The organism is Bacillus sp. FSL W8-0848 (assembly GCF_038007805.1).
Taxonomy (GTDB): domain Bacteria; phylum Bacillota; class Bacilli; order Bacillales; family Bacillaceae; genus Bacillus; species Bacillus glycinifermentans.
This window is the reverse complement of record NZ_JBBOYB010000001.1, coordinates 37,501-95,171: the sequence shown is the minus strand read 5'-3', so window position 1 is coordinate 95,171 and position 57,671 is coordinate 37,501. Positions and strand designations below refer to the sequence as shown.

Here is a 57,671-nt window from a genome sequence, read left to right as displayed (position 1 = left end):
TCACTCACGCGGCGTTGCTCCGTCAGACTTTCGTCCATTGCGGAAGATTCCCTACTGCTGCCTCCCGTAGGAGTCTGGGCCGTGTCTCAGTCCCAGTGTGGCCGATCACCCTCTCAGGTCGGCTACGCATCGTCGCCTTGGTGAGCCGTTACCCCACCAACTAGCTAATGCGCCGCGGGTCCATCTGTAAGTGGTAGCGAAAAGCCACCTTTTATGTTTGAACCATGCGGTTCAAACAAGCATCCGGTATTAGCCCCGGTTTCCCGGAGTTATCCCAGTCTTACAGGCAGGTTACCCACGTGTTACTCACCCGTCCGCCGCTGACCTAAGGGAGCAAGCTCCCGTCGGTCCGCTCGACTTGCATGTATTAGGCACGCCGCCAGCGTTCGTCCTGAGCCAGGATCAAACTCTCCATAAAAAAAGTTTGAAAATGACTACGCACGTTTATGTGCGATTTATTTGAATTAACAGGTACGTTTTGTCTTGTTTAGTTTTCAAAGATCATTTATTAAAGCGACTTTTATATTATATCCAATCTCTAATATAAAGTCAAGAACTTTTTTTAAGCTCTTTTTTGTTTCATTGCCTGTTTTGCGGCAACGAATAATAATATACCACCGTATTTACGATTGTGCAATACTTTTTTAAGAAAAAATTAAATTTGTTTTAAATGAAGCCGGAACCGCTGTAGAAGCGGCTCCGGCTTAAAGAAAATTAGCGGTGTCTCATTTGCGGGAATAGTAAAACGTCCCTGATTGAAGGAGAATTCGTCAACAGCATAATAAGCCGGTCAATTCCGATTCCTAAACCGCCTGTCGGAGGCATTCCGTATTCCAATGCTTCGACGAAGTCTTCATCCATCATATGAGCTTCATCATTACCCTCTTCACGTTCTTTTAATTGCGCCTCAAAACGCTCTTTTTGATCAATAGGGTCATTTAGTTCCGTAAATGCATTCGCGTGCTCACGGCCCACGATAAACAGCTCAAAACGGTCCGTAAAGCGAGGATCTTCCGGATTTTTCTTTGCAAGCGGCGATATTTCAACCGGGTGCCCGTATATAAAGGTCGGCTGAATAAGCGTTTCTTCGACTTTTTGTTCAAAGAATTCATTGATGATATGCCCTACTGACATATTCTCAGAAATTTCAACTCCGTGCTCTTTTGCGTATGCTCTCGCTTCATCCAAAGATACTTCTTTCCAAAAATCAACGCCGGTCAATTCCTTAACGGCATCAACCATGTGAAGTCTCTTCCATTCAGGTTTCAGATCGACTTCATGCTCCCCGTATTGAACAGTTGTAGTGCCCAGTACTTCCTCAGCAATGTGAGCAATGAGGTTTTCTGTTAATCTCATGATATCTTTATAGTCGGCATAAGCTTCATACAGTTCGATCATCGTAAATTCAGGGTTATGACGGGTAGAAACACCTTCATTGCGAAATACGCGTCCGATTTCATAAACCTTTTCCAACCCGCCGACAATCAGCCTTTTCAGATGAAGCTCGATGGCGATCCTCATGTAGAGCGGCATATCGAGCGCATTATGATGGGTGATGAACGGACGGGCAGACGCACCGCCTGGGATCGAGTGCATCATAGGTGTTTCAACCTCTAAGTATCCGTGGCTGTCCAAGTATCTTCTCATAGACTGAATGATTTTGCTGCGCGCAATAAACGTTTTTTTGCTGTCCGGATTCACGATCAAATCCAAATAACGCTGGCGGTAGCGCTGCTCTATGTCTTTTAAGCCGTGATATTTATCAGGAAGCGGGCGAAGAGCCTTCGTTAAAAGGTCAAAGGATGTTGCTTTAACAGACAGTTCGCCAACATTCGTTTTAAACATGACGCCTGTGACGCCGACGATATCGCCCAAGTCGGAGCTTTTAAACAGTTCATACTGCTCTTCACCGACGCTGTCTTTTCTTACGTAAATCTGAATTTGACCTTGTAAATCCTGAATATGCGCAAACCCGGCTTTCCCTTTTCCGCGTTTTGTCATCATCCGTCCTGCAATGGTGACTTCAATTGCTTTCTCTTCTAACTCTTCTTTTGAAAACTGGTTGTACAGGTCGATCAGTTCGCCTGATTGATGCGAGCGGTCAAAACGCTGACCGAACGGATCTTTGCCGCTCTCCCTTAATTGACTCATTTTTTCCCGTCTGACTTGCAGTTGATCGTTCAATTCTTCATGATTATGCTCTTCATGACTCATCAGTATCACTCCGTTACTTTTATTCTTTCAGGAAAAAAGCAGAAAAACTGCCAGTGAAAACTGGCAGTGAGCAGAGGTCGGATTTATCCTACTTTTGCATCCTGAAGCTCTTTTGCCTCGGCTTCAATCGTAAACGCATCCAGCAGCTGAACAAGCTCATCCCTTGTTTCACAATGGTTGATTTCGTTCCGGACCTTTGCGTTTCCTCTTATGCCTTTTAAATACCAGGCTGCATGCTTTCTCATTTCGCGAACCGCTACATGCTCTCCTTTAAGCTTAATTAAACGGTCGAGGTGAAGCTTGCAGACAGAAATTTTTTCGCGCACTTTCGGCTCATCTTTCAGCTCGCCCGTTTCCAGGTAATGAACCGTACGGTAAATCATCCACGGATTACCCAAAGCGGCGCGGCCGATCATGACGCCGTCCACCCCTGTTTCATCAAGCATGCGTTTGGCATCCTGAGGCGTTTTCACGTCACCGTTGCCGATGACAGGGATTGAGACAGACTGCTTCACTTCTTTGATAATATCCCAGTTCGCCGTTCCTTCATACATTTGCACGCGGGTCCGGCCGTGAAGAGCCACCGCTTTTCCGCCTGCGCGTTCAACGGCTTTCGCATTTTCAACCGCATAGATGTGATCTTCGTCCCAGCCCATTCTCATTTTGACCGTAACGGGCTTATTCACGGATTCAACAACGGCAGAAACCATTTCATAAATTTTATTCGGATCGAGCAGCCATTTGGCTCCCGCATCGCATTTTGTAATTTTCGGTACCGGACATCCCATGTTTATATCAATAATATCAGCTGTCGTGTTTTGATCAACAAACTTTGCTGCTTCGACAAGCGTTTCCTTTTCACCGCCGAAAATTTGCAGGCTGAGCGGCTTTTCGCGTTCATCGATGTAAAGCATTCCCATCGTTTTTGCGTTATTGTAAAGGATCGCTTTGTCGCTCACCATTTCGGCGCACACGAGGCCCGCTCCGAACTCTTTGACAGTCAGGCGGAAAGCGGAGTTGCACACCCCGGCCATCGGCGCTAACACAACCCTGTTTTTCAATTCAATATCACCGATTTTAAACATTTTGAGTCCTCCTTTCTTATTCTTCTGATGGAGATAATTCCTCCACTGTTATATTTAACGTATTGGCTACATCCCTGAGCATGCTTTCCGACGGCATACGATTTCCCCGTTCTACCTCGCCTAGTACAGAAACGGATATACCGAGCGCTTTTGCAAACCCTTCTTGAGTATAACCTTTCAGCTTTCTGTACGCACGAATTCGTCTACCCCAGATTTCCGCTTCCATATCCTTACACCTTCTTGATTTTTTGCATGATCACAAGACCCCTCAAAATCCGGATAAATCTCCAGCAGCGGGACGAGTACAAACATACGTTCATGCATTCTCGGATGAGGAACTGTGAGTTGCTCTGTCTCAATATTTTCACGATTATACAGCAAAATGTCAAGGTCTGCCGTTCTCGGGCCCCATCTGACCTCGCGGGTCCGGCCGAGCTCATTCTCGATGCTTTGCGTCAAATTGAGCAGTTCAAACGGAGAAAGAGACGTCCTGACTTTTGCCGCCATGTTTAAAAATGGGTCCTGGTCGGTATACCCGACGGGATCTGTTTCATAAATCGAAGACACGTCGGTAACCGTCACGTACGGATGCTGATGAAGGAGAGCGACGGCTTTTTTTAAATATTCTTCCCGCTGGCCGATATTGGAGCCCAGCGCAATATATGCCGTATGTGTCATGTCCGCTTTCTCGTCATTTCGATAGCTACGGATTTATAGTGGCCGGGTATCGGCGGATCGGGTTTTGTCACTTTTACGGTGCATTCCTGAACCGTCTGAAATTGTTTGAGCACGTGCCCTGCTATTGTTTCCGCTAGGGTTTCGACGAGGTTGACCGGCTCTCCTTCCACGACCTCTTTGCAAAGCTTATAAAGCTCGGCGTAATTAATGGTTGCATCAATACGATCGGTTTTCCCCGCTTCACTCAGGTCAAGATAGGCCGTCAAATCGACGCGAAATCGCTGACCGAGTTTGTTCTCCTCGTCGAAAACGCCGTGATACCCGTAAAACTCCATACCTTCAACATAAACTTTATCGATGATAAGCGCCTCCTTTATCAATCATGGCATCCATCATTTTCGCCATTCTTGAGATTTGCTTGACATCGTGAACCCTGACAATGTCGCACCCTTTTTGAATTCCCAGGCATACCGTCGCCCCCGTACCTTCTGCCCGCTCCTCAGGCGGAAGGTCCAAAACGCGGCCGATGAATGTTTTGCGCGAAGTCCCCAATAAAACCGGATACCCCAGATTGCAGAACGCTTCGAGCTGGTTCATGACGGCAAGGTTGTCCTTAAACGTTTTCGCAAATCCGATCCCCGGATCCAAGATGATGTGATGGTCCGGGACGCCGGCGGCTTTTGCAAGATTGATGCATTCCATCAAATCAGAAATCATGTCCGGTATCAAATTTGTATAATTCCGCTCATTGCGATTGTGCATTAAAATAATCGGCACATCGTGGGAAGCAGCGACCGGCGCCATGTCCGGATCTGCTTTTGCCCCCCATACGTCATTGATGATAGAAGCCCCGGCTTTTATCGCTTCATCCGCGACGCGGGCCTTATATGTGTCTATCGAAATCGGCGCATCGATTTCCTGAACCAGCTTTTCAATCACAGGTATGACCCTTTCCAGTTCTTCATCGGCAGAAACCTCAACGGAGCCGGGCCTTGTTGATTCTCCTCCGATATCAATGATATGCGCGCCGTCTTCTATCATTTGTTTCGCATGAATCAATGCGCGATCTATGCTGTTGTATTTCCCTCCGTCCGAAAACGAATCAGGAGTCACGTTTAAAATTCCCATAATCAACGTTTTGTCTTCATATGACAACGTATGGTGTTTTGCAATCAACCGTTTTGAACGGGCCAATGTTTGCGGCGCCATATCCTTCACCCTTTAGATCAGTTATAGTCTTTGATGCATTTTCTATCGTTAGTGTATACCTCTTGCAGACTTTTTGTCAGGCTTCCATCCTTTCCCGGAAACAGGGCATTGCCGATGTTCCGGAAAGGCACGATTTCCTGAACGGAATTGGTCATCCAGGCTTCATCCGCACCAAGCAGATGTTCCAACGGGTATTCCCCCTGCCTGACGTCGACATCCATTTTTTCAAGGCACTCCATGATATAGCGTCTTGTCACTCCGTCTAAAATCCCCGTCTTGAGTGAAGGTGTATACACGCATCCATCTCTTGTCCAAAAAATATTGGAAACAATTCCTTCAGCCACAGCTCCGCCGTCCGTCAGAAAGATCCCTTCTTTTAACGGATCATTTCCGATTTCTCTTTTTCCGTATAAATTATTCAAAAAATGATGGGATTTCAGGCGAAACAGGCCCTCCGGGGTATTTCTGCGGACGTTCAGCACAACCCCTTCCTTTTCAGCCGGTACAGCTGAAGGGTCAAAGGCATTCATGATCACCATGACGCAGGGCTGTTTGTACGAATCGGCAGAAAGCCCTGACGGAGAGGGGCCCGCAGATACATTCAAGCGGACCCTCGCATCTCCGTTTGGCGGCTGATTCAGCTCCAGAAGCCTGTTCAGCACGTCCGTTACATCATCCTTGTTAAGCGAAACTTCAATTTTCAGATCACTTACTGATTTTTCAAGCCGTTCCATATGCCGTTCCAAGAGGAATGGCTTCCCTTCATAAAGGCGAAATGTTTCAAAAACACCGATTCCATATAGAAAACCGTGGTCAAACGGAGAAAGCCTCGCTTCCCCCTCTTCCACGTATTGACCGTTCAGGTAAATGATCATGCATTCACTTTCTTTCGGTATGTCTTAATAAAGTTTTTCAGCATGTCTTTTCCGAAGGAGGTCATGATGGACTCCGGATGGAATTGGACGCCTTCAACCGGCAATTCCTTATGCCTGATCGCCATGATTTCTCCTTCTACCGTCCATGCTGATGTGACAAAGCATTCAGGCAGCGTTTCCGGCTTTACGATCAGTGAATGATATCGGGTGGCGGTCAGCGGGTTTTCAAGATTTTTAAAGATCGTTAACCCGTCGTGTAAAATCTCGGATGTTTTCCCGTGCATCAAACGTTCCGCCCTGACCACATCGCCGCCGAAGACCTGAGCGATCGACTGATGTCCGAGACAGACGCCGAAAATCGGAATCCTCCCAGCAAAAGCCCGAATTGCTTCAAGGCTGATCCCTGCTTCATCCGGACTGCACGGTCCAGGTGAAATCATCAGAAAGTCAGGGGACATGTCTTCGATATCTGCGATCGTGACCTCATCATTCCGCTTCACGACGAGCTCTTCGCCAAGCTCTCCTAAATACTGAACCAAATTGTACGTAAACGAATCATAATTGTCGATCATTAAAATCATTTCTCAACTCTCCTATGCTCTTTTTTCTCTTCTTCACTCAGCTCTATCGCCTTTTTCATCGCTATGGCCTTTTTGAACGATTCCTTGTATTCATGCTTAGGGTTTGAATCGATGACGATTCCCGCCCCCGACTGCATGAACGCATGGCCTGCTTTAACATAGATCGTCCGGATGACGATATTAAAGTGCATATCTTGATTATATCCGAACCATCCTATAGAACCAGTATAAAGCCCTCGCCGCGTCGGCTCAAGCTCCTCAATAATTTCCATCGTTCTGACTTTCGGCGCCCCGGTAATCGTTCCTCCCGGGAATACGGCATGGATTACGTCTACGGCGTCGCACTCATCTCTTATTTCCCCGCACACGTTTGACACAATGTGCATCACATGGGAGTACTTTTCAATCACCATAAATTCATTGACGCGAACCGAACCGTATTTTGATACCCTTCCAAGGTCATTTCGCTCCAGATCAACAAGCATGACATGTTCCGCGCGTTCTTTCTCATTCATGATCAGTTCGTTTGCAAGCGATTCATCCTCTGCCTCATCTCTTCCCCGGGATCTCGTCCCTGCGATCGGCCTTGTTTCAAGAAGCTTCCCTTTCTTTTTAATGAGCAGTTCGGGCGATCCGCAAATCACTTGAAAGTCGGGCGTCTCCAAATAGGCCATGTAAGGTGACGGATTCACTTCCCTTAACATTTTATAGACGTCAAATGGCGGTGCCGACAGCTTTTCTGACTGCCGCAAAGAGAGGTTAACCTGAAAGACGTCTCCGCTTGCAATGTACTGCTTTATTTTCTCCACGGCTTGTGAAAAACCGGCTTCGGTAAACGATGAAGCAAATGATGCGCCCCTGTTTTCAGCGGGCTCTTCACGTTTTACCGCTTCACCGTCCTCTAATTTCCACATCTTTTCTAGCAGATCCAGCTTCTCATGAGCTAGGGAGAGCTCGTCCCCTTCGGTGTGGGTGATCAGCCAAAGCTGCTCCTTTGCATGATCATAAACGGCCAAATCGTCGAACACGAGAAAAAATAAATCAGGCGTTTGCAGGTCATCGATTGACAGGAGCTTAAATTTTTCGATATACCGGGCATAATCATAGCTTAAAAAGCCGACAGCCCCTCCCTGAAAATCCGGAAAATTTGCAACCGTCTCCGTTTTCAGCGTTTGAAACCACCTTGTGAACTGCAAAAACGGATCTCCCTCTTTGAATATGGTCTCCCCTTTATAATGAATCGTTGTGATGCCATCTTTTCCTTTCGCTATGGCCACGGGATCAAGACCGGCAATGCTGTATTCGCCGCCTCTGGCGCTTTCCAGAAGAACATGATGTTCTTTCCCTTTGGAAAGGTGCTCATACCGCTGTAAGAAACGTTCATTGGAAAAGGAAAACGTTCTAGCTACGGGCCTTCGTTGTCTCATCGTATCATTCCTCTGCCGTTATTCTACTGTCCTTATTGTAAAGCATATCTTTTTTCTAGGAAAAGAGAATTTCGTTTCCAATCCGTAAAAAAACGCGAAAACACAAAAAACCGCCGACAATGTCGACGGCCTACAGGTTTCCGTACGTATTTATTCAAATTGATAAAGCGGCGTGCTCAAGTATCTTTCTCCGTTGCTCGGGAGCACCGCGAGCACTTTTTTGCCTTTGCCAAGCTTTTTGGCGACCTGAAGCGCGGCAAAAATTGCAGCACCTGAAGAGATTCCGCCGAGCACTCCTTCTTCTTTCGCTGCTTTGCGGGCATATTCGAAGGCTTCTTCATTTTTAACCGTGATGATTTCATCATAAACATCGGTATTCAAAATCTCAGGAACGAATCCTGCTCCGATTCCCTGTATTTTATGCGGGCCCGGTTTTCCTCCGGAAAGAACCGGCGAGTCTGTCGGCTCAACCGCGTATATTTTGATGGATGGGTATTTTTCTTTCAGCACTTCTCCTGCACCTGTGATCGTTCCGCCAGTTCCGATACCTGCGATGAACGCATCAAGACCTTCATCGCCGAATTGCTCCGCGATTTCCCGGCCTGTCGTACGGCGATGAATCTCAGCATTCGCAGGGTTGTTGAATTGCTGCGGCATGAAATAGCCGTGCTCTTTTGCAAGCTCTTCCGCCTTTTTAATGGCCCCTTTCATACCTTCCGCACCCGGCGTCAGCACGAGCTCAGCACCGTAAGCGCGAAGAAGGTTGCGGCGTTCAGAACTCATCGTATCAGGCATGACGAGAATCGCTTTAATGCCTTTTGCGGCAGCAACCATCGCCAGGCCGATTCCCGTATTTCCGCTTGTCGGCTCAATGAGGGTGTCTCCCTCTTTCAAAAGGCCTTTTTCTTCAGCGTCTTCGATCATCGCAAGCGCAATCCGGTCTTTTACACTGCTTCCCGGATTCATATACTCCAGTTTTACATATACATCGGCGCTGTCTTCGCCGGCTAGTCGATTTAATTTTACGATCGGTGTATTTCCAATTAAGTCATAAACAGAGTTTGCAACGCGAACCAATTATGAACACCTCAATTTCCGAGTATTTTTATTGGGATTATAAATAATTTATCAATATCAAAATATTTTGTCAATGTTTATTTTTTTCGGTCATAGAACCATGAAACATCCGCATCTTTCCAAAGCGTTTTGACCGATGCTTTATCACCCAATTGATCCATGGCAATCTGCCTTCGGATTTGTTTTTTCACTTGATCGTATGTAAATGCCCGCCCGTCAAGCTTTTCCTTTCGGAGGACGATCGCATAGCCTTGGCTGACTTTAAGCGGCTCTGTCGTCCATTGATCGTCTTTTAGACGTTTGGCCGTCTCTATGTATTCTGAAGGGACATTATCCCGCTGCTCGTTGACGAATCCAAGGTCTCCTCCGTATGGAGCCGTATACCGGTCTGTCGAATGTTCCGCGGCGGCTGCTTCAAAGCTTGAACCGTCCTTCAACTCTTTTAAGACCCGCTCTGCTTCGCTTTTATCTTTTACAACGATGTGCTTCAGCCGGTAGGAATCATCGAATGTGTATAAGTCCTTGTTTTTTTGGTAAAACGATTTTAATTCGCTATCAGAAATGACGACATCTTTCGTCAGCAGTTCTTCAAGAAGGATATTATGCCTGATTTGCTCTCTCCACTCTTTTTCCGTCGTGCCTTCATCCTCGTAAAAAGAATTGTATACGGCTTTGATCAGAAGAAATTCCCTGTCGATTTCGTCTTTAGAGACGCTGATTTTGTTTTTTTCAGCGAGCTGGTCGACGACCCGGTCATTAATCATATCCTCCAATGTTGATTTACCGTACCGCTCTTCCATTTTACTCAGCCATTCTTCCCTCGTAATTTCGTTATTGCCAATGTTGGCAATAACCTCCTGAGCACTTGAAGAAGAAGCGGTCATCGATTTTGTTAGGACGTATGCGATGACAATGCAATTGACGAAAAGTGCGCCCAATACGATCGGCACCAGTCTTGATTTCAAATTTGTTTCTCCCCTTTCCTGATTGTAAAAGACCCGCTAACGGGTAGCGGGTATTATATCTCATTCAGAAGCGCTTCAAGCTCTTCCTTTGTAAACAAATACGTTTCATTGCAGAAATGGCATTGCGCTTCGGCCTTGCCGTCTTCATCGATCATCGCCTGAATCTCCTGTTTGCCAAGTCCGATAATCCCTCTTGCAAAGCGCTCTTTTGAACAATTGCACGCAAAGCGGACGGGAACAGTCTCAAGCACTTCCGGCTCCTCTCCCAAGACGGCGCTAAGCACCGCTTCAGGTGTAAGGCCCTTTTGAATCAGCTTAGATATCGGCTCCACTTTAGATAAATTGGTTTCAAGCTTTGTAATGGTTGCATCATCAGTGCCCGGTAGCAGCTGAATGATAAACCCGCCGGCCGCCAAAATCGTATTGTCTGGATTGACGAGAACGCCGACACCTACGGATGACGGAACTTGCTCGGACGAAACGAGATAATACGTAAAATCCTCGCCGAGCTCTCCGGAAACGATCTCAACCTGACCCGTAAACAGCTCTCGCATCCCGAGATCTTTCACAACGCTTAATGTCCCGGAAGTTCCGACCGCTCTTCTGACGTCAAGCTTCCCTTGTTCATTCAAATCGAAATGAACGTGCGGATTTGAGACATATCCCCTTACTTCACCTTTTGCGTTCCCGTCGGCGACAATGGCCCCGATCGGCCCGCCCCCTTCGATTTTAACCGTAAGCTTGTCTTCGCCTTTCAGCATCGCACCGAGCATCACGGCCGCTGTCATCGTTCTGCCTAAAGCGGCAGAGGCAGTAGGCCATGTATTGTGGCGCCTTTGCGCTTCATGTATCGTTTCTGTCGTTCTCGCTGCATATGCGCGGACTTTGCCGTCATATGCTATGGCTTTTACTAAATAATCCATCGTCATCCTCCTAAACACTTTCCACGCGATTCCGTTCGTAAATCAGTTCCAGCCCCTTTAACGTAAGGAAGGGATCTACGACATCGATGCAGTCGGATTCATCAGCAATCAATGATGCAAGACCGCCTGTCGCAATTACTTTCGGATTTTGCCGCGATTGCCATTTCATCCGTTTGACAATGCCCTCGACCTGTCCGACATAGCCGTAAAGAATGCCGGATTGCATCGCGCTGACCGTACTTTTGCCGATGATGTTATCCGGCCGGGCAATTTCAATTCTCGGAAGCTTGGCAGCTCTCGAATAAAGGGCTTCGGTCGATATCGTGATACCGGGTGCGATCGCTCCGCCCATATATTCCTTATGCTCATTAATATAACAGTACGTTGTCGCCGTTCCAAAATCAACCACGATCAGCGGGCTTCCGTAGAGATGTATGGCCGCGACAGCATTTACGATGCGGTCTGCCCCGACCTCTTTCGGATTATCGTATTTGATATTTAATCCCGTTTTCATTCCGGGACCGACAATTTGCGGTTCGATGTGAAAATATTTGGTGCACATTCTTTCGAGCGCGAACATGATCGGCGGGACAACGGAAGAGATGATGATTCCTTCAATTTGGTCAAACATCAATCCCACATAATCAAATAAAGAACGAATGAGCATGCCGAATTCATCCTCTGTTTTATGGCGGCTCGTTTCGATGCGCCAGTGATATTCGAGCTCTCCGTTATGATATACACCGAGAACGGTGTTCGTATTTCCCACATCTATAACAAGTAACATCTTATCACCACTTTTGACTAGTTTCTCTTACTTGGACATAAAACATTCTACCATCATACAATACACGATGCCGATTCTTTTTGTAAACGAATCAAAACTGTCCGGGGAAACCGATGTCCGAACGAAAAACAAAAAAACTGCCAAAAGCAATGTTTGGCAGTTTTTCTTTCAAGAATGGAAAGCGAGCCGGTTACTCTTTTTCATCCTCTTTTTTCTCTTGATCTTCTCGTTTGTTGATGTTCACTTTCACATCATCTGTTTTCTCATGATCAGCTGAAACATCGCTGTCAGGAAGTCTTCCGTTTTCGTACAGATGCTTGATTTGCTCAGCATCGAGCGTTTCAACTTCCAGCAATGTTTGGGCGATCAATTCAAGTTTTTCGCGTTTCTCGGTCAGGATCTCTTTCGCGCGTTCATAACATTCTTTAATGATACGCTGAATTTCCTTATCGATTTCGTACGCGATCGCATCGCTGTAGTTTTGGTCATTGTTGAAGTCGCGGCCTAAGAATACCTGGCCGCCTTGCGACTGTCCAAACTGAAGCGGACCAAGTTTTTCGGACATACCGAATTCCGTTACCATCCGTCTTGCAATGTTCGTAGCGCGCTGGAAGTCGTTATGGGCTCCCGTGCTGACTTCACCGAAGATAATCTCTTCAGATACGCGTCCTCCAAGCAGGCCGACGATTTTATCAAGAAGCTCCGGCTTCGTTTGGAAATAACGGTCTTCCCTAGGCAGCATGACGGCATAACCGCCCGCTTGGCCGCGGGGAACGATCGTTACTTTGTGCACCATATCGGCTTCGTCCAGCACCAGGCCGATGACGGTGTGACCCGCTTCGTGATATGCCACGATATTGCGTTCTTTTTTGGAAATAACCCTGCTTTTCTTGGCAGGACCTGCAATGACACGGTCTGTCGCCTCATCAATGTCAGTCATGTCGATTTTCTTTTTGTCATGACGGGCCGCTACAAGAGCAGCTTCATTGAGAAGGTTCTCAAGGTCCGCGCCTGAGAATCCAGGCGTTCTCATCGCAATCGCTTTTAAGTTTACCGATTCATCAAGCGGTTTATTTCTCGCGTGTACTTTCAGGACAGCTTCACGTCCTTTAACATCCGGACGGTCAACCGTGATTTGACGGTCAAAGCGTCCCGGGCGCAGCAATGCAGGGTCTAGGATATCGGCGCGGTTTGTCGCAGCGATAATAATGATCCCTTCATTGGCGCTGAATCCGTCCATTTCAACAAGCAGCTGGTTCAGCGTTTGTTCACGTTCATCGTGACCGCCGCCAAGGCCGGCTCCCCGCTGGCGTCCGACGGCATCAATTTCATCGATGAAAATCAGACAAGGCGCATTTTTCTTTGCATTTTCAAACAAGTCGCGCACACGGGATGCACCGACCCCGACGAACATTTCAACGAAGTCTGATCCGCTTATGCTGAAGAAAGGCACGCCCGCTTCACCCGCACAAGCTTTCGCCAACAATGTTTTACCGGTTCCCGGAGGTCCGACTAAAAGCACGCCTTTCGGAATTCTCGCTCCGAGCTCAACGAATTTGCGCGGATCTTTCAGGAAGTCAACGACTTCTACCAGCTCTTGCTTCTCCTCATCCGCTCCTGCCACATCTTTAAATTTGACGCGTTTCTTTTCTTCGGTATAGAGCTTCGCCTTGCTTTTACCAAAGTTCATGACACGGCTACCGCCGCCTTGAGCCTGATTAAGCAGGAAGAAGAAAAGAATGAAGATAATAACAAAAGGGATTATGGTGGTAAAGAAGGTCACCCATCCGCTCGTTTCCTGAGCAGGTTCAACTAGCACCTTCATTTTCTTAGCGTCGGCAACAATCTGGTCTGCCCCGCTTCCTTCAGGTACATGGGTCAGGAAATACTGGTCTTTGGCATAATTTTTCAGCTGCCCTCTGACCTCATACACACCTCTCACAGGCTGCATGGAAACATTAGTAACCTTCCCGTTTTCAAGGTTTGAAACAAAGTCACTGTACGTCATATTTTCGGTTTTCGGATTTGCGGTTTGGAAGTAGCTCACAACTCCGATCACAACTAATAAAATAAGTAAATAAAAAATGGTATTACGGAAGACCCGATTCATTCCTTACCTCCTCCCACAGTAAGCACAACTATGTTCAATAGTATCATAGAAAATCGTTCCAATACAACAGATATCCCTTACCCAATCAGCTTTCATAAACCGCCGGTTTTAGCACTCCGATGTACGGCAAATTGCGGTATCGTTCCGCATAGTCAAGACCGTATCCTACAACGAAAGCATCCGGAACCTCAAAACCGACGTAGTCCGCTTTGATATCCGCCTTGCGCCCGCTCGGTTTATCAAGAAGGGTAACAATCTTAATCGACTTCGCCTTGCGGTATCGGAAGAGCTCTACAAGATAACTCAAAGTCAGCCCACTGTCGATGATGTCTTCAATAATCAAGATGTCACGGCCCTCTACAGACGTATCCAAATCCTTAATGATTTTAACCTCTCCGGAAGATACCGTGGAATTGCCGTAGCTTGATACATCCATGAAATCCATTTCCAAATAAGTATCAATATGCTTGATAAGGTCAGCCATAAATGGCATGGCCCCCTTCAATACACCGATGGCCAGCGGGAACTTGCCGCTATACTCTTCCGTTAAGGACGCGCCGAGCTCCTTGACTTTCTGCTGGATCTCATCCTCGGAGATCAAAATATTCTCAATATCGTGTTTCATTCTTTGCTAGCCCCCTACACTTTTCATGCTGTCTATATTGTAATACAATGCGATCATTGTTTGTAACATCAAGTTCCTCAAAATCGGTTTTTTTCAGACCCGGTATCCAGATAATCCTTCCTTCCGCGTCTGTCACAATGGGCCAGCTGTCTCTTTTCGCAAGAGGCACTTTTTCATCAATAAATATATCTTTTACCTTTTTTGAGCCGTTCATCCCTTTAAGTTTGATTCTGTCCCCTTTTTGCCTTGTCCGCACATAAAGGGGGAAATGAACCTGCCTGGGACTTGTTGCGAAAACATCATTTCCTCTCAACGCAAGGTCTTTGCCTTGTCTTGACACATGAAGGGAGGAGCCGCCCGGAAGCATCAGGTCTTCTTCGTCTGCTCCATTTATTTCATAATGATAGGAAATATTTTCACATTGCAACGGGTGAAATGTAAACAAACATGTATGATAAGATTTGACCACTTTTAACCCATTTGGAAAATCAAGCGAACCGGACGGATCTTTTTTTGAAATCCAATCCAGAAAGACTTTAATATGATGGGCTGAAAACGCAGATGGAACGTTTTCATAAAGATAGTTTAATATTAGTTGAACTCCTCTTCTTTGTAAAGGCAAAGGCAGTTCAAGAAGCCGCTCAGCGCTGATCGTGACGCTGGAACTTGACTTGTCTGTGATTACTGTATTCATTTTATCTTTCGTTAATGCCTGTAAGTATATTTCATCTTCAGCCAATGAATCGCCGACTGTTTGAAAACGCTTATGGACATCTTCCGACTCCGCCTTCAAGAAAGGGAGAACATGATGCCGGAACCTGTTCCGCGTATAATCATCTTTATCATTGCTCGGATCTGTTCTAAACGGTACATGATTCGCCTTGCAGTAATCCAAAATGTCTTTCTTGGAAAGACCGAGAAACGGCCTGATCAGCCACCCCTCTCCAAATCGCCGCTTTGGCCGGATGCCGGCTAGTCCTAAACCGACGGTTCCCTTCGCCAACTTCATCAGCATCGTCTCGATTTGATCATCTCCATGATGAGCGAGGGCCAAATATTCCGCACGATGCTTTTCCATCAGGTCTTTAAAGAAGCGAAAGCGCACTTCCCTTGCCGCCGCCTGTTTGTTGAGATTTTTTTCGGCTGCATACTTTTGAACGTTAATCTGCAGCGCCTCGCAAAGAATGCCCTCTGCTTCGCAAAATCCCTGTACAAACCGCATGTCCTGTTCAGACTCAGCGCCTCTGAACATATGATCGACGTGTGCGGCAATCAGTGTCGCTGAAGCAGGAATCGTATATTTCAACGCATGAAGCAGAGCCATCGAATCAGGTCCTCCGGAGACCCCGGCAATGATCGTCGCTTCGTCAAAAGACAGATCGTTTTTTTTCATAAACTCTTCAATACTTTTCACGATGTCCTCCCACTAAAAGCAGGCTGTATTTCAAAAGATATAAATATCCTAACACTTTCAATCATTCCCTGCAAAGAAGAGCTATCGCCGGATCATCTGCTCACATAAAAAAGAGGACGATATACGCAAAATAGAGAGCGAGGACGCTGACGACAATCAGCAATGTTTCAAAGATGCCCCCGGATTTCCGGCTCTTCCTTTTCAGTTTACGGCCGCTTCTCATCTGCTGACGCGACACGGCCGGTCTCCTTTGTGCCGCGCCATTCGGCGGAGCCGACACAGAAGAAGCATATCCGGTTCTTGATGAACGCCGGCTTTCGCTGCCGTCGGGGCGGCCGGCCTCAAGCAGGCCCTTCTTCATGTCATCAGCCGTTTTGTATGCTCCTTTAAAAGCCGATACCAGAACCGTTTTGTATGCTTTTAAAAACGGATGGCTGTCGATGACTGAAAGAAGCTGGCCCATCGGATTTCCGGTTTTTTTGAATTCTTTTTTCACCGCGCAATTTATCATGATCATCGCAACGGAAAACAAATCATACGAAGGTTCGGCCTTACGTGTCCCGCACGCCCAATACCCCCTGTCAAAAAACTCGGTGTATTCCTTTATTGCCCGGCCTTTCTTTGTCGTTCCCCCGACATCGATGCAGCGGATTCTTGCGGGGGACCCCGTTACGATCAGATTTTCAGGTTTTAAATCTCCAAATACCCACCCTTCGCGATGGATGATGGATAAATTGGACAGAAGCTGGCTGATCAATACAGGAATCCACTCTTCCCCTTTTTCGGCGATATAACGCAAAAGAAGCGGACCCTCTATATATTCCATGACATAAAATGAAAGTTTTTTGCCGGTGCCGGATACATGCATATCGTCCACGTCAAAAAAAGAAGGCCCCATTGCTCTTGCCTGGGCCTTTGAGAAAGATTTGAGAACATTCACTTCCGAGGTAATCGATAGGCTGTCTTCGCTTACTTTCAACGCCACGCGGCCTCCTTTGGAATCGGCCAGATAAACAACGCCATTAGCCCCTTTTCCAAGCTGTCTGATGATCTTATAGGAATGATTGTTCCACTTTCCAACAATGGTTGAACCCGGCTTTAGATTACCCGCCAAACTCGTTGAAGCGTCTTTCATCATCTTCTAACATGCTCCTTCTCGAGCCGATTTTTTTAAAATGCTGAATCGCTTCCCGGATTGCCGGCCCTGTCGGCGTAATGCCCCCGGCGGCAAGCTTCGAAAATATTGAGGAAAGGGATTCAAACTTTGGCGTCCAATCAAGCACGAGTTCGACCTCTTGTTTTTTCCCGGGAAATATAAACATCGCAAATTCGTTTTCGCCGATCCGGGAATTCAGACTGATGGACAGATCGATTAAAGCCTCTTTGACCGTCGGCAGCTTCGGGTTCATGCTGGCGCTCGTGTCGACAAGCACAAGGACGTGTAAATGAACGGTTTCTCCAAGTTCATCAACGACCTCCATAACCTCGCCGCGTTTATCCGGAGGCAGTTCATCCATTTCTGCATGTTTTCCGAGAATCTGTTTGAGCTCATTGTTCACAACGCCTTGGAGTGTTTGGGTCATTGCTTTTTTCGTGACCATCTGCACCGTCTGTGACAGCTGTGACGCATACACCACCTGATGAACGCCGCCTCCGGCGAGTGCGATGCCTTCGACTTCCTTCATTGCTTCTTGATCCATTGTATTCTCTTCCATAATTCCGATGACATTCACGGTTATTCCCTGCTCTTTTGCAAAGGCTGCCATGGCCTGCGGATCTTCACCGCGGTTTGAACAGCCGTCGGTAATCAGCAGGATTTGATTTAAGTGCCCCTTTTTCATTGCGATTCCTCCTGGACAAAGATATCTATTTAATTCCATCATCGCCAGAAGAAATCTGATTTATACGAATGCTAAGAAATCTCTTGGTTCTTTTGAAAAAAAGCAGGTGCAGGAATTGAAGCCCACTTCGGCGTATTATGGTCTATTCTGATGACGATCACCGTCATATCGTCCTCGATGAGCCCCGATCTCGTCCGGATCACCTCTTCCATGATTAAATCTGCGATTTCCTGAGGGTCTTCGGTTTTGAGCGACTTCAACTTCCTTTTCATCCAGAGATCGTGGTTTTCCACATGCCTCGGTCCTTCAAAAATGCCGTCGCTCATCATGATCAAAATGTCACCGGCTTTTAGCTGTTCGCTGACGACGTCAACGTCAAACTCGGAAATAATGCCGATCGGCAAATTGCTCGCCTGGACTTTGATGATTTGATCCGCTCTCTTAATAAAGCTCGGCGTTGAACCGATTTTTAAAAACTTGCAGCTTGCATCCTGGAGGTCGATGATCGATAAATCCAGCGTCGAGTAAATTTCGTCGGTCGTTCTTAACGACAGGATGCTGTTTATCGTCTTAATCGCGACTTTTTCGTCAATGCCCGACTGAAGGATTTTCTCCAGAAGCTTAATCGTCTCATTGCTTTCAAAGTGCGCTCTTGCGCCGTTTCCCATGCCGTCGCTGATGGCCGCGGCATACTTGCCGGCTCCGAGTTCCATCATATTGTAGCTGTCGCCGGAGACAAGGCCGCCGCCTTTTGCCGCATGGGCTGCACCCGTTGTCACGCGGTACGATTTCGCTGAGCCGAAGGCGACATGGCAGTATCCGTTTGGATGGCCGGCACATTGTTCTGCCTTGACGATAATTTGCTCTTCAAGAATATCGGAAAGCATCGGCGCAATGATTTTTTCGCATTCCCCGTGCCCGTTGCAAAACGGAATGCTCATTTCGATGTCAATGTTTCCTTGATCAAGGCAGTAAATTTCAACTTGCTGAATTTCAACGCCGAAATGCTGGAGCGCTTCCCTGATTTGTTCTTCCTGGATGAAATGCTGTTCCCTTTCCCTTTTTATTTCCCGAGAAAAGTCGGCCATCACCTGAGAAACGCCGAGAAGCTGCTCGGCAACAAGCCGCCTGCTGTCATCAACCTTTTGTTTTAAAGCCTGATTGGCTCTAAAATGAGTCAGCTCGTCCTCTATCAACGCTTCAACCTGTTTTGATTTTGAACAGTGCTGGTGAAATTCTTTTTTCAGCTTGCGGTTTTTATAATATTGCTTTTCTTCCGTTTCTTGCATAACCCGCTTCATTAAATCATATGTTTTATCAAAGTTCTGCACCCAGCATTTATTTTTCTTATAGCATGATTGACAGGAATGTTCCGTCACGGCGCTTAAAAACAAATCGATTTCCTTCTCTTTCACTTCATCCTCTGAAACGGTATGGTAAAAGGTAGAAAAACTGTCAGATAAAGCATGAAATACGCTTGAAAACTGATCAACTTTTTGAGCCGTGACATCGCGGATTTTTCTCGCGTATTGCTGCTGCTCCTGCGCATGCTCCGTCGTTCCCGGAATATGCTTGGCCACTTTTTTTGTAATCGACTGGGGTGTTAGCAGAAACAGCCCGATCGCGATCAGCGATTCATACAGCGTCGGTACAAGCTCGGCCGAGCCCCCGCCGTAAAGGGAAATCAGCAAAGAGCCGATCAGCAGGCCGACCGCCGCTCCCGCTTTTTTCCCCTCTTTCAGCAGGCCGCCGAGCAGTCCGGAAAAGGCGAGCAGGCTCATCTGGTATAGGTTTCCGATATTCGAGAGGCTGAGAATCAGCCCGGTCACAACCCCTACTGTACAGCCGATGCTGGCTCCGCCGATAAACGAGAAAGTTAGCACGACATAGCGGGCCAATATCAGTTCAGCCTGCATGCCTTGAAACGAAACCCCCGTAAGCCCGGTGAGAACAGATGCAATTAAAATCATAAAGCAAATGATCTCTTCGATTTTCAATGAATGCTTCGCCCGTTTAGATGTAACGATCGGCAGGCTTTGCAAAAAAATCAGCGTTAAAATAAACGATAATCCGGCTTCGACAAACGCCATAATGTAATGATAGCCTGAGACCGTTCCGTATTGAGCGTAAACAAAGCCGCACCTTGTCAGCGCCATCGCCAAAAAAACGACGACAGGCAATGTCCTGACACGGTCTTTTATAATAAGAGAGGTCATTTTTGAGCATACCGCAAATGATACAAGCGCCGCGAGAACGAACAGGGAATGCTGCGGGGATATGCTTAATGCGCCCGCCAGCAGCGCCAGACATGCCATGAGGGACTTGTCCTTTTTGATCAAAAGCATTGCTCCGAAAAATGGAAGAGCAAAGGGAATCACCTCTGACAAAATGAAGGCTCGTCCCAATAAAAAACCGATGACCATATAAATCAGCCCTTTATAAAAAAAGAGCGAATACAAGTGCTGCATCATGAGCTTTGTCATTTTGCCGAACCATGCATACATTTTTTGAACAAGAGGCCCCGCCATCGGGCTGTTAACTCTTCTTTCCGCTTTTTCCATGCTCTCATCTCCCACTGGATTATTCATTGCTTGCCATTATAACGAAAGATGAAATAGGATTTTGTCAAAAGAAGGTAACGATTCGAAAGAACTCTTCGACGGTTTCTGTAGAAAGCTTCAATCTCTCTTGGTAAGTCGAGTTCATTCTTGCTATTTTGCAGATTCAGCTATCTTTTAAGCAACAAAAAAACCGGTTTCCATGTGAAACCGGTTTTCGCGATGACCCGTACGGGATTCGAACCCGTGTTACCGCCGTGAAAGGGCGGTGTCTTAACCACTTGACCAACGGGCCTTCATAAAAGTAGCGGCGGAGGGGATCGAACCCCCGACCTCACGGGTATGAACCGTACGCTCTAGCCAGCTGAGCTACACCGCCATGTATTCAATTTGTTCTTTTAACGCACAAGTTCTATAATACAAAGGTTTATTCGCTCCGTCAATAGAAAATTGAATAAAATTTTTTCCAAAAAATAAAAAGGCATCCGTTGGGATAAGACGAATGCCTTTCGTTTATATAGAAAGCAGCAAGTTAACCTCTTCTTGCTCCGCGCCCTCCACGTTTTGATTCCGTGTTGCGTTTTAGAGACGATAAGCGATCTTCACTATCTTTCAAGAACTTATTCATTTTCTGTTCAAACGTTTCTTTAGAGCGGAAATCATTTCTAGGTCTTGATTGAGGACGGTCTACAGCCTTTTTGATGGACAAGCCGATCTTTCCATCTTTTTCTACGTTGATGACTTTCACTTCTACTTGATCTCCGACCTTCAGATGATCATTAATGTCCTTCACGTAATTATCGGCGACTTCACTAATATGAACAAGACCTGTTGATCCTCCAGGCAATTCAACAAACGCTCCAAAATTTGTAATACCTGTTACTTTCCCTTGCAACTTGCTGCCAACTTCAATCGACATAAAAAAAGTGCTCCTCCTTAGACTTAAAAAAGATCATTTGTTTAATTATACATAAAGAAAAAATTAAGTGTCAACAAGGCTACTTGCTCTTCTCGTCAAACTTGAAGATGATCTCGCCGTTCTTTGACAGGTAGTAATCCTTTCTGGCAAGCTCAGCGACGTAGTCCTCGTCCTTCAGCTTGACAATCTCATCCTTCAGATCGGATTTTTTTGCTTCCAGCTTATCCAATTCTTTCAAAAGCTGCGCTTTTTTCGCTTCCTTTGCATTGATATCGGACGCCTGCGACCATAGCGACCCGGCAAACACGATCGCCGCCAGCAGCACGACAGCTCCAAACACCGTCAACCGTCTGTATAGACCGCGTCTTTTTCTTTTTAAATACTGCTGTTTCCGTTCCATTTGTTCTTTATACTCATTCTGTATCTGAGATATATTGCGTTTCTTAAAATCGTTCAATATCAGACGGCCTCCCTTCACTTTTTCGAAAATTTCGTTTTGATTGTTATGAATAGTTTCTTTCCTTTTTTGAAAATTCCTGCTCCCTTTTGAAAAAAGCGCTTCAATGCCTGCCTAATGCGGACAGGAAGGAGCCTGAAGCATTGGCGGATAATAAAATAGAGCGGGTAACCGGCAATTTTTATAATCTTATATAAACATACCGCAAAAAATCGAAAAAGAACATAGATATATTTCAACGTTAACAGAACAATCGCAAAAATGGCATGAATCGTCCACACTACGGGACGGAACAGCATCATCTGCATCATTTTTGTGAGCATTCTGTAGATGAAGACGAAGAACGCGATCGTCCATTCCAGGATTTTGATGTAGACTCGCTTAAAAAGGCTTTGATATGCGGCAAAACCTAAAAGGACGGCTAAAAAAATATAGGTGCGGAATTCGCCTTCATTCACGCTAAGGAGAACGTAGAAAAACAGGAGACCTTGTACCATCCAAAACAGCAGGTCGTGAATGAACAAGAGCCACCTTGCCGTTTTCGGGCGAACCACAAAACGAGTGTAAGTATCAAGGGAAGCGCCCAGCCATGTCCCCATTCCGGCCATGGCCAGCATCGTGTAGAACTGTGTGGTCAGCGTCATTTAAACAACTTGCTAAAAAATCCTTTAGCTTTCTCCCCTTGCTGCTCATCCAAATAGACGAGATCAAGCACTCTTCCTTTAATGGAAACAACGCCTTTTTCTACATCCAGATTCTTCATCTGTAAGTTTTCGCCTCTGACCGCAAGCATCCCCATGACGGTATCAAGCAAAAACTCCTCATTGTCAAAACTCTCGACCTGTTTGACACCGGAAATATCTAACAGCTTGCGGCCTTTCATCATCACGTTATGTTCAGGAACAGATGACCCGCCGGAAGGGTTGTGCTGATCGTAATATAAACTCATCGATTCATCCCCCATATCCTCATACTTAGATTCGTTACTGCATTGTATGAGAGAGGGGATTTTTTTAGAACAAGCCTATTCTCCTCCGAGTTTTTCCTCTTTCAGCACGGTGTACATATTTGCCGCTTCTTCCTTTTTCGTCGTATCCTTCAATTCATTTACTTTAACGGTTACAAGTTTCTGGCCGAAGCGGACCTCTAGCTCGTCTCCTTCTTTTACGTCAGTGCTCGCTTTCGCCTGGTGGCCGTTGATCGTGATCCTGCCCTGATCAGCCACTTCTTTTGCCAGTGTGCGCCTTTTAATCAGTCTTGATACTTTGAGAAATTTGTCAAGCCTCATGGCTATCATCCCCTTTCCATGTCTTTCGCTTTATTCCAAAGTTCGTCCATTTCCTCCAGCGTCATGCTTTCAAGATCTTTATCGGAACGCTTGGCCGATTGTTCAATATACGTGAACCGTCTGTAAAACTTGGAGTTGGTCATCGCAAGCGCTTCTTCGGGTTCAATTTTATAGTAGCGGCCGATGTTGACGAGGGCAAATAAAAGGTCGCCGAATTCTTCCTTCATTTTCTCGCTGTGAGATTCGGCTTCGGACACTTCGAAAGAAAATTCTTTCATTTCTTCATTGACTTTGTTCCACATATCTTTCACGTCAGACCAGTCAAACCCGACCTTAGCGGCCTTTTTCTGAAGCTGGTTTGCTCTTGAGAGAGCCGGCAGCGGCTTCGGAATGCCGTCAAGAATCGATTTTTCAACTTCCTGTTTTTCTTGTTTTTTAATCTCTTCCCAGTTCGCCATGACGTCAGCCTCATTGCGTACAGAGATATCTCCGAAGACATGCGGATGTCTTCTGATCATTTTTTCGGTAATGCCGAAAATAACATCGTCGATGGTAAAAAGGCCGTCGTCTTCTCCAATCTGCGCATGGAGAAGAACTTGCAGCAGGACATCTCCGAGTTCTTCAGCGAGATGGTCCGGATCATCTTCATCGATCGCTTCAAGCACTTCATAGCATTCTTCTATTAAGTATTTTTTCAGCGATTGGTGAGTTTGTTTCCGGTCCCAAGGACAGCCCTCAGGCCCGCGCAATTCCCGGATAACGCGGCGGAAAGCCGAAAATTCTTGATACAGCAAAGCTTCGTCTTTGACGGGCGGAACATAAACGCTCGTCAAATTGGTGATGCCGACACTCCTATCCAGCTCATAAAGAGGCACCCTTCGGATCTCTTCCATGCTGCTTCCGGCCGCCGTTACAATGACGACTTCATAATCGACGGGAAGCTTCTCCATCAATGTAAGCTTCACCTCCGAAGCCGTCATTTGATCATAGACCTGGCAAATGATCAAATGATGCCGAAGCTCGATTTCGTCTGCCGAAAATCCGACGGCGTCAACGAATTGGAATCCTTCGATCGGGTCGATCTTCAGGGCGTTGAACGTCGCATCAAGAAAACTGTGGCCCCCCTCCACCGCTACCTCAACCTGATGAAGATGTTGTTTATCAAGCAAAAGCTGAACGGTTTTTTCGGCTACAAACGGATGTCCCGGCACGGCGTAAAGCACGTCCTGGTGCTGCGCCTCCCGAAAAAGCGCCTCAGCGATTTCCTCGTACACCTCTTCAAATTGGTCGTGCTTTTCATACACATCATCAAAGAAATGAATCTTCGGTATTTCGTTTTTCAACTCTTCTATTAAAGGATGGTCTTTCGTCCTGACATAAAGCGTCTCTGCCCGGGTAAGACGTTTGTAAACGCCGAGGGTTAACTGGTTCATGTCGCCCGCCCCGAGGCCGATAACGGTTATTTTACCTGCCATGTTCGCCGCCCCTTTCTTTTTTTATCTCAACAGCTTGCTTACAAAAGGCACAAGCTCAAGTTCTTTCTCCGTAAACACGCGACATTTTAAGATGCTGAACAAATAGGCTCCCCCGCCGATGAAAACGGCAGTCATGCTTTCAACCGCCGATACCCATCTGCTTTCTTGCGGGATCACTGCTTCAAACGCGTACAGCCAAATCAATAATACGGCAGACATGATCAAGGCGGAGACGGCCATTCCGGCAATTCTATAAACCGAAAGCTTGAACAGGCCCTTCCTGTTCAGACGGAAAAGGTTGAGTCCCGCAACAGCTGCAAACGACATCACAGTCGCTGATGCTGCTCCGGAGATCCCGAAGGCGGGAATCAGCATCACATTCAGAACAGCCTTGAGGAAAAATCCTGATAAAACGGAGGCAGCCGGAAAAAAGGTATCTCCGAGACCCTGCAAAACGGCGGTTATCGTCATGGCAAGCGATGCAAAAAAGATCGACACGCTGAAGATTTGAAGCGACGCCGTTCCCTCGCTGTTTTTAAACAGCATGGTGTTCACCGGTTCCAAAATGCAAATGAGACCTGCCGCTGCCCCGATTCCGATGACCAGGCTCATTTTTAAGGAATACCGCGTTTTTTCCCGAACTTCCGTCATCTCCTGCTGTTTCTTCGCTTTCGTAAGGGACGGGACGAGAGCCGTCGAAATGCTCGCCGCAAAAACGGTTCCAAGCTGCAGGAGCGGCTGTCCCCTGTCATAAACGCCTTTTGTGTGCTTCGCCTCAACCTCACCGATGCCTTGACCGGCAAGCAGGGAATATAAGTTCAGCGCATCTACAAGCTGGATGAGAATCATCATAAGACTTGTGACACAGATGGCGACCGTATACAGGCAAAGCTGTTTTAAAATGGCCGTCGTGCTGATACCGGCCCGTACGTCAGGCAGATTCCTTTCCCCCTTGACCCAAAACACCGCCAATATCAAAAACGCCGTAAGGCCTCCGACCAGAGATCCAAAGGCAGCCCCGGCACCGGCGTCATATAAAGAATGGCCATTCTTGATCAGCCACCATGTAAAATAGAGAATCGCAGCAACACGGAACATTTGTTCTCCGATTTGAGAAAATGCCGTCGGCAGCATGAGCTCGTTTCCTTGAAAATATCCCCGGAATAAAGAGACGAACGGAAGCAGCAAATATGAATACGAGACGGCGCGAATAACCTCGGCGAGGCCTGGATCGCCCATCAGACCGGCAATTCCTTTCGCTCCGTTAAAAAGGAGAAGAAAAAAGCTAATGCCGACGACGGATATAAACAGCATGGATACGCGAAGAATTTTTGTTTGGCTTCCTGCTCCAAAATCATTCAAAAGCTTCGAGATAATAACGGGAAAGCCTGATGTCGCAAGCATTACCGAAATCCCAATCATCGGATACACTTGCTGAAAAATATAAAAACCGACATCTCCCACTATGTTTTGAAATGGCACTCTGTAGACAGCGCTCAATATTTTCGATAGAATTCCCGCCAATGATAACACAAAGGCGCCTTGCCAAAGCCGTCTGCTTTGGACGTTTGAAAAGCTCATCTGCAAGCTCCTTTCAATGTGTTTCTCTTTAGAAAAACACAACGAAACGAGCTTATTATACCACATCCCGCATTATTCACCTTTAATTAAAAAAAGAACAGCCCGAAGGTGTGCTGTTCCAGTTGGTTGTTTCGGCATTCCGCTTTATCAGGAATGACAAAGGAAAAGGAATGAGACCTATTGTTCCATTTGGCGCGCTAAAAAACCTGCGGCAGTTTCAACTGCCTTATGTTCCACTTCACCAATCGACTGGTCTTTTGAAAAAATGACAACGGCTCCGATCGGATCACCGTTCGCAACGATCGGACCAATTGTATATGAAGCGACTTCCTCGTCAATCCCATCAATAAGCTGAATCGTTTTCGCATCCCCTTCCAGGACAGAGTTGCGCTGATCCATTGCTTTTTCAACCATATCGCTGATCGATTTATTTAAATAGTCTTTTTTAGAGCTTCCTGACACAGCAATAAACACATCCCTGTCGCAAATCAAGACGGAATGGCCCATGCTGTCATAAAGGGCGTCTGCGTACTCCTTCGCAAAATCTCCAAGTTCGCTGATAGGAGAATATTTTTTTAAAATAACCTCGCCATCGCGGTCGACAAAAATCTCCAGAGGGTCTCCTTCGCGAATGCGTAGTGTTCTTCTTATTTCTTTGGGAATGACGACCCGCCCCAAATCATCAATTCGACGTACGATACCAGTTGCTTTCATCTGTGCTGCCTCTCTTTCATTTGATGATATATCTGGTGGATAAAACAGAGCTGTGTATTTACTAACACTCTCCACTCTTGATTGATTTTAGTATCCGTCACATCAAATGTAATATACGTGAGAAACAACAAATTTTTACGATGAAGCGATCGTTTGTTTCTTGACGTTTTCCAGTCCTTTGAGAATATCCAGCAATGTTTCGAGCCATTCTTCCGGCTTGCGGTTTTTAACTTGTATCGAGATTTTCAGCTTTTTGCCTTCCATCCCGAGGCCGATCTGCCTGCCGTATTTGCTGCCAAGCTCAAACAGCTTTTGTCCGTCAATCTCGGCGCTCGCCTTCTCGTCGATCGTCAGTCTGACGGCGTCTTTATCCTGTTTGATCAGCTCGACGCGCTCTTTTATGGCGTATACTTTCATTTCCGCGATGGCAAATAAATATTCAACTTCCTTCGGATATTCGCCAAAGCGGTCGATCATTTCATCTTGAAGCTCATCTTTTTCTTCAATCGTTCCAATGGCTCTGAAGCGTTTATACATATCTATTTTCTGCTTGCCGTCCGTGACATACGATTGCGGAATATAGGCGTCAAGCTCCAAATCGATTTCCGGCTCAAAGCGTTCGATTTGCGCCGTGTCTCCCTTGCGCGCTTCGATCGCTTCCTTGAGCATTTGCGAGTATAAATCAAAGCCGACGGAATCAATGAAGCCGTGCTGCTGTGCACCGAGCAGGTTTCCGGCTCCGCGGATCGTCAAGTCGCGCATGGCGATTTTAAAGCCTGATCCAAGTTCTGTAAATTCTTTAATAGCCTGAAGCCTTTTTTCCGCCACTTCGGTCAGAACTTTGTCTTTTCGATACGTAAAGTAAGCATATGCGACCCGGTTGGAGCGTCCGACGCGTCCCCTTAGCTGATAAAGCTGTGAAAGCCCCATTTTGTCGGCGTCATGCACGATCAACGTATTGACGTTCGGAATATCGACGCCTGTCTCGATAATCGTCGTACTGACGAGAACATCGGATTCTCCCTCTAAAAAGTTGAGCATGACGGATTCGAGTTCATTTTCCGTCATTTTGCCGTGGGCATACGTCACCTTTGCATCAGGGACAAGCATCGAAATTTCCTCTGCTTTTCTTTCGATGTCCTCGACGCGGTTGTACAGAAAGTATACCTGTCCTCCCCTGGCAAGCTCGCGCTCGATCGCTTCCCTTACCAAGGCGCCGTTGTATTCGACAACATACGTCTGAACAGGAAAACGGTTTTCCGGAGGCGTTTCGATGACCGACAAATCCCTGACGCCGAGCATGGACATATGAAGGGTTCTCGGTATCGGTGTCGCCGTTAAAGTCAAAACGTCGACATTCGCTTTAATCCGTTTGATTTTTTCTTTATGCGTAACACCGAACCTTTGTTCCTCATCAATGATGAGCAAACCGAGATCCTTGTACACGACATCCTTTGATAAAAGCCTGTGGGTTCCGATCACGATATCGACCGTGCCGTTTTTCAAGCCTTTGATCGTTTCAGACGATTCTTTCCGCGTGCGGAAGCGGCTGAGCAGGCCGATTGTGACCGGATAATCTTGAAAACGCTCCAATATCGTTTCATAATGCTGCTGGGCTAAAATCGTGGTCGGCACAAGGATGGCAACCTGCTTGCCGTCAGCGACTGCTTTAAAAGCGGCTCTGATGGCCACCTCCGTCTTGCCGTAGCCGACATCGCCGCAAAGCAGCCGATCCATCGGGCGTTCTCTTTCCATATCTTTTTTAATTTCGTGAATCGATCTGAGCTGATCCTCAGTTTCCTGATAAGGAAAAGCCGCTTCAAATTCGCGCTGCATTTCGTGATCGGGAGAAAACGCGTATCCTTTGCTCGCTTCCCGCTCTGCATAAAGCTTGATCAAGTCGTCAGCGATATCTTGAACGGACGATTCCACCTTTTTCTTGACCCGCTTCCACTCGCTTCCTCCCAATTTGTACAGCTTTGGTTCTTTTCCTTCCGAACCGACGTATTTCTGCACCTGGTCAATTTGATCGACAGGCACGTAAAGCTTATCGCTTCCCTGGTAGTGAATATTTAAATAATCCTTGTGGATTCCGTTGATTTCAAGCGTTTCAATACCCAGATATTTACCGATTCCGTGGTTGACGTGAACGACATAGTCGCCGATTTGCAGCTCCGAGTAGCTCTTAATTCTCTCCGCATTCGTCATTTTTTGTTTGCGCGCTTGCTTTTTCACGCGCTTTTTAAAGAGTTCTTCCTCCGTGATGACGGCAAGCTTCATCAATGGAAGCTCGAAGCCCGTTTGTAGGCCGCCTTCCATGATATAAATCTGGCCTTGTGCGAGCGCTGTATTTTCATCGGCTTGGGCAGCTTCTATCTCATAATCTTCCAGGACGGATGCAAGTTTTTCGGCGCGTTCCCGGCTGTCCCCGAGAAAAACTGTCGTATATTTGGATTTTTTAAACCGTTCGATCTCGTTTTTGAGCACATTCATCTGCCCGTGAAAACTTTGCATTTGTTTGCTGGAAACATTCACGATGTTTTGCGGGCTTGTATGCTGAACATGCCTTAAAAACAGCGAATAGTACAAAATCGGGCGGGGCTGTTTTGCCATGAGGCTGTGAAAAGGAAATGACATTGAGATGTCATGAAGAATCTTGCCTTCTTCAAGAAGGCTCGTGATCCATTCGGCCTCTTCCTTTTGCAGCTGTTCTTCCATTTCGTGAATGCGGCTGACTTCGTCTAAAATAAGCAATGTATGAGACGGAAAATAATCTAGCAAACTAGCAGGCTTTTCATAGAAATACGAAAGGTATTTAACCATTTCCTGGCCGATGTTGCCTTCTGTAAGCCGTTCTTTATCCTCCTCGATGTTTTGATTGAGGATTTCTTTTTGTTTATCAAGCTTCAGCTTTTTCAGGCTGTCAGCAAGGCCTTTTTCCAGCTTCTCGAGAGCCCGTTTCCGGTCTTCTTCACGCACGATCAATTCTTTGGCGGGGCCGATCGTCACCTCATCGCGCGTTTCCAACGAACGCTGGTCATCTGAGCTGAACGTACGGATGGAATCGATCTCGGTATCAAACAGCTCAATCCGGATCGGATTGTCCTCAGTCAATGAATACACGTCGATAATGCCCCCGCGAATACTGAATTCACCAGGAGCAGCCACCATATCGGTACGTTCGTATCCGATTTGGACAAGGGTTTGAATGAGCTTTTCCGGATCGATGTCCCGCCCCGTTTTTAAGTGAATCTGGCTGCTTTTCCATATGTCCACAGGGGGCAGCATTCTTCTGACGGCAGCCGCCGGTGCAACAACGATCGGCGTTTCACCGCTTGAAAGCCTATTCAAAACGTCCAGCCTTTGTGAACGCAGTTCAGGGCTCGCAACCGCAATTTCGGATGAGATTAATTCATTGACAGGATATAAAAGGACAGACTGATCTTTTATCAGTCCTGTTAAATCGTCTGTGATTTTTTGAGCTTGATAAAGGTTATGCGTAATCAAAAATAACGGACGGTTTGTTTCTTTTGAAAAAGCGGCTGTAAATAATGACCGTGCAGATCCGGAGAGCCCCGCAAGCAGCTGTTCTTTCAGCCCTTCGTTCAAACCGTTGACGATGGATTTAAAATCATCGCTTTTTGTAATAAAGGATTGAATATTATTCAAATGAGCCCCTCCTCTCTTCCTCAAATAGAAAAATGCTTTGGTCTAGTTTCTACACCAAAGCTTTTTATTGAATAAACGACTGATATTGATGATAATCCGGATTTCTTTCTAACGCTTCCTGACAATCTTCACATATCGTCTTTACGTGTAAATCCCCATTATCCATATAAGAAATCATATCGTTTCTTTCCTCATTTGTTAAGTGGTCAAAACCCAATTGTTTGCTGTTGACGTAAGAATGGTCAAGACTTCCTACTTTAACGCCGCAATGGCGGCAGTAATAATGCAAAGCCATACAGGAACCTCCAATAACCAGTCTTTTTAAGACTAGTATGATCCGTTCCCGTTCGGCTTATACCTTTGCGTTATATTCATTCATAACTTCCAAAAAAGGTTTTTCCAAAGAAGCTTCACAGGCCTTAACCGTTTTTTGAACGGCTTCCCGAATGGCCGGCTCCTCTTCGTCCGTAAAAGCGCCGAGGACATAATCGACGATTTTCATTCCGTTTACAGGACGGCCGATCCCGACTCTGATCCTGTTAAAATCAGATGTCCCAAGATGCTGAATCATCGATTTAATCCCGTTGTGCCCTCCGGCGCTTCCTTTTGTCCTGAGACGGATTTTTCCGGTTGGAAGATCCAAATCATCATAAATCACTTTCATATTTTCAATCGGGACCTCATAGTAGTCCAAAAGAGGCCTCAAACATTCTCCCGATAAGTTCATATATGTAAGCGGCTTAACAAGTAGAACCTTTTTGCCGGAAACAAATCCGATTCCGTACTGTCCGTGAAATTTTGTTTTATCAAGGGCAATATCCCATTCCTTTGAAAGCTCGTCAATCGCCATGAAACCGACGTTGTGTCTCGTATTTTCGTACGTTTTACCCGGGTTGCCCAAACCTGCAAACACAAGCATTCTATTTCCTCCCTTAATCAAAACCCTTCCTCACCAGCCATGAGGGGGAGCGTCCTTAATTCCCCTCATTCTAGCACAAAAGACGTAACCGCGGGAGGATTACGTCTTAAGCATTTATTCATTTTTTTCCTCTTCATTGCTTTCTTCTGGTTCCTCAACTTCCTGGGCTGCTGATTCGGCTTCTGTTTCCTCTTGCTTTTGAGGAGGGAGTATGGATGCGACGACTTCATCCGGTTCATGGTTGAATGAATAATCGCCTGCCGGCCTGATATCGCCGACAGTTAATACATCGTTCACTTCAAGGTGTGAAATGTCCGCTTCAATGGCTTGGGGAATGTTCTGCGGCTTGGCTGTAACAGACAGCTCGTAAAGCGGCTGCTGAAGGACGCCTCCCTGCTTGATTCCTTCAGCTTCTCCCGTCAGATTCACGGGAACGGCTGCTTCCATTTCGGCTTCCATATCAACCACCTTGAAATCGGCATGGACAATCGAATCTTTCAACGGATCCGTCTGAACTTCAGTCACCATGACCGGGTACTGCTCACCGTTTACATCCAGATTGATAATCGTGTTTTTTCCCTCATCGCGCAAAATTTTTAAAAGCTTGACACTATCCAGCGAAACAGACTTGTTCTCTAAATCTTTTCCGTATACGACACCCGGCACAAATCCCGACAGCCGGATCTTTCTTAAAGAAGAGCGCTTGGAGCCTGTTCTTTCTTCCGCTTTTAAGATTGCCATATCCAGCACCATCCTATCGTAAGATTGGTTTTTCTAAAACCATACCCATAACGACAAAACTTTAAACCAGAATCAGCAAATTAATCGAACAGGAAGCTGACAGATTGCTTCTCGTGTACGCGGATGATCGCTTCTGCGAGCAGCGGAGCAACGGAAAGCTGCTTGAATTTCTCGATTTTCTTTTCTTCCGGAAGCTCGATGCTGTTTGTCACGACAAGCTCTTTAATTTTGGAGTTTTTGATTCTTTCAATCGCCGGACCTGAAAGGACGGGATGCGTGCAGCAGGCGTATACTTCGGATGCGCCGCTTTCGACAAGCGCATTTGCCGCAAGCGTGATCGTTCCTGCTGTATCGATGATATCATCGATTAAAATAGCGGTTTTTCCTTCAATATGTCCGATGATGTTCATGACTTCAGCCACATTCGGCTTCGGACGGCGTTTGTCGATAATTGCGATCGGCGCTTTGAGACGGTCGGCCAGCTTGCGCGCCCGCGTAACCCCGCCGTGGTCAGGAGATACGATAACAATATCATTCAAATTTTTCTGTTCAAAATAACTTCCTAAAATCGGAACACCCATTAAATGATCAATCGGTATATCAAAGAAACCTTGAATTTGCGGGGCATGCAAATCAAGTGCGATCACCCGGGTAGCGCCGGCTGTTTCAAGCAGATTCGCCACCAGCTTAGCAGTGATCGGCTCACGGGCCCGCGCTTTTCTGTCCTGACGGGCATAGCCGTAATAAGGCATCACGATATTAATCGTTTTAGCGGACGCGCGTTTCAATGCATCAACCATAATCAACAGCTCCATGATATTCTCGTTAACCGGAGCGCTCGTCGATTGAATGACATAGCAGTCACAGCCGCGGATGCTCTCTTCGATATTGATTTGCACTTCACCGTCGCTAAAACGTTTAACAGAACACTTTCCCAGCTCTACTCCGACGATCTCCGCGATTTCGGCCGCAAGATCCGGATTTGAGTTTAAAGAAAAAATCTTCAAATTGTCGTCTTCATATTGATTAGACATGGTAAACCTCCGATTTTAGGATTATTTTTTGTGTATATTCTTAACGTAGTCTTCCTTGTTGACCTGTCTTGCCCTGGCAATAGACAAAGCTTGGCCTGGTACATCGTCGGTAATGGTGGAACCGGCTGCCACGTAGGCGCCCTTGCCGATCGTAACAGGTGCAATCAGATTTGAGTTGCAGCCGACAAAAGCACCGTCTTCAACCTTAGTCACGAACTTATTTTTCCCATCATAATTAACGGTAATCGAACCGCAGCCAAGATTCACATCCGAACCAATTTCCGCATCCCCTATGTAGCTTAAATGAGAGGCTTTGCTTCGATCTCCGAATTCAGCTTTCTTCACTTCTACGAAATTTCCGATTCTGACCTCATTGCCGATTTTCGAATCAGGTCTGATATGGGCAAACGGGCCGATCGTTACGTCGTCGCCGATTTCGCTGTCTACAACCACGGATTGTTTAATGACCGTCCTGCTGCCGATCGTACTGTTTTCCAGCTCGCAGTTTTGGCCGATAACCGTATCCTCGCCGATCACCACCCGGCCTTTGATGACGGTTCCAGGATAAATGACCGTATCCCGGCCGATGACGGCCTCCGGAGAAATATACGTGTTATCGGGGTCGATTAAGCTCACGCCATTTTGCATATGGCGTTTATTAATGCGCTGCTTCATGTACTTTTCAGCTTGAGAAAGAGCGACTCTGTCGTTGACTCCGAGCGTTTCTTGGAAGTTATCAGTCTGATAAGCGGCAACAGTTTCACCTTGATTTTTGAGGATTTCAATAACGTCAGGAAGGTAGTATTCCCCTTGGACATTGTCATTGGACACCTGCTCGATCGTCCGGAAAAGAGCTTCATTATCAAAACAGTAGGTGCCTGTGTTGATTTCTTTGACAAGCCGTTCCTCATCTGTCGCATCTTTATGCTCGACAATTTTCGCAACATCTCCGTTTTCATTGCGGATGATCCGCCCGTAGCCTGTCGGATCCTCTGCAATCGCCGTTAAAATGGTCACCTTTGCCCCTTTTTCCTGATGCTCCCGGAGCATGGCTTCCATTGTTTCAGCCGTTAACAGCGGCGTATCCCCGCAAATCACGATCGTCGTTCCTTTTTCGCCGGCAAGAATCGATTTGGCCTGCTTCACAGCGTGCGCCGTGCCGAGCTGTTCAGCCTGAAGAGCGTACTCGCTCTTTTCCCCGAGCTGCTTTTTGACATCTTCCGCGCCGTGCCCGACAATTGTGACAAGTTTGGCCAATGATAGCTTAAGAGCTTCATCGACTACATGCTCGACCATCGGCTTTCCGCAAACAGGATGAAGAACTTTATACAACTTTGATTTCATTCTTGTTCCTTGACCAGCTGCTAATACAACTGCAAACCGCTTATCCATTTATTGGCCTCCATTATCCCTATTATCCATAGAAAAATATATCTTAAATATGAGTTGATTTCAAGCAAGCCCAAATGAGAAATCAGCAAATTGCCCAGACAAATTATGGATGATTTTGATCATATTTGGAACCCGCCTGCTGTGCGTCATATGCCCCGCAGTTTCCGTTCCTGGGCCGCTCTTGTCGGAATGCCGATATTCGCCTGTTCTTTTTCCCCATTTACTGATATATGCTGCAATCAACCATATATTGTCATTTTGTTATCATACCATCATTTTTTTTGCAAAATAAAAAGGGCTTCCATAAGCCCTCTTTTTAAGAAGCTCCAGCTTCTTCATATTCTATTTCCTCAACTTCACCTAAACGGTGATATTCATTTAACACCGCGTCCTGAATTTTTCCGCGGGTGCTTGAGTTGATTGGATGAGCGATATCACGAAACTCTCCATCAGGTGTACGCTTACTTGGCATCGCAACGAAAAGACCATTGTTTCCATCAATTACACGAATGTCATGGACTACAAATTCGTGATCCAGCGTGATGGATGCAATCGCTCTCATGCGACCATCGGTATTCACGCGGCGTAATCTTACGTCGGTAACTTCCACAGTAGTTCACCACCTTTTCCCAATATAAAAACATTAGTTTAACTATTCAACGGTTTTTTTTGTTTTCCTGCATATTTAAAAATATTTTTGCAATATTGGAATAAAAACACACAGAATTGTCAAATACCAAACAAAAAAAGTTGATCTTGTAAACCAAAATCATCTTTTTAAAAAAAATCCTATTTCACAAAGGCAATAACTTCTATTTCAACGAGCGCATCTTTCGGCAGCCGAGCCACCTCAACGCATGACCGCGCCGGTTTATGCGTATCGAAATACTGGCCGTACACCTCGTTAACCTCTGCAAATTGATTCATATCCGCCAAAAACACTGTCGCTTTTACGACTGTTTCAAGCGAAGCTCCCGCTTCCTTTAGGACGGCTTTTAAATTGCGGAACACCTGGTGCGTCTGTTCGGTAATATCCCCGTTTACCATTTCGCCGGACGGAGTCAAAGGAATTTGCCCTGAGCTGTAAAACATGTTATTGACAATAATCCCCTGCGAATACGGTCCGATTGCTTCCGGCGCGTCTTTTGTCTGAACAACTTTTGTCATCTCAAACTCCCCATTCTTTATTCATTTTCTTTAAAAAACGCTTTAAAATTTCCGTTTTGGATTTCGACGTTTTTTTCCTTCATATCGATTTCCGAAAGGGTAAGAAGTGACATATATTCGTCAACCAGCCGTTCCTTTACTCCCTGAGCCTCCACGAGGACTCCGATTCCCGCTACATGCGCATTGAATTCATCCAGCAAATTGATCATGCCGTTGATCGTTCCGCCCGCTTTCATAAAATCGTCTATGATTAAAACGTGCGATCCCGACTGCAGGCTGCGCTTTGCAAGCGACATCGTCTGTATGCGATTGGATGAACCTGAGGCATAGTTGATGCTGACCGTTGACCCTTCAGTCACTTTATTATCCTTCCTGACGACAACGGTCGGCACGTCCAAATAGCTGGCGACCGCGTACGCCAGGGGAATTCCTTTCGTTGCCACAGTCATGACGACATCGATTTCCCTGTCTGAAAAAGCGGAAGCAAAAATTTTGCCGACCTTCGTCAACACGGACGGCTTTCCGAGAATATCCGTCAAATATAAATAGCCCCCGGGCAAAATACGTTCCGAATCAATCAATGACTTCCCGAGTGCACTGATAAATTCCTCCGCCTCCTCAAGCCTTACCTTCGGAATATATTTAACGCCTCCGGCCGCCCCGGGAACCGTCTGCAACGTTCCGATTCCCTGCTGCTCAAAGGTTTGCTTAATAATGGTTAAATCTTCACTAATTGACGATTTTGCAGATTGATACCGTTCTGAAAAGAAGGTTAATGGCACTAAGACATGCGGATGGGTCAACAAATAATTCGTCAGATCTACCAATCTGCCGCTTCGACGAAACTTCATGCACTTACCTCCAAAATCCGAATATTTCTAAAAATAATATAACTTAACATACGGATTTAATCAAGGTCATTTTGTTCCCCGATCATTCGCACAGCATATACCTGATCGCAAAACCCTCTTAACCCGTTATATATACGTTGCACTTTTGATTCATACTGAACAAGCCCAAACACTGTCGGACCGCTTCCGCTCATCAATACCGCATCCGCTCCGAAGCGCTTCATTTGGTTTTTAATCATTGCGACTTCAGGATGCATATTTAATGTAACCGATTCAAGCACATTCCCGAGTTTTTCACACATCTTATGAAAATTTTTCTCCTCAATGGCCGAAATCATACCTTGCACATCCGGATGTTCGATATTGTCAATCTTGAGCTGCCTGTACACTTCTGCGGTCGATACGCCGATCGTCGGTTTTGCAAGCAAGACCCAGCAATGCGGCGGCGTTTCAATGTGGCGGATCTTCTCTCCCCTTCCCGTTGCAAGAGCAGTCCCCCCATGAACGCAAAACGATACATCTGATCCGATCTCTGCGCCGAGATCAGCGAGTTCATTCACGGAAAGCTTCATATTCCACAGGCGGTTTAAGCCTCTCAGGACGGCAGCTGCGTCGCTGCTTCCGCCCGCAAGCCCCGCAGCTACCGGAATGACCTTCGTGATCAAAATTGAAACGCCTTTTTTAATGCCGTATCGTTTTTTCATCAGCATGGCCGCCTGATAAGCAAGGTTCCTCTGGTCATCCGGAACAAACCGGTTGTGGGAGGCAACCGTAACCTTATCCTCTGATAGCTCCGATAGCTCGACCCGATCTGCGAGGTCAATCGTCGTCATGACCATTTTCACTTCATGGTAACCATCAGGACGCTTGCCGAGGACGTCGAGCGACAAATTGATTTTTGCCGGCGCCTTTTCTAAAATACGCAATCCAAATTCACCTACTTCTCCATCTAAACATAAGTATCCACATTGTAACATATTTTATAGTACAGGACGTACAAATGCACGTAGAGCGGCAAGGTTCGGACGTTTATAAAAAAAACGGAGGACGGCAGCGTCCTCCATTGTCACCCGTTTTATCGATTCTGTTGATTTTGAGCGATATGCTGTTCGGCTAATTCAATGGCCCGCTTTACCATGTTTCCGGCGTCTCTGGCCCGAATCGCTCCCCAGCCTTCGTTTTTTACAGTATCGTAAAACCCAAGATCTTTTGCCAATTCATATTTGAATTCCTCTGACATGATGCTTCGACGTCTGCCCATGCGAAACAGCCCCTTTCAAGTATCATACCATTAGCAGAACCTTCATCAAACGAGTGACATTTATAGCTTTGCTTCTTCCCCGTCAGATCTTTCCCGAAAAATATTGGATAAAAAAAGGCAAAACAAAAAGCAGTAAACATAATGTCTACTGCTTATTAAAGGGCTACTGAGCCCGTTTTGTCGTCAGAAAACCTTAATTCGACGGTCTCAGTAAGAATATCCGCATAACTGTATGAAACTCTCTCGAACGAATTCTCGTCCTGATCTAGTTGTATCACAAAAACAGAAGGGTACGTCTCAGCTAAAATGCCCGAACGCTCAATCGTTTTTCGGCGGCCTCCGTTTGCTTTTAACGTAAGCCTTTTTCCTAAATGTCCATCAAGCGATCTTTTAATATCGGACAACGTTTTCGCCATTGCATCCACCTCACTACATTCAGTATACTACAACAGCCCATTTTTGTCAAATAAAATTTAAATTATATCAACGTTTATGAGCTATTGTCAATAAAATAATTGTGAAAATTGTACGCCAACTTTCCCCTATTTTTCTCATTTTTCGTTTATTTATGTATGTTTTTTAAAAATAAGGCGATAATTTGACAAAAACCCGCCAAAATCGGGCGGGTTTAATCGGCTGCTTTCGTTTTATACGGCATTCCAATTCGCAAAACGCCCCGGGTTTCAATGCCTCCGAGCCCTTTCTCCCTCGTCAGCGTATTTCTGAGCACTTCCCAGACGTTAATTCGGTCCATAAAAGGAGTGAAGCTGATTTTTGCGACAATATAGACCGGATCAAGCGCGTGAATGTTAACTCTTGACGGTGAGCTTGCAAAATTGGCCCCTGCCTTGATCAATGATTCAAAATGGGACTGGCACGCCCCGGCAAAAATCACGAGCTGGTCGAGATGGGGGATTTTTTTTCTTGCTTTTTGAACGGTTTCGATAAAATCCTTTGAATGCCTGTAGGCATCCAAATTGTTGATGTCCCCTTTTTGTTTCGAATACGCGTCATGCCCCGTGATAACCAATAAATCCGGCCGGTACTCGTCAAGAAGCTCCTCAATGACGGCTGACATTTTCTTTTCATAACAATGGATGCCGTATACGGGAACCCCGATTTTTTCATACAACGTAAGGCACTTCTTTAAATAAGCCGAATCCCCGTCTAAATGTAGGACTCTTCCCGGCATATGAAAATACTGCTGTTGGTGGCTGTATTGATTTGTTGCACGGTATTCGTGTTTTTCGCGCAGCAGCTTATAATCCTGACGGAGCAAGTCGAGGGATTCCTTCATTTTTGTTTCTTCTTCCTGTTTTCTCATCAGGCGCTCAGCCTCGCGGACAATCTCCAGATCCGTTAAATGCGCGTCAGCGATTAACCTCACTTCATCCCCGTGCAAAACGGCTATCGGTTCTCCCTTTGCCGATTGATCGATTCGTATGATTCGAAATAAAATATCTCTTCGATAAGATTTTCTCACTACCATATCGCCTATTTTAAACTGCATGCTTTTCACTCCACACATAGACTAAGCCCTATTTAAACAATTGACAGACATTATAAAGGTGCTTCTTTAGCCTATGTATTTCGAGGTCAAGTGGTGAACAGATGGCAAGCTGCCACATGCCCATGAAAAAAAGCCTTTCTTTTACAGAAAGGCTTTAGACAAGCGGTCGGAAAGCACGGCAAATTCCTCAATACTAAGCGATTCTCCGCGCCTCTTCCCGTCAATCTGCGAATCCCGCAGCGCTTTTTCAATGTCCGCTTTCTTCTCCTTGCCGTTCGGCAAGTTATTGAAGAGATTGTTTAAAAGCGTTTTGCGGCGCTGGGCAAAGCTCGCCCTGACGACCTGAAAGAAAAACGACTCATCCTTGACCGCTACAGCCGGAGCTTCTCTCAGCGTCAGCTTGATGACGGCGGAATCCACATTCGGCTGGGGAACGAAAACCGTCTTCGGTACTCCCATGACCGTTTTCGGCTCAGTATAAAATTGAACCGCGATGGAAAGCGAGCCGTATTCTTTTGATGAAGGCTTTGCAGCCATCCGGTCTGCCACCTCTTTTTGAAGCATGACAACGATGCCTTTAAGCGGCAGATTTTCTTCCAAAAACTTCATAATAATAGGGGTCGTCACATAATACGGCAAATTGGCGACAACCATCACTTCATCACAGTCCTGAAACTGCTCGTCCATCACGGCTTTAACATCGGCTTTAAGGACGTCCTGATGGATCACAGTCACATTGTCATAAGGCGCCAACGTATCCTTTAAAATGGGCAGAAGCCTTTGGTCAATTTCAAAAGCCGCCACTTTCTTCGCGCGCTTTGCCAATTGCTCGGTCAAAGCTCCGATTCCCGGACCGATTTCAATCACGCCCGTACGCTCCGTCACTCCGGCGTGGTCGACGATTCTGTCCAGGATATTCGTATCAATTAAAAAATTCTGTCCCAGGCTTTTTTTAAAAGAAAATCCGTATTTATCGAGGATTTCTTTTGTCCTTTTGGGGGTGGCGATGTCTTTATTCATTCTTTTCCTCCCGCAGCACAGCATCCAGAGCGCTAAAATAATCGCTTTTTTTAATTTGAAACATCTGCAGACGCTTTTGAAGCTGCTTTCCGTTTGTATATCCAATATTTAAAATCTCACCGAGCCGCTCCCGTCTTTTTTTGGCAAGAGGGCCGCCGATCAAACCGGCTTCGATTAAATCGCGGGCTTCGATTTCCGGCTCAGTCGGTTCCATTTCCTCCTGAACGGTCTTCAGGCAGGCTCTGATGCTTTCAACCGATGCATGCTCAACGCCGATTCCCCGCTTGTTTTTAGGCTTTGCCAAATCTTTCGGCAAAAATGCATGCTTACATCCGGGCACTTTTTCAGCGATCGTTTTTCTGATTTTTTCACCCGGAAAATCGGGATCCGTTAAAATAATAACGCCCCGCGTTTTTTGAGCGAGCTGAATTCGTTTTATCACATCTTCCCCGATGGCGGAACCGTTCGTTTCAATTGTGTCCGCATCAACAGCGGACTTGACCTTTGCTGTATCGTCACGTCCTTCGACAACGATGATTTCCTTAATCTTCATTTCTTCCTCCGCAAGTTGAAAAACATTTTTAAAAAAACTGAAACCTTTTTGTAATAAAACCGTCTAATTGATTAGAAAACAAGATGGATCTATTATAACCAAAAAAACAGAGGGCGCAAAATCCCTCTGCTTACAAACAGAATAATAAATATATATTTAGTTCAGAACCTTAATTTTAACTTTTTTGCTTCCCCACCGGTAAGCTGCAGACTTGTTCGGAAAGAACACGTCGATTTTGCGGCCTTTGATTGCCGAACCTGTATCGGCAGCAATCGCATAGCCGTATCCTTCCACATGGACTTTAGTGCCCAATGGAATAAAGCGCGGATCCACCGCAATGACCTTGGAGCCCGGATTGTTCTTTAAATTGACACCCGTTGCCGTGTGTCCCGAGCAGCCGCTGCAGCTTGCTGTATACGCTGTTGAAGACACGTAGAACTCTTTTCCAGAGGCTTCATTGCCGCGCGATACATTTGCGCTCACTTGCGCTACGGTTTTTTTCTTCGTGCCGACGGCGATGATTTTGGCTTTGCTTTCTTTTGCTGTTTCCTCTTTAATCAATTCCCTGGAAACTTCTTTGCCGTTTTTCTTCACAACGGCATAGTGCTTTTTAAGCTTGCCGTGTTTGCCTTGCTGAACCACCTTTTCCGTGCCTTTTTCCAAAGATGCATCCTCTTTCTTCCGCACGTCAAAAGGAATGTCCTCTTCCACTACATCGGTGACCTTTTTGATACGAGTAATGTGAATATCCGCCTGATCCTTCGTCAGCTTTTCATCCAGCGCAGGCTTGACTTCATCCTCGCCCTTTATGCTGATCTTATGATGTCTTAAAAAGTCAGCGACAGTAGTCGAAGTTGTCCATATGTCTTTATTTTTGCCGGCATCCTTTACAGTCACTTTAAAAGCTCTTTGCAAAGTCAGCTTCATGTCTTTTTTTATCTCTTTATCAACTGAGGGATCAATTTGATCATGTTCCGCCAACTCTAGATTTAACTCTTTAAGAAGTTTGCCGACCGTTCCCGCTGTCGTCCACACTTGCTTTTCCTCACCGTCCATCGTCAAAAGGACCGGTTTGGCAGCAAAGTATTCAACATTCATGTTGCTCGTGATTTTTGTATCTTCAGCGGGAGAGATGTGATCTTCTTTCCTCGTTTCGATGTTTAAGCTTTTCATCAGCTCACCTACCGTTTTCGCATGCGTCCGTACGCTCTGCTTTTTCCCGTTAATTGAAATCGAGACCGGCTGTTTTGTGAGCTCATTTGCTCCGTAAGCGGTTCCTGTGCCTGCCACCAGCAGTCCGGCAGCAATCAGAACCCCTCTGCTTCTGCTAAGCTTTACGGAAAACAGCTTTTTCATTTTTTGTATGATGAAAAACGCCTCCTTCTCCTCGGGGAGATTATATAGAGTATCTACAAGCCTGTCAACCCTCCTCCCTTTTTAACCGCAAGCCGCCATTACTTTTATTATGGGAAAACAACCTCATAAAAGAAAGAAAGACTTGTCGACAAAGATATCCTATGAGTGTAAACAGACATGTAGAACTTCTAAGAATCAACTCCCGAAAAGACAAGCTTGCGCAAAGATTGACATCAAATGCTGTCAGCTGATGCCGAAAAGTTTTTTTGCATTTTCGGTGGTAATGGCAGCCACTTCTTCATACGTCATTCCTTTTAACTCTGCGATCTGTTCCGCGACCAGTTTTACGTAGCTTGGTTCATTCCGCTTTCCTCTGAAAGGATGCGGCGTCAGATACGGGCAATCCGTCTCGATCAGAAGTCGGTCATTTGGTACTTGCTTGACGACTTCTTTCGGTTTTTTTGCATTTTTAAATGTGACCGGACCGCCGAAAGATAGGTAGAAATTCATATTGATGCATTCTTTCGCCACCTCGGCGCTGCCTGTAAAGCAATGCATGATTCCGCCGACTTCCTCGGCCCCTTCTTCCCGCAAAATCGTGACGACGTCCTCAGTCGCATCCCGGTTGTGGATCACAATCGGAAGGCCAACTTCCTTTGCCAAAGCAATTTGCTTGCGGAACACTTCTTTTTGAACGTCTTTCGGCGACTTATCCCAGTGGTAATCGAGGCCCATTTCGCCAATTGCCACGACTTTCTCATGGGAAGAAAGCTCTTTAATCCATGCAAGGTCCTCATCGGTCATGTCGATTGCATCAACCGGATGCCATCCGATTGCCGCGTAAATAAAGTCATATGTCTCAATCAGTTCCATGGCCCGCTTGATCGTTGGACGGTCAAAGCCTACAACGACGATATTCTCGACCTTTTCTTCCTTTGCCCGGGCGATGACATCTTCCAAATCCTCGTTAAACTGCTCTGCGTTTAAATGTGCGTGTGTATCAAATAACATAAAACATGCCACCCTTTTCGTATGTATTGTCGATAAAAACAAAAGGTGTTCGACGAAATGTTACACGTGAAACACCTTTTGTCAGATTTTATTTGATTCGCGTACCGTTTGCTAAAGAGCTGTCTACAGTTGCAAGCGACAGACCGCCGTTGTCCTCACCGGCCAAAATCATCCCCTGAGACAATTCTCCTCTTAGTTTTACCGGTTTTAAGTTTGTTACACAAATGACTTTTCGTCCGACTAATTCTTCAGGCCTGTAATGCTTGGCAATCCCAGATACGACCTGGCGTTTTTCAAAGCCCAGATCAAGCTGCAATTTTAACAGACGATCGGCTTTTTTAACAGGCTCCGCCTGAAGGACTTCAGCTACCCTGAGCTCTGTGCTCATAAAGTCGTCAAATGTGATTTCCGGGAGCCGTTCCGGTGCTGCTTCTTCTTTTTTCTGTTCTTCTTTTGGAGCCGTTCCCTGCATTTTTGATTTGATATATGCAACCTCTTCTTCGGCTTCCAGCCGCGGGAACAACGGTTCTCCTTTTTGAACCTTCACCGATTTCAACTGTCCGAAGCTTGTGATGCTCTCCCACGTTTTTAATGACGGATCTGCCACGCCGAGCTGTGCAAAGATTTTTTCAGGCGTTTGCGTTAAGAACGGCTGCAGCATGACCGCCGTGATTCGCAGAGATTCAGCCAAATGATACATCACGGATCTTAGTTCGCCTTCTTTTTCTTTATCTTTGGCAAGAATCCAAGGTGCGGTTTCATCGATATATTTATTCGTTCTGCTGACAAGCTGCCACAGGGAAGAAAGCGCCACGGAAAATTCCATGTTTTCTATCGCCTGTTCATAAGATTTGATCGTTTCTCCTGCAAACGATGACAGAGATTCGTCATACTCCGTTACCGGACCTTGATATGATGCAATCTCACCGTCAAAATATTTGTTGATCATAGCGACCGTTCTGTTCAAAAGGTTTCCTAAATCATTCGCCAAATCATAATTAATCCGCTCAACGAACCCTTCAGGGGTGAAGACGCCGTCAGAGCCGAACGGCACTTCGCGAAGCAGGTAGTAGCGCAGCGCGTCAAGTCCGTATCTGTCGATTAATGTAACGGGATCTACAACGTTCCCTTTTGATTTGGACATTTTTCCGTCTTTCATCAATAGCCATCCGTGGGCAAAAACCTTTTTAGGTAAAGGAAGGTCCAATGCCATCAGCATGATAGGCCAGTAGATCGTATGAAAGCGGACGATTTCCTTCCCGACAAGGTGAACATCGGCAGGCCAGTACCTTTTGTAAAGTTCATCGTTCTCCGTGCCAAAGCCGAGGGCCGTTATATAGTTAAAGAGGGCGTCTATCCAAACATAAACGACGTGTTTTGGATTGCCCGGCACCTTGATGCCCCAGTCAAACGTCGTCCGGGATACGGCCAAATCTTCAAGGCCCGGCTTGATAAAGTTGTTGATCATCTCGTTTTTACGGGATTCAGGCTGAATAAATTCAGGATTTTCTTCATAAAAAGCGAGCAGGCGGTCAGCATATTTTCCCATGCGGAAGAAATAGGATTCCTCTTTAATCAGCTCAACAGGATGCCCGCTGTCAGGACTTTTTCCTCCGATGATTTCCCCTTTTTCATTTCGTTCAACGTCGACGAGCTGAGTCTCCGTGTAGAACGTTTCATCAGGGATGCTGTACCAGCCCTCATATTCATCAAGATAAATATCCCCGTTGTCGAGCAGCTTTTGAAAAACCTTTTCGATGACGACCTTATGGCGTTCTTGTGTCGTCCGAATGAAATCGTCGTTGGAAATATCGAGCTTTTTCCAAAGCTTCTGAATATCTTCTGCCGCACGATCCACCAATTCCTGAGGTGCAATGTTTGCCTCTTCAGCCTTTTGCTGGATTTTTTGGCCATGCTCATCCGTTCCGGTTAAGTATCTGACATCGTAGCCTCTCAGCCTTTTATACCGGGCCATTGCATCCCCGGCAACTGTGGTGTAGGCGTGTCCAATATGTAATTTTCCACTTGGGTAGTAGATCGGTGTTGTAATGTAAAACGTATTTTTTTCTTGCGGCATGATGGAACCTCCCAATTAAAATGTCAAAAAACTCCCGCCCAAAGGACGAGAGCGGCAAGTGTCTTCATTCAATATATCGTTGATTACATATTCCCTCTTTATATGATACCATCTTAGCCTTTAAGTTCAAGAAAATATACATATCGAAAAACAAGGAATATGGTCGATTACACATTATTTTTTTGAGTATCCTATTCAACTTCGACAAAAAAATGCTTTCATTGTCGAATAATGTCGTATATAATCGATATGAAGAAAAACCTTAGTTCGAAAGTCTTGATTTAAGGACATATTTTAGGATTATCGATTGGTTTTATCATCTTCAAATCCCTTGTTTCATCAGTTCTCTCAAGGTCTTTTGACTATAAGATCTAATTTTTACAAACTATAGAAAAGAAAATGATTGACGTTTATTGGAAACCTTGTTATGCTAGGACTGTAAGGATTTTGTCGAATAATGACGAAGATTATAACACTTATTAAAATAAGAATCTTTCGGGAGGAGAATGAATATGAAATCTACAGGTATTGTACGTAAAGTTGACGAACTAGGACGCGTGGTGATTCCGATTGAACTTCGCCGTACGCTTGGAATCGCAGAAAAAGACGCTCTTGAAATCTATGTTGATGACGAAAAAATCATCTTGAAAAAATATAAACCAAACATGACTTGCCAAGTAACTGGCGAAGTTTCTGATGACAACCTTAAACTTGCCGGCGGTAAACTGGTTCTTAGCCCAGAAGGCGCTGAGCAAATCATCAATGAAATTCAAGCACAGCTTCAATCTCTAAAAAATTAATTTGATTATACAAAAACCGCTCTTGCCAAGGCAAGAGCGGTTTTTTTCAATTTTGGATATGATATGCGTCATAGATTTTTCGTTTTGGAACGTTTCGGTCAACAGCAGCTTTTTTGATGGCTTCCTTGGAATGAAACCCTTTGCTGATATAATGTTCGACATGTTCTTTTGCCGAGAGATTTTCCCACCAGGCCGCTTCTTCGGCAACAGTTTCACCGCACCCTTCAACGACAAGGCAAAACTCTCCGCGCACTTGTTCTTCCCCGGCCCATGTCAGCACTTCCTCTATCGTTCCTCTTATAAATTCTTCAAATTTTTTGGTCAGCTCTCTCGTCACCGCGATCCGGCGGTTTCCGAATACCTCGTAAATCGCCGACAGCGTTTCCTTCAACCGATGGGGCGATTCATAGAAAATCACGGTTTCCTGTCTGTTTTTTAATTCGTCAAGCTGTTTTTTTCTCTCTTTTTTGTTCCGGTCCAAAAACCCGAAGAAAAAAAAGGGCTGAGGGGGAAGACCGGAAGCGATCAGAGCGGTTAACGCTGCATTCGCACCGGGCAAAGGCACGACATATCCGCCGATATCGATAAAGTCGCGGACGATTTCAGCACCGGGATCAGATATAGTCGGCATTCCGGCGTCGCTGACAAGCGCGACGTCTTTTCCTTCCTTCAGCCATTCCAAAATTTTATGTCCGCTGCTTTCTTTATTATGTTCATGGTAACTGACAAGTTGTGTTTCGATTTGATATACATGACACAATTTCTTCGTCTGCCGGGTATCCTCCGCAGCAATGATATCAGCCGTTTTCAATGTTTCAACGGCCCGAAACGTCATATCCTCTAAATTGCCGATCGGTGTAGGAACGAGGTACAACGTTCCCATTTGTGATCGTTGGTCAAAGCTCTGTTGACGATTGATGATGAACACCCGCCTTTCGCTTTTCTTCTATATAGCTTTCTTTGTTTTTTCTTGATAATTTTTTGAAATAATATTCCGCCTGCATGGCCTCTCTTTTTGTTGAAAAGCGTTCCGCATAGTGCAGCTTTACAGGGAGCCTTGCTCTTGTATATTTTGCGCCTTTTCCGTCATTATGGGTTTTCAGCCGCTTTTCAATATCGTTCGTATATCCCGCATACAAGCTGCCGTCCCGGCATGACAGCACATAAAAATAGTGGTTATTTGTCTCCATATAGTATCTTCCTTATCTCACTTGTATATTGATCGTGTTCATCATATACAAAAAGAGGCGGCAGAATCTTCAGATCGGGGCGGCCGTCTTTGATGCCCTCTACTAAAATCGTATTGGCTTCTTTCCCCTGCTTCGGATACACAAACTGCACACGCTTCGGCTCTATTTGATACGCCTTCATGAGTTCAAAAATCTCGAGCAGCCTTCCCGGTCTATGGACAAGAGCGAGCTTTCCGCCCTGCTTTAAAAGCTTGCTGCCGACACGGACAACATCTTCAAGCGTGCAATAAATTTCGTGCCTGGCAATCGCCAGGTGTTCATTAAGATTTTGTTCCGTTTTTTGCGGCGTCTTAAAGTAAGGGGGATTGCATGTGACAACATCGGCTCTATTGTGTCCGAGCACCTGCGGCATATTCTTCAAATCGTCTCTGATGAGATGGATCTGTTTTTGCAGATTATTGTATTCCACGCTTCTTACAGCCATGTCGTACAATCTGTCCTGAATTTCAACCCCGGTGATTTCCGCTTTTGAGCGGGTACTGAGAAGCAGCGGAACAACTCCGTTTCCCGTGCAAAGGTCGATGATCTTTCCTTTTTGAATCGGAACATATGCAAACTTCGACAGGAGGACTGCATCTAAGGAAAACGCAAACACCGTCGGGCTTTGCACGATTTTCATATCCTCTGCCAGCAAATAATCGAGTCGCTCATCATCTTTTAATTCAATCATGTTTTTTCCCTTTCCGAAAAAAATCTAGTCTTGGCGCTTATTCCGTTAAAAGGGCTTCCGTTTTGATCCGGAAGCCCTTCCTTTATTTTTTATTTAAAAACGAGAGGCAGAAAAGGCAGTCTCCTTCTTTGCGGACGCTTCCGTAATGAATGTTGCAAATGTGGAAGCCTTCCTGATACAGGCGCGCCAAATTGTCATGGCCTTCACCAATATCAGCATGCCCCGTCTTCTCCGCTTTTAACTCCTTCCCGCCTGCCTTTGCCGTCTTCAGCCTTTGATCGGTTTCTTCCAGCCGCTTGCGCAAATGTTCGTTTTCAAGCTGCAAATGGTTGTTTTCTTCGATCATTTCCCCGATATGCTGCTTGAGGTCTCCCAGCTGGCGGTACAGAGATCCTATTTGTTCTTCTAAACTTATGACTGTATCAAACAATTCTTTTTTATCCAAGGTTTCACACCTCGTTAATCTGTGGTTTGTGCAGATACGACACCTTCTTGCAGCAGCTCATCCCACGTATATTCCACAACTTTTTCGCAGTTTGTCAGTTCAACCTGAAGAATGCGTTCGAGAATATTCAGCCCGACAACTTTCGCCGGTCCGTTAGACGTGGCGATCACTTCCCCGATATCCGGGAGCTGCTCCTTCGCCGTTTCATATTCGTCATTTTCGTATTTCAAACAGCACATGAGCCGTCCGCATAGTCCGGAAATTTTCGTCGGATTAAGGGACAGGTTTTGATCTTTCGCCATTTTGATGGAAACAGGCTCAAAGTCTCCGAGAAAAGTCGAACAGCACAGCATTCTTCCGCACGGTCCGATGCCTCCGAGCATCTTTGCTTCATCCCTTACTCCGATTTGTCTGAGCTCGATCCTCGTTTTGAAAATGGAAGCCAGATCTTTTACGAGCTCCCGGAAATCGACTCTTCCGTCGGCCGTAAAGTAAAATATGACTTTATTCCGGTCAAATGTGAATTCGACATCGACCAATTTCATCTCAAGACCGTGCTCATTCACTTTTTTCTGGCAAACATCAAAGGCGGAAAGAGCGGCCTCTTGATTTTCCTCGACAATCAGGCGGTCGCGCTCATCGGCCACCCTGATGACCTTGCGCAACGGCAGCACCACATCGTGCTCGTCTACCTTCTTATTCGCGATGACGACTTGCCCGTATTCAACACCGCGAACCGTTTCAACGATCACACAGTTGTCTTTATCTATCTTAAATCCATTCGGATCAAAATAATAAATTTTGCCCGCTTTTTTAAAGCGAACACCAATGACATTATACAAGCTTATCCCTCCTGCAGCATTAAAACCAAGTGCTCCATTAAACCTTGAGCATTAACATTGGAATAAAGCCGTTTTTTTGCTTCTAAAACAGCAAGAATCTGGTTTGTCACTCTTTGTTGCGTTGATTGCAGCGCGTGCTGTTTTAATGTTTGGAATAAGTCCTGAAATAGTATTTTATCTTCATGTCCTATCTGAATGGACAATATATCACGGTATATAAATAAAAGCATATCAAGACCCATTTCTTGGTGGTCTTTCTCCTTGAAAAAGGGCATCCACTGATCTTGAATATAGAAAAAAGCATGTCCTTTTCGCTGGTGTAAGACTTCATACAATTTTATCACTTTCGCTCTGGACTCTGCAAACTGATCATTTCGACTCAATTCGAGCGCTTCCGATAAATTGTTTGTCATATTCGACAAAAGGGCTGCAAGATGCGGGGAGACCTCTTGTTTGATCAGTTCCTTTTCAATCGATTCGGGCAGCAGCGATTGAAACGCCAGAACCTGACATCTCGATATAATCGTATCAAGCAATTTCTGCGGCTGTTCCGTTAAGAGCACCGCTATCGTATCATTGCTCGGCTCTTCCAAAAACTTCAGCAGGCTGTTTGCGGCGTTTGCCGTCATCTGATCAGCGTGCGAAATAATGTAGAGCTTTTTATGAGATTCCAGGCCTGTTTTTGAGAATTCTTCCTGAAGAGCCTGGATTTGTCCCTTTTTGATGGACAGGCCGTCCGGGTGAACGACGTGTACATCCGGGTGGTTGCCGGAGGCAATCCGCTGACAATTTCGGCACGATTCGCAAGGCTCCACGCCCTTTTCAAGGCAAAAAAAACTTTTCGCCAGCAGCATGGCCGCGTCTAATTTTCCGGTCCCTTTTCGCCCTTCAAACAAATAGGCGTGGGCAAGCCGGTTTCTTTCTATACTATTTTGCAAAAGCTTCATAACCCGCGGCTGAAGCTTTTGCATTTCTGTCCAGGTTGTAGCCATACGATCACTCTCTATGTGTAAAGGTTTATCAATAAACCCTTTATTTCCCCAATTCGTTCCAGCAGTTCAATGGAGGGCTTTTCTTGATCAAGCAGTTCCTCCGTCAGTTGAACGAGCTTTTCATCAAGCTCTTTGACAATGCTCAATGTCCTGCTGTTTCCATACAAGTCAAAACTCCTGGAATTCTCAACCGTCAGGCCGTTTTCAACGGCTTCTTTCACAAAGCGCTTGATTAAGCCTTTAAATCTCGCCAAATCTTTAAAATTTCTCGACTTTGCCAGGCGCTTCCCAAACGCCTCAATATCCGACAAAAGCACTGTCAGCTGTTCGAATCTGAGCTTGCCGGTTTGGATGTTTATCTTTTCCTTAAACGAAGCAGAAATGTTCTCTCCTCTGGCGGGAGGAGTCTGCTGTTTTTCTATCATCGTTCGCAGTTCTTGACTTATTTTCATATCCTCAGCCCTTAAAATTGATGGAATTGTTCAATCGGCAGCACAAACACGGTCGCTCCGCCCACTTCTACTTCAACGGGGTAAGGGACATATGAATCCGCGTTTCCGCCCATTGGTGATACAGGAGCGATCAGCTGATCCCGTTTACTTCCGTTTTCTTTAATCAGACTCAATGCTTTATCAACCCGAATATCTTCGACGCCCAACATAAAGGTTGTGTTTCCCGACTTCAGAAAGCCGCCGGTGGACGCAAGTTTTGTCACGCGAAAATTATGATCAGTCAAAGCCTTTAAAAGCCGATTGCTGTCTTGATCCTGAACAACCGCTATGATTAGTTTCATTTTAAAAGCCTCCTAAGGATATTCTTGTTACCATTATAACAATAGAATGGGAAGCAGGTCACAGTCGAATCGTTTTTAATGCTTCTTCAATGATTTCGTTTACGCTTTTTTGCACATGCTCAATAGACCGGCTCGCATCGACTGTTCTGAAGCGGCCGGGAAAACGGTTTATAACCTCCTGATAGCCTTTTTGAACGAGCGTATGAAAATGGAGTTTTTCAAGATCAAGACGGTTTTTCTCACGCGAATCATTTGCATTGATCCGTTTGATGCCTTCTTCCGGATCAATGGCAAAGTAGATGGTGATATGCGGCATCATGTTTCCGATTGCAAATTGATTAATGGATAGGACTGCATCAACTCCAAGCCCTCTTGCATAACCTTGATAAGCGAGGGAGCTGTCGATAAAGCGGTCGCATAAAACGATTTTCCCATCTTCAAGAGCCGGCTTTACCTTTTCAACCAGGTGCTGCCTTCTCGCCGCTGCATATAAAAGCGCTTCTGTTTTCGGGTCCATGGCCGTGTTTTCCGGATGTAAAATGACCTCGCGGATTTGTTCTGCTATTTCAATGCCGCCCGGCTCCCTTGTTGCGAGAACGGAATGGCCGTTTTTCCTTAATTCTTCTGCTGCCCCTTGAAGTATGGTTGTTTTCCCTGCACCTTCAGGGCCTTCAAAGGTAATAAATAAACCGTTCATGATTTCTCCTCTTCTATATATACAGTTAGTTGTTTTTGTTTTAAGTGGCTGCTTCCTTGAATGTGTACGTGCAGATCGACAAGCCGGGACAACCGGCGGATACTCTCTTGCTTCACCCTTTCCCCTTCCATGATGAGAGGAATGCCCGGCGGATACGGAATTACCTGTTCTGCGCTTACCCGTCCTGCGGCCTCGCTGAAAGGCACTGACTCCGTTTTAAAAGATGACAGGGTGATTTTATCGTAAGGCAGGGTCGTGATTTTCTCCACGGGCTCTCCGATCTGAACCTGGCTGTGAATCCCTGGTGATCTGCTTTCTATTTCCTTTCCAATCCTCCTGATCGTCTCAGGATCCAAGCTTCTTTTTCCTTCCAGCGGCAGGATAAACAGTACCTGCCTTTCATCTCCCAGTTCAGGATGCACGCCATTTTGCTCAAAGATCTTCTTTAATTCGTAGCCTGAGTGGCCTTGCTTCGATCTGACGCACACTTTCAGCGGGTCTTGCTGAATGAGGGGATCGGCCGGTTCTGCGATCTCTACACCTGCTATATTCAAAAACTGCTCTTTCATTGCGGTGATCTCTTTCTCTGCACGTTCCATCCTGTTTGTTTTTAGCAGATGATCTGCATAGGCCCTTGCCAAATCCAACGACGCCATAATCGGATAAGACGGGCTGCTGCTTTGCAGCACGGTTAAATAGTGCACAAGCCGATCCCTGTCGATTCTCCGGCTGTTAAGATGCAAAAAAGACCCCATTGTCATGGCCGGCAGCGTTTTATGAGCAGACTGAACGACGGCATCGGCTCCTGCCTCCAGAGCTGACTGCGGAAAAGGACGCCCCAGCACAAAATGAGCGCCGTGTGCTTCATCGACCAAAACAGGCATGTGGTGTTTATGGGCTTCTTCGACGATCGGCTTTAAATCGGCGGCATGACCGTAGTAATTAGGATATGTCAGCATGATGCCCTTTGCCGTCGGATATTTTGAAACAGCCTCTTTCACTGTCTGCTGCAAAACGCGTGTCGGAACAGCCATCTCATCATCAATTTCAGGCGTTAAGAATACCGGACGTGCTCCGGCGAGTTCGACCGCATGAAAAACTGATTTATGGCAGTTGCGCTGAACGAGCAAAAGGTCGCCCGGCCGGCAAACCGAAAGAATCATCGCCAGGTTCCCGACAGTCGATCCGTTCACGAGAAAAAAACTTTCTTTTGAACCGTAGAGCTCGGCTGTTAAATCTTGCGCCTCTTTAATAACGCCTGAAGGTTCATGCAAATCGTCAAGCCCCGTCAATTCTGTCAAATCTATTTGAAGGATGGAATTAAACAGTGACTTTCCTTCATCAAAAAAGACATCTCCATTGTGATGTCCCGGAACGTGAAAAGAATAAGGGTTTTCTTTGGCATGGTCTACCAATGCTGTGAATAGAGGTGTCTTCATATCATCCGATCCTTTAATATGACAACTGATTTCTGCCCTTATTATACCCTTCCGGATGAATAACTTAAAGAAGGACCTTATGGTAAATCTTTATCATCTTTTATGAAGGGGGGTGATTTCATGTTTACCAGCTTGGCCTCTAAGATCTTCTTCCATCATCCTGATTTCTTCTTCTGCATGAATGCGTTTGGTGCGGCCTTCTTCTTGAATTTTAATGGTCTCTTCAAGTGTGGCGATTAAGTTTTCCTGGACTTTTTTCAACGTGTCGATGTCGACGTAACCGCGCTCGTTCTCTTTGGCGGTTTCAATTGTGCTGCCTTTCAGCATCTCCGCATTTTTTAACAGCAGCTCGTTTGTCGTTTTTGATATCTGATTTTGAGTCTCCGAAGCACGGCGCTGGCGCAGCAATATCAAAGCGATGGCCACTTGATTTTTCCAAAGCGGTATCACCGTCATAATCGAAGATTGGATCTTTTCAACGAGCACCCGGTTTGTATGTTGAATCAACCTGATCTGAGATGCGCTCTGCATTGTGATTTGTCTGCTTAACGTCAAATCATAGATCCGTTTATCCAGGCGGTCTGCAAATTGAATCATGTCGTTCACTTCTTGAGCAGCCATTTGATTTTGTACTGTTTCGTTTTTTTCTTTTAGCGCCGGAATGGTTATTGTATTTAACTCTTTCAATTTCAGCTGTCCAGCTGCAATATAAACATGCAGCGCTTCATAATATTCATTATTTTTTTCATACAGCTGTTCAAGCATCTGATTGTCCTTGATCAGCGCGTTTTTGGCATGCTCAAGCTTGACGCTGATTCTGTCAATTTGGGCTCCCGTTTTCTGATACCTTGATAATACTTCTTGAACCGGGCTGGGCATCCTTCCAAAGATACGCGAAAACAGACTTTTTTTTGCAGGCTTCAGCTCATCGGGACTGACCTGTTCAAGCTTTTTCATAAGGTCGTTCAAAATATTCCCGATTTCGCCGACGTCGTTTTTTTGAACGTGCTCAAGCATGGCATGCGAAAAATTCAACAGTCTGGATTGAGCCTGGTTTCCAAACCAATCGAGGCTTTGGTGATTCTTTGGATCAATCTGCTCTGACTGCTGCAATGCTTGACGGCGTTTTTCCTCAGGCAGCGAATCAACCTCTTTTTCTGCCTGTCCAAAGGATACGGACAAACCGCCTTTCTTCTGCCATGGCGATTGATACTGGCTCATTCAGCTTTTCCCCTCCTGCTTTCTAATGAATGCTTGGCGACATCCAGCTCAAATTCCAAATCGTCGATATCCGGCTTAATCAAGTCGTAAAGGTCCTCTTCCAATTGCTTGGCAAGTTGGTCAATTGTCATGCGGGTTTCGCTTAAGGACACTTCAAGTTTTGCGCTTCGTTTTGGCTGCGAGGCTAAAAAAGCATATTTTTCTGTCAGTTCAACAATTGAATCAAGGCTTTGATAATAAAAACGTTCTACTTGATAAAAACGCTTCGGTTCTTGTTTTGTCAGCATATAAATTTTCCGGACAATCCGCAATATTTCCAGGTTTTCCTTGATGGTTTGAATGTTTTTGACTGCAAACAGGGACTTTCTCAATCTGGCGATTTTTAATTTCGCTTCCTGTAAATTTTGCTTGATGTATGCGTATTCCCGTCTTGTCAGCTGATGTTGTTTTAAAAATACATGTGTTTCATACCATTTGCCCCCAAGGTAAATCACGGCCCAACCCGCACAAGCATAAAGAGAAGACAGCAGAAACGTCTGGTTAAAAGCAAAGAAGCTTGTCAGCCAAAGAAGCACAGACATCGTGCTTGCGATTAATACACGAAGCAAAAATTGAAGGATCTGTTTCATCACCATCTACTCCCCACGCATTTCTTGATTCCCGATAACACAAAGTTCCCGCAATTATAGAAAAAAGACACCTTCGTCCAGATGCCTAAAAAGTCAATGTGTCAAGTTTCGATAATACCATTATACATGCCCTTCATATGAACATAAAGTTTTCCGTTCAGCGGCAAAAAAAAAGACCTGGAAACGGTCTAAGAATACAATGGCGGCGTACGGAGACTTTTTAATTTTTTGACGTAATCAGAATATTGGGGATCTGAGGTTGATGTAGAAATAATCTTTTTTTCGCAATCCACACATAGAAATTTTGTATAAAGGTGAATACCTTCGGCTTTTTTTTCCTCACAAATGATACACGTTTCCCCATGATCAGACTTGCTCATTCATTCCACCTCCATGGGCTTCAGTATTCCCGAAAAACAACATTTGTATACAAAATTAAGAAAGTTTTTGAAGGTTAGATTAGTATATGTAAGCGGCAGACTTTAGGTGTCTGTATCACAATATTGACATCTGTGCCGCCTTGGACGGATAACCTGTGTTATAGTTGCCGGTTGTCATAAGAACTCCCAATCTATGAAATCAATTTGATTGGTGTAGCATATATACAAAAAAGGCCAGCTTTACTAAGCTGGCCTTTCGGGTTGCTTGGCGGCGTCCTACTCTCACAGGGGGAAACCCCCAACTACCATCGGCGCTGAAGAGCTTAACTTCCGTGTTCGGCATGGGAACGGGTGTGACCTCTTCGCCATCGCCACCAAACTTATATTGAGAGGTGTTCTCTCAAAACTAGATAACGATATGACATTCATGTTTGGTTAAGTCCTCGATCGATTAGTATCTGTCAGCTCCATGTGTCGCCACACTTCCACCTCAGACCTATCAACCTGATCATCTTTCAGGGATCTTACTTCCTTAACGGAATGGGAAATCTCATCTTGAGGGGGGCTTCATGCTTAGATGCTTTCAGCACTTATCCCGTCCGCACATAGCTACCCAGCGATGCCCTTGGCAGAACAACTGGTACACCAGCGGTGCGTCCATCCCGGTCCTCTCGTACTAAGGACAGCTCCTCTCAAATTTCCTGCGCCCGCGACGGATAGGGACCGAACTGTCTCACGACGTTCTGAACCCAGCTCGCGTACCGCTTTAATGGGCGAACAGCCCAACCCTTGGGACCGACTACAGCCCCAGGATGCGATGAGCCGACATCGAGGTGCCAAACCTCCCCGTCGATGTGGACTCTTGGGGGAGATAAGCCTGTTATCCCCGGGGTAGCTTTTATCCGTTGAGCGATGGCCCTTCCATGCGGAACCACCGGATCACTAAGCCCGACTTTCGTCCCTGCTCGACTTGTAGGTCTCGCAGTCAAGCTCCCTTGTGCCTTTACACTCTGCGAATGATTTCCAACCATTCTGAGGGAACCTTTGGGCGCCTCCGTTACCTTTTAGGAGGCGACCGCCCCAGTCAAACTGCCCACCTGACACTGTCTCCCTGCCCGATAAGGGCAGCGGGTTAGAAGGTCAATACAGCCAGGGTAGTATCCCACCGATGCCTCCACCGAAGCTGGCGCTCCGGTTTCCAAGGCTCCTACCTATCCTGTACAAGCTGTACCAACATTCAATATCAGGCTGCAGTAAAGCTCCACGGGGTCTTTCCGTCCTGTCGCGGGTAACCTGCATCTTCACAGGTACTATAATTTCACCGAGTCTCTCGTTGAGACAGTGCCCAGATCGTTGCGCCTTTCGTGCGGGTCGGAACTTACCCGACAAGGAATTTCGCTACCTTAGGACCGTTATAGTTACGGCCGCCGTTTACTGGGGCTTCAATTCGCACCTTCGCATAAGCTAAGCGCTCCTCTTAACCTTCCAGCACCGGGCAGGCGTCAGCCCCTATACTTCGCCTTACGGCTTCGCAGAGACCTGTGTTTTTGCTAAACAGTCGCCTGGGCCTATTCACTGCGGCTCTCTCGGGCTTGCACCCTAACAGAGCACCCCTTCTCCCGAAGTTACGGGGTCATTTTGCCGAGTTCCTTAACGAGAGTTCTCTCGATCACCTTAGGATTCTCTCCTCGCCTACCTGTGTCGGTTTGCGGTACGGGCACCTCTCACCTCGCTAGAGGCTTTTCTTGGCAGTGTGGAATCAGGAACTTCGCTACTATATTTCACTCGCCATCACAGCTCAGCCTTTGCGGGAAACGGATTTGCCTATTTCCCAGCCTAACTGCTTGGACGCGGATATCCAATACCGCGCTTACCCTATCCTCCTGCGTCCCCCCATTGCTCAAACGGTGAGGAGGTGGTACAGGAATATCAACCTGTTATCCATCGCCTACGCCTTTCGGCCTCGGCTTAGGTCCCGACTAACCCTGAGCGGACGAGCCTTCCTCAGGAAACCTTAGGCATTCGGTGGAGGGGATTCTCACCCCTCTTTCGCTACTCATACCGGCATTCTCACTTCTAAGCGCTCCACGAGTCCTTCCGGTCTCGCTTCACAGCCCTTAGAACGCTCTCCTACCACTGTTCGCAAGAA

The 57,671-nt window shown here is 46.0% G+C and carries 58 protein-coding genes, 2 tRNA genes, 3 rRNA genes and 1 pseudogene (2 of these 64 only partly in view); 1 reads left to right on the top strand and 63 read right to left on the bottom strand.

Annotated features, from left to right (window positions below; translation table 11 throughout):
- The 48 genes and pseudogenes from NSQ39_RS00510 to metG all read right to left on the bottom strand — a co-directional run.
- Positions 1-418: ribosomal RNA gene (locus NSQ39_RS00510) — 16S ribosomal RNA — on the bottom strand (it extends 1,132 nt beyond the left edge of the window).
- Between the two features lie 296 nt (positions 419-714).
- Positions 715-2,214 (bottom strand): lysine--tRNA ligase, encoded by a 1,500-nt coding sequence (gene lysS, locus NSQ39_RS00505; protein ID WP_046131820.1) that lies wholly within the window; start codon positions 2,212-2,214, stop codon positions 715-717.
- Between the two features lie 83 nt (positions 2,215-2,297).
- Positions 2,298-3,299: a tRNA dihydrouridine synthase DusB gene (dusB, locus tag NSQ39_RS00500; RefSeq protein WP_046131819.1), complete on the bottom strand. Its 1,002-nt coding sequence runs from the start codon at positions 3,297-3,299 to the stop codon at positions 2,298-2,300.
- Positions 3,300-3,315: 16 nt separating this feature from the next.
- A complete protein-coding gene (locus tag NSQ39_RS00495; protein ID WP_031304995.1) occupies positions 3,316-3,525 on the bottom strand; it encodes a helix-turn-helix domain-containing protein in 210 nt (69 codons plus the stop codon).
- On the bottom strand, positions 3,477-3,977 hold the full coding sequence (gene folK / locus NSQ39_RS00490; RefSeq protein ID WP_046131817.1) for a 2-amino-4-hydroxy-6-hydroxymethyldihydropteridine diphosphokinase: 501 nt from the start codon (positions 3,975-3,977) through the stop codon (positions 3,477-3,479). The genes NSQ39_RS00495 and folK overlap by 49 nt, the downstream gene beginning before the upstream one ends.
- Positions 3,974-4,336: a dihydroneopterin aldolase gene (gene folB, locus NSQ39_RS00485; protein WP_175077189.1), complete on the bottom strand. Its 363-nt coding sequence runs from the start codon at positions 4,334-4,336 to the stop codon at positions 3,974-3,976. The genes folK and folB overlap by 4 nt, the downstream gene beginning before the upstream one ends.
- Positions 4,329-5,186, bottom strand: coding sequence for a dihydropteroate synthase (gene folP, locus NSQ39_RS00480; RefSeq protein ID WP_175077187.1), 858 nt, complete (start codon positions 5,184-5,186; stop codon positions 4,329-4,331). Before folP ends, folB begins: the two co-directional genes overlap by 8 nt.
- Positions 5,187-5,203: 17 nt before the next feature.
- Complete coding sequence (gene pabC, locus NSQ39_RS00475) at positions 5,204-6,061, bottom strand: aminodeoxychorismate lyase (RefSeq protein WP_046131815.1); 858 nt, start codon at positions 6,059-6,061, stop codon at positions 5,204-5,206.
- Positions 6,058-6,642 carry an aminodeoxychorismate/anthranilate synthase component II gene (gene pabA, locus NSQ39_RS00470; RefSeq protein WP_046131814.1) on the bottom strand — a complete coding sequence of 195 codons (585 nt, stop codon included), beginning with the start codon at positions 6,640-6,642 and terminating at the stop codon, positions 6,058-6,060. The genes pabC and pabA overlap by 4 nt, the downstream gene beginning before the upstream one ends.
- Positions 6,639-8,069, bottom strand: coding sequence for an anthranilate synthase component I family protein (locus tag NSQ39_RS00465; RefSeq protein WP_175077186.1), 1,431 nt, complete (start codon positions 8,067-8,069; stop codon positions 6,639-6,641). Before NSQ39_RS00465 ends, pabA begins: the two co-directional genes overlap by 4 nt.
- A gap of 150 nt (positions 8,070-8,219) precedes the next feature.
- Positions 8,220-9,146: a cysteine synthase A gene (cysK, locus tag NSQ39_RS00460; RefSeq protein WP_046131812.1), complete on the bottom strand. Its 927-nt coding sequence runs from the start codon at positions 9,144-9,146 to the stop codon at positions 8,220-8,222.
- Between the two features lie 77 nt (positions 9,147-9,223).
- Entirely contained in the window at positions 9,224-10,111 is an 888-nt protein-coding gene (locus tag NSQ39_RS00455; RefSeq protein ID WP_046131811.1) for a peptidyl-prolyl cis-trans isomerase, read from the bottom strand.
- Between the two features lie 53 nt (positions 10,112-10,164).
- Positions 10,165-11,034, bottom strand: a complete 870-nt coding sequence (gene hslO, locus NSQ39_RS00450; protein ID WP_046131810.1) for an Hsp33 family molecular chaperone HslO — start codon at positions 11,032-11,034, stop codon at positions 10,165-10,167.
- A 10-nt stretch (positions 11,035-11,044) separates the two neighbouring features.
- Positions 11,045-11,821, bottom strand: a complete 777-nt coding sequence (locus tag NSQ39_RS00445; RefSeq protein ID WP_046131809.1) for a type III pantothenate kinase — start codon at positions 11,819-11,821, stop codon at positions 11,045-11,047.
- A 190-nt stretch (positions 11,822-12,011) separates the two neighbouring features.
- Positions 12,012-13,931: an ATP-dependent zinc metalloprotease FtsH gene (gene ftsH, locus NSQ39_RS00440; protein WP_046131808.1), complete on the bottom strand. Its 1,920-nt coding sequence runs from the start codon at positions 13,929-13,931 to the stop codon at positions 12,012-12,014.
- A gap of 85 nt (positions 13,932-14,016) precedes the next feature.
- Positions 14,017-14,556 (bottom strand): hypoxanthine phosphoribosyltransferase, encoded by a 540-nt coding sequence (gene hpt, locus NSQ39_RS00435; protein ID WP_046131807.1) that lies wholly within the window; start codon positions 14,554-14,556, stop codon positions 14,017-14,019.
- Positions 14,540-15,970, bottom strand: coding sequence for a tRNA lysidine(34) synthetase TilS (gene tilS, locus NSQ39_RS00430; RefSeq protein WP_046131806.1), 1,431 nt, complete (start codon positions 15,968-15,970; stop codon positions 14,540-14,542). Before tilS ends, hpt begins: the two co-directional genes overlap by 17 nt.
- 100 nt (positions 15,971-16,070) lie before the next feature.
- Positions 16,071-17,108 carry a protein kinase domain-containing protein gene (locus NSQ39_RS00425; RefSeq protein WP_046131805.1) on the bottom strand — a complete coding sequence of 346 codons (1,038 nt, stop codon included), beginning with the start codon at positions 17,106-17,108 and terminating at the stop codon, positions 16,071-16,073.
- Complete coding sequence (locus NSQ39_RS00420; RefSeq protein ID WP_046131804.1) at positions 17,074-17,811, bottom strand: VWA domain-containing protein; 738 nt, start codon at positions 17,809-17,811, stop codon at positions 17,074-17,076. Before NSQ39_RS00420 ends, NSQ39_RS00425 begins: the two co-directional genes overlap by 35 nt.
- Before the next feature lie 71 nt (positions 17,812-17,882).
- Complete coding sequence (gene spoIIE, locus NSQ39_RS00415; RefSeq protein WP_046131803.1) at positions 17,883-20,372, bottom strand: stage II sporulation protein E; 2,490 nt, start codon at positions 20,370-20,372, stop codon at positions 17,883-17,885.
- Positions 20,373-20,592: 220 nt separating this feature from the next.
- A tRNA-Glu gene (locus tag NSQ39_RS00410) sits at positions 20,593-20,664 on the bottom strand.
- A 10-nt stretch (positions 20,665-20,674) separates the two neighbouring features.
- A tRNA-Met gene (locus NSQ39_RS00405) sits at positions 20,675-20,748 on the bottom strand.
- A gap of 153 nt (positions 20,749-20,901) precedes the next feature.
- Positions 20,902-21,288 carry a S1 domain-containing RNA-binding protein gene (locus NSQ39_RS00400; protein ID WP_006640405.1) on the bottom strand — a complete coding sequence of 129 codons (387 nt, stop codon included), beginning with the start codon at positions 21,286-21,288 and terminating at the stop codon, positions 20,902-20,904.
- A gap of 79 nt (positions 21,289-21,367) precedes the next feature.
- Complete coding sequence (locus NSQ39_RS00395) at positions 21,368-21,745, bottom strand: FtsB family cell division protein (protein WP_046131802.1); 378 nt, start codon at positions 21,743-21,745, stop codon at positions 21,368-21,370.
- 17 nt (positions 21,746-21,762) lie between these two features.
- The gene (gene yabQ, locus NSQ39_RS00390; protein WP_046131801.1) at positions 21,763-22,389 is read right to left on the bottom strand and encodes a spore cortex biosynthesis protein YabQ; all 627 of its coding nucleotides are present in this window, start codon (positions 22,387-22,389) and stop codon (positions 21,763-21,765) included.
- The gene (yabP, locus tag NSQ39_RS00385; protein WP_046131800.1) at positions 22,386-22,694 is read right to left on the bottom strand and encodes a sporulation protein YabP; all 309 of its coding nucleotides are present in this window, start codon (positions 22,692-22,694) and stop codon (positions 22,386-22,388) included. Before yabP ends, yabQ begins: the two co-directional genes overlap by 4 nt.
- A 75-nt stretch (positions 22,695-22,769) precedes the next feature.
- Positions 22,770-23,033, bottom strand: a complete 264-nt coding sequence (locus NSQ39_RS00380; protein ID WP_046131799.1) for an RNA-binding S4 domain-containing protein — start codon at positions 23,031-23,033, stop codon at positions 22,770-22,772.
- Positions 23,034-23,038: 5 nt separating this feature from the next.
- Positions 23,039-24,508 (bottom strand): nucleoside triphosphate pyrophosphohydrolase, encoded by a 1,470-nt coding sequence (gene mazG, locus NSQ39_RS00375; protein WP_175077181.1) that lies wholly within the window; start codon positions 24,506-24,508, stop codon positions 23,039-23,041.
- 21 nt (positions 24,509-24,529) lie between these two features.
- Entirely contained in the window at positions 24,530-26,089 is a 1,560-nt protein-coding gene (locus NSQ39_RS00370) for a putative polysaccharide biosynthesis protein (RefSeq protein ID WP_175077180.1), read from the bottom strand.
- A gap of 177 nt (positions 26,090-26,266) precedes the next feature.
- The gene (gene spoVT / locus NSQ39_RS00365) at positions 26,267-26,803 is read right to left on the bottom strand and encodes a stage V sporulation protein T (protein WP_046131796.1); all 537 of its coding nucleotides are present in this window, start codon (positions 26,801-26,803) and stop codon (positions 26,267-26,269) included.
- Positions 26,804-26,938: 135 nt separating this feature from the next.
- Positions 26,939-30,472, bottom strand: coding sequence for a transcription-repair coupling factor (gene mfd, locus NSQ39_RS00360; protein ID WP_046131795.1), 3,534 nt, complete (start codon positions 30,470-30,472; stop codon positions 26,939-26,941).
- Positions 30,473-30,536: 64 nt separating this feature from the next.
- Complete coding sequence (locus tag NSQ39_RS00355) at positions 30,537-30,767, bottom strand: anti-sigma-F factor Fin family protein (protein WP_048355889.1); 231 nt, start codon at positions 30,765-30,767, stop codon at positions 30,537-30,539.
- 57 nt (positions 30,768-30,824) lie between these two features.
- A complete protein-coding gene (pth, locus tag NSQ39_RS00350) occupies positions 30,825-31,391 on the bottom strand; it encodes an aminoacyl-tRNA hydrolase (protein WP_046131793.1) in 567 nt (188 codons plus the stop codon).
- Positions 31,392-31,505: 114 nt separating this feature from the next.
- Complete coding sequence (locus NSQ39_RS00345; protein WP_046131792.1) at positions 31,506-32,132, bottom strand: 50S ribosomal protein L25/general stress protein Ctc; 627 nt, start codon at positions 32,130-32,132, stop codon at positions 31,506-31,508.
- A gap of 80 nt (positions 32,133-32,212) precedes the next feature.
- Positions 32,213-33,166, bottom strand: coding sequence for a ribose-phosphate diphosphokinase (locus NSQ39_RS00340; protein ID WP_046131791.1), 954 nt, complete (start codon positions 33,164-33,166; stop codon positions 32,213-32,215).
- A gap of 21 nt (positions 33,167-33,187) precedes the next feature.
- Positions 33,188-34,558, bottom strand: coding sequence for a bifunctional UDP-N-acetylglucosamine diphosphorylase/glucosamine-1-phosphate N-acetyltransferase GlmU (glmU, locus tag NSQ39_RS00335; protein ID WP_175077179.1), 1,371 nt, complete (start codon positions 34,556-34,558; stop codon positions 33,188-33,190).
- A gap of 316 nt (positions 34,559-34,874) precedes the next feature.
- Positions 34,875-35,168: a septation regulator SpoVG gene (gene spoVG / locus NSQ39_RS00330; RefSeq protein ID WP_006640390.1), complete on the bottom strand. Its 294-nt coding sequence runs from the start codon at positions 35,166-35,168 to the stop codon at positions 34,875-34,877.
- 179 nt (positions 35,169-35,347) lie between these two features.
- Positions 35,348-35,725: a 2-iminobutanoate/2-iminopropanoate deaminase gene (gene ridA / locus NSQ39_RS00325; RefSeq protein ID WP_175077178.1), complete on the bottom strand. Its 378-nt coding sequence runs from the start codon at positions 35,723-35,725 to the stop codon at positions 35,348-35,350.
- A pseudogene (gene purR / locus NSQ39_RS00320) lies at positions 35,726-36,576 on the bottom strand (pur operon repressor); the annotation flags it as partial.
- Between the two features lie 56 nt (positions 36,577-36,632).
- On the bottom strand, positions 36,633-37,502 hold the full coding sequence (gene ispE, locus NSQ39_RS00315) for a 4-(cytidine 5'-diphospho)-2-C-methyl-D-erythritol kinase (protein ID WP_046131787.1): 870 nt from the start codon (positions 37,500-37,502) through the stop codon (positions 36,633-36,635).
- Positions 37,503-37,651: 149 nt separating this feature from the next.
- Entirely contained in the window at positions 37,652-37,837 is a 186-nt protein-coding gene (locus NSQ39_RS00310) for a small, acid-soluble spore protein, alpha/beta type (RefSeq protein WP_175077177.1), read from the bottom strand.
- A gap of 155 nt (positions 37,838-37,992) precedes the next feature.
- On the bottom strand, positions 37,993-38,253 hold the full coding sequence (gene veg / locus NSQ39_RS00305; protein WP_046131785.1) for a biofilm formation stimulator Veg: 261 nt from the start codon (positions 38,251-38,253) through the stop codon (positions 37,993-37,995).
- Between the two features lie 212 nt (positions 38,254-38,465).
- Complete coding sequence (gene yabG, locus NSQ39_RS00300) at positions 38,466-39,347, bottom strand: sporulation peptidase YabG (protein ID WP_046131784.1); 882 nt, start codon at positions 39,345-39,347, stop codon at positions 38,466-38,468.
- 141 nt (positions 39,348-39,488) lie between these two features.
- On the bottom strand, positions 39,489-40,367 hold the full coding sequence (rsmA, locus tag NSQ39_RS00295) for a 16S rRNA (adenine(1518)-N(6)/adenine(1519)-N(6))-dimethyltransferase RsmA (RefSeq protein ID WP_341013947.1): 879 nt from the start codon (positions 40,365-40,367) through the stop codon (positions 39,489-39,491).
- Positions 40,360-40,920, bottom strand: coding sequence for a ribonuclease M5 (gene rnmV / locus NSQ39_RS00290; protein WP_175077175.1), 561 nt, complete (start codon positions 40,918-40,920; stop codon positions 40,360-40,362). Before rnmV ends, rsmA begins: the two co-directional genes overlap by 8 nt.
- A 156-nt stretch (positions 40,921-41,076) precedes the next feature.
- The gene (locus NSQ39_RS00285) at positions 41,077-42,276 is read right to left on the bottom strand and encodes a G5 and 3D domain-containing protein (protein WP_175077174.1); all 1,200 of its coding nucleotides are present in this window, start codon (positions 42,274-42,276) and stop codon (positions 41,077-41,079) included.
- A 243-nt stretch (positions 42,277-42,519) separates the two neighbouring features.
- Positions 42,520-43,287 carry a TatD family hydrolase gene (locus NSQ39_RS00280; protein WP_175077173.1) on the bottom strand — a complete coding sequence of 256 codons (768 nt, stop codon included), beginning with the start codon at positions 43,285-43,287 and terminating at the stop codon, positions 42,520-42,522.
- A gap of 88 nt (positions 43,288-43,375) precedes the next feature.
- Complete coding sequence (metG, locus tag NSQ39_RS00275) at positions 43,376-45,364, bottom strand: methionine--tRNA ligase (protein ID WP_175077172.1); 1,989 nt, start codon at positions 45,362-45,364, stop codon at positions 43,376-43,378.
- A 506-nt stretch (positions 45,365-45,870) separates the two neighbouring features.
- Between metG and abrB the strand changes: the two genes are divergently transcribed.
- Positions 45,871-46,164, top strand: coding sequence for a transition state genes transcriptional regulator AbrB (gene abrB / locus NSQ39_RS00270; RefSeq protein ID WP_087962552.1), 294 nt, complete (start codon positions 45,871-45,873; stop codon positions 46,162-46,164).
- Positions 46,165-46,210: 46 nt separating this feature from the next.
- Here the strand turns inward: abrB and rsmI are convergent, their stop codons facing one another.
- The 15 genes from rsmI to NSQ39_RS00195 all read right to left on the bottom strand — a co-directional run.
- On the bottom strand, positions 46,211-47,086 hold the full coding sequence (gene rsmI / locus NSQ39_RS00265) for a 16S rRNA (cytidine(1402)-2'-O)-methyltransferase (protein WP_175077188.1): 876 nt from the start codon (positions 47,084-47,086) through the stop codon (positions 46,211-46,213).
- The gene (locus tag NSQ39_RS00260; protein ID WP_046131737.1) at positions 47,061-47,354 is read right to left on the bottom strand and encodes a GIY-YIG nuclease family protein; all 294 of its coding nucleotides are present in this window, start codon (positions 47,352-47,354) and stop codon (positions 47,061-47,063) included. Before NSQ39_RS00260 ends, rsmI begins: the two co-directional genes overlap by 26 nt.
- On the bottom strand, positions 47,341-48,084 hold the full coding sequence (locus NSQ39_RS00255) for a tRNA1(Val) (adenine(37)-N6)-methyltransferase (RefSeq protein WP_046131738.1): 744 nt from the start codon (positions 48,082-48,084) through the stop codon (positions 47,341-47,343). The genes NSQ39_RS00260 and NSQ39_RS00255 overlap by 14 nt, the downstream gene beginning before the upstream one ends.
- Before the next feature lie 82 nt (positions 48,085-48,166).
- Positions 48,167-48,529 (bottom strand): DNA replication initiation control protein YabA, encoded by a 363-nt coding sequence (yabA, locus tag NSQ39_RS00250; RefSeq protein WP_046131739.1) that lies wholly within the window; start codon positions 48,527-48,529, stop codon positions 48,167-48,169.
- A gap of 14 nt (positions 48,530-48,543) precedes the next feature.
- Entirely contained in the window at positions 48,544-49,371 is an 828-nt protein-coding gene (locus NSQ39_RS00245) for a PSP1 domain-containing protein (RefSeq protein ID WP_046131740.1), read from the bottom strand.
- A 2-nt stretch (positions 49,372-49,373) separates the two neighbouring features.
- A complete protein-coding gene (holB, locus tag NSQ39_RS00240; RefSeq protein WP_175077171.1) occupies positions 49,374-50,363 on the bottom strand; it encodes a DNA polymerase III subunit delta' in 990 nt (329 codons plus the stop codon).
- Positions 50,364-50,374: 11 nt separating this feature from the next.
- Entirely contained in the window at positions 50,375-50,815 is a 441-nt protein-coding gene (locus NSQ39_RS00235; RefSeq protein ID WP_046131742.1) for a YaaR family protein, read from the bottom strand.
- Between the two features lie 11 nt (positions 50,816-50,826).
- Complete coding sequence (locus tag NSQ39_RS00230) at positions 50,827-51,156, bottom strand: cyclic-di-AMP receptor (protein ID WP_046131743.1); 330 nt, start codon at positions 51,154-51,156, stop codon at positions 50,827-50,829.
- A 58-nt stretch (positions 51,157-51,214) separates the two neighbouring features.
- Positions 51,215-51,853 carry a dTMP kinase gene (gene tmk, locus NSQ39_RS00225; protein ID WP_216899558.1) on the bottom strand — a complete coding sequence of 213 codons (639 nt, stop codon included), beginning with the start codon at positions 51,851-51,853 and terminating at the stop codon, positions 51,215-51,217.
- Complete coding sequence (locus NSQ39_RS00220; protein ID WP_175077169.1) at positions 51,850-53,292, bottom strand: aminotransferase class I/II-fold pyridoxal phosphate-dependent enzyme; 1,443 nt, start codon at positions 53,290-53,292, stop codon at positions 51,850-51,852. Before NSQ39_RS00220 ends, tmk begins: the two co-directional genes overlap by 4 nt.
- A gap of 93 nt (positions 53,293-53,385) precedes the next feature.
- On the bottom strand, positions 53,386-54,513 hold the full coding sequence (locus tag NSQ39_RS00215; RefSeq protein ID WP_216899556.1) for a toxic anion resistance protein: 1,128 nt from the start codon (positions 54,511-54,513) through the stop codon (positions 53,386-53,388).
- A complete protein-coding gene (locus NSQ39_RS00210) occupies positions 54,510-55,142 on the bottom strand; it encodes a 5-bromo-4-chloroindolyl phosphate hydrolysis family protein (protein ID WP_175077167.1) in 633 nt (210 codons plus the stop codon). The genes NSQ39_RS00215 and NSQ39_RS00210 overlap by 4 nt, the downstream gene beginning before the upstream one ends.
- A gap of 188 nt (positions 55,143-55,330) precedes the next feature.
- On the bottom strand, positions 55,331-55,522 hold the full coding sequence (locus NSQ39_RS00205) for a sigma factor G inhibitor Gin (RefSeq protein WP_175077166.1): 192 nt from the start codon (positions 55,520-55,522) through the stop codon (positions 55,331-55,333).
- 263 nt (positions 55,523-55,785) lie between these two features.
- Positions 55,786-55,901: ribosomal RNA gene (rrf, locus tag NSQ39_RS00200) — 5S ribosomal RNA — on the bottom strand.
- Positions 55,902-55,953: 52 nt separating this feature from the next.
- Positions 55,954-57,671 (bottom strand): 23S ribosomal RNA (locus tag NSQ39_RS00195) (it continues 1,214 nt past the right edge of the window).

Bases quoted from the DNA above. Each gene is read 5' to 3' on its own strand.
- lysS (WP_046131820.1), bottom strand. From the start codon at position 2,214: ATGAGTCATGAAGAGCATAATCATGAAGAATTGAACGATCAACTGCAA.
- dusB (WP_046131819.1), bottom strand. From the start codon at position 3,299: ATGTTTAAAATCGGTGATATTGAATTGAAAAACAGGGTTGTGTTAGCG.
- NSQ39_RS00495 (WP_031304995.1), bottom strand. From the start codon at position 3,525: ATGGAAGCGGAAATCTGGGGTAGACGAATTCGTGCGTACAGAAAGCTG.
- folK (WP_046131817.1), bottom strand. From the start codon at position 3,977: ATGACACATACGGCATATATTGCGCTGGGCTCCAATATCGGCCAGCGG.
- folP (WP_175077187.1), bottom strand. From the start codon at position 5,186: ATGGCGCCGCAAACATTGGCCCGTTCAAAACGGTTGATTGCAAAACAC.
- pabC (WP_046131815.1), bottom strand. From the start codon at position 6,061: ATGATCATTTACCTGAACGGTCAATACGTGGAAGAGGGGGAAGCGAGG.
- pabA (WP_046131814.1), bottom strand. From the start codon at position 6,642: ATGATTTTAATGATCGACAATTATGATTCGTTTACGTACAATTTGGTT.
- NSQ39_RS00465 (WP_175077186.1), bottom strand. From the start codon at position 8,069: ATGAGACAACGAAGGCCCGTAGCTAGAACGTTTTCCTTTTCCAATGAA.
- hslO (WP_046131810.1), bottom strand. From the start codon at position 11,034: ATGGATTATTTAGTAAAAGCCATAGCATATGACGGCAAAGTCCGCGCA.
- NSQ39_RS00445 (WP_046131809.1), bottom strand. From the start codon at position 11,821: ATGTTACTTGTTATAGATGTGGGAAATACGAACACCGTTCTCGGTGTA.
- ftsH (WP_046131808.1), bottom strand. From the start codon at position 13,931: ATGAATCGGGTCTTCCGTAATACCATTTTTTATTTACTTATTTTATTA.
- hpt (WP_046131807.1), bottom strand. From the start codon at position 14,556: ATGAAACACGATATTGAGAATATTTTGATCTCCGAGGATGAGATCCAG.
- NSQ39_RS00425 (WP_046131805.1), bottom strand. From the start codon at position 17,108: ATGATGAAAGACGCTTCAACGAGTTTGGCGGGTAATCTAAAGCCGGGT.
- NSQ39_RS00420 (WP_046131804.1), bottom strand. From the start codon at position 17,811: ATGAAAAAGGGGCACTTAAATCAAATCCTGCTGATTACCGACGGCTGT.
- spoIIE (WP_046131803.1), bottom strand. From the start codon at position 20,372: ATGGAAAAAGCGGAAAGAAGAGTTAACAGCCCGATGGCGGGGCCTCTT.
- NSQ39_RS00400 (WP_006640405.1), bottom strand. From the start codon at position 21,288: ATGTCGATTGAAGTTGGCAGCAAGTTGCAAGGGAAAGTAACAGGTATT.
- yabQ (WP_046131801.1), bottom strand. From the start codon at position 22,389: ATGACGCTGACCACACAGTTCTACACGATGCTGGCCATGGCCGGAATG.
- yabP (WP_046131800.1), bottom strand. From the start codon at position 22,694: ATGAGTTTATATTACGATCAGCACAACCCTTCCGGCGGGTCATCTGTT.
- NSQ39_RS00380 (WP_046131799.1), bottom strand. From the start codon at position 23,033: ATGAGGCTTGACAAATTTCTCAAAGTATCAAGACTGATTAAAAGGCGC.
- mazG (WP_175077181.1), bottom strand. From the start codon at position 24,508: ATGGCAGGTAAAATAACCGTTATCGGCCTCGGGGCGGGCGACATGAAC.
- NSQ39_RS00370 (WP_175077180.1), bottom strand. From the start codon at position 26,089: ATGAGCTTTTCAAACGTCCAAAGCAGACGGCTTTGGCAAGGCGCCTTT.
- spoVT (WP_046131796.1), bottom strand. From the start codon at position 26,803: ATGAAAGCAACTGGTATCGTACGTCGAATTGATGATTTGGGGCGGGTC.
- NSQ39_RS00355 (WP_048355889.1), bottom strand. From the start codon at position 30,767: ATGGCTTTGCATTATTACTGCCGCCATTGCGGCGTTAAAGTAGGAAGT.
- pth (WP_046131793.1), bottom strand. From the start codon at position 31,391: ATGCTTGTGTTTGCAGGTTTGGGCAACCCGGGTAAAACGTACGAAAAT.
- NSQ39_RS00345 (WP_046131792.1), bottom strand. From the start codon at position 32,132: ATGGCAATCTTAAAAGCGGAAGAAAGAACAGGCTCCAAGCGCTCTTCT.
- NSQ39_RS00340 (WP_046131791.1), bottom strand. From the start codon at position 33,166: ATGTCTAATCAATATGAAGACGACAATTTGAAGATTTTTTCTTTAAAC.
- glmU (WP_175077179.1), bottom strand. From the start codon at position 34,558: ATGGATAAGCGGTTTGCAGTTGTATTAGCAGCTGGTCAAGGAACAAGA.
- ridA (WP_175077178.1), bottom strand. From the start codon at position 35,725: ATGACAAAAGTTGTTCAGACAAAAGACGCGCCGGAAGCAATCGGACCG.
- NSQ39_RS00310 (WP_175077177.1), bottom strand. From the start codon at position 37,837: ATGGGCAGACGTCGAAGCATCATGTCAGAGGAATTCAAATATGAATTG.
- veg (WP_046131785.1), bottom strand. From the start codon at position 38,253: ATGGCGAAAACGTTGTCCGATATTAAAAGATCGCTTGATGGACATTTA.
- yabG (WP_046131784.1), bottom strand. From the start codon at position 39,347: ATGCAGTTTAAAATAGGCGATATGGTAGTGAGAAAATCTTATCGAAGA.
- rsmA (WP_341013947.1), bottom strand. From the start codon at position 40,367: ATGAATAAAGACATCGCCACCCCCAAAAGGACAAAAGAAATCCTCGAT.
- rnmV (WP_175077175.1), bottom strand. From the start codon at position 40,920: ATGAAGATTAAGGAAATCATCGTTGTCGAAGGACGTGACGATACAGCA.
- NSQ39_RS00285 (WP_175077174.1), bottom strand. From the start codon at position 42,276: ATGAAAAAGCTGTTTTCCGTAAAGCTTAGCAGAAGCAGAGGGGTTCTG.
- NSQ39_RS00280 (WP_175077173.1), bottom strand. From the start codon at position 43,287: ATGTTATTTGATACACACGCACATTTAAACGCAGAGCAGTTTAACGAG.
- metG (WP_175077172.1), bottom strand. From the start codon at position 45,364: ATGCCGCAAGAAAAAAATACGTTTTACATTACAACACCGATCTACTAC.
- abrB (WP_087962552.1), top strand. From the start codon at position 45,871: ATGAATATGAAATCTACAGGTATTGTACGTAAAGTTGACGAACTAGGA.
- NSQ39_RS00260 (WP_046131737.1), bottom strand. From the start codon at position 47,354: ATGGAGACAAATAACCACTATTTTTATGTGCTGTCATGCCGGGACGGC.
- NSQ39_RS00255 (WP_046131738.1), bottom strand. From the start codon at position 48,084: ATGATTGAATTAAAAGATGATGAGCGACTCGATTATTTGCTGGCAGAG.
- holB (WP_175077171.1), bottom strand. From the start codon at position 50,363: ATGGCTACAACCTGGACAGAAATGCAAAAGCTTCAGCCGCGGGTTATG.
- NSQ39_RS00235 (WP_046131742.1), bottom strand. From the start codon at position 50,815: ATGAAAATAAGTCAAGAACTGCGAACGATGATAGAAAAACAGCAGACT.
- NSQ39_RS00230 (WP_046131743.1), bottom strand. From the start codon at position 51,156: ATGAAACTAATCATAGCGGTTGTTCAGGATCAAGACAGCAATCGGCTT.
- tmk (WP_216899558.1), bottom strand. From the start codon at position 51,853: ATGAACGGTTTATTTATTACCTTTGAAGGCCCTGAAGGTGCAGGGAAA.
- NSQ39_RS00220 (WP_175077169.1), bottom strand. From the start codon at position 53,292: ATGAAGACACCTCTATTCACAGCATTGGTAGACCATGCCAAAGAAAAC.
- NSQ39_RS00215 (WP_216899556.1), bottom strand. From the start codon at position 54,513: ATGAGCCAGTATCAATCGCCATGGCAGAAGAAAGGCGGTTTGTCCGTA.
- NSQ39_RS00210 (WP_175077167.1), bottom strand. From the start codon at position 55,142: ATGAAACAGATCCTTCAATTTTTGCTTCGTGTATTAATCGCAAGCACG.
- NSQ39_RS00205 (WP_175077166.1), bottom strand. From the start codon at position 55,522: ATGAGCAAGTCTGATCATGGGGAAACGTGTATCATTTGTGAGGAAAAA.